The 56,370-nt window shown below is 73.0% G+C and carries 52 protein-coding genes; 30 read left to right on the top strand and 22 right to left on the bottom strand.

All coding sequences use genetic code 11. The features are described 5' to 3' along the window. Positions 1-174 precede the first annotated feature (174 nt). From IE153_RS35830 to IE153_RS35790, 9 genes are all read left to right on the top strand, one after another. The gene (locus tag IE153_RS35830) at positions 175-594 is read left to right on the top strand and encodes a hypothetical protein (RefSeq protein WP_189593874.1); all 420 of its coding nucleotides are present in this window, start codon (positions 175-177) and stop codon (positions 592-594) included. Then, positions 591-1,823 carry an NADH-ubiquinone oxidoreductase-F iron-sulfur binding region domain-containing protein gene (locus IE153_RS35825; protein WP_189593873.1) on the top strand — a complete coding sequence of 411 codons (1,233 nt, stop codon included), beginning with the start codon at positions 591-593 and terminating at the stop codon, positions 1,821-1,823. The genes IE153_RS35830 and IE153_RS35825 overlap by 4 nt, the downstream gene beginning before the upstream one ends. A gap of 119 nt (positions 1,824-1,942) precedes the next feature. Continuing rightward, positions 1,943-2,134: a ferredoxin gene (locus tag IE153_RS35820; RefSeq protein ID WP_189593872.1), complete on the top strand. Its 192-nt coding sequence runs from the start codon at positions 1,943-1,945 to the stop codon at positions 2,132-2,134. A gap of 1 nt (position 2,135) precedes the next feature. Beyond that, positions 2,136-4,190 (top strand): acetate--CoA ligase family protein, encoded by a 2,055-nt coding sequence (locus tag IE153_RS35815; RefSeq protein WP_189593871.1) that lies wholly within the window; start codon positions 2,136-2,138, stop codon positions 4,188-4,190. A gap of 19 nt (positions 4,191-4,209) precedes the next feature. Further along, positions 4,210-5,382: an acyl-CoA dehydrogenase family protein gene (locus IE153_RS35810; protein WP_189593870.1), complete on the top strand. Its 1,173-nt coding sequence runs from the start codon at positions 4,210-4,212 to the stop codon at positions 5,380-5,382. A gap of 27 nt (positions 5,383-5,409) precedes the next feature. Further along, complete coding sequence (locus IE153_RS35805) at positions 5,410-6,582, top strand: acyl-CoA dehydrogenase family protein (RefSeq protein ID WP_189593869.1); 1,173 nt, start codon at positions 5,410-5,412, stop codon at positions 6,580-6,582. A gap of 34 nt (positions 6,583-6,616) precedes the next feature. Then, a complete protein-coding gene (locus tag IE153_RS35800; protein ID WP_189593868.1) occupies positions 6,617-7,519 on the top strand; it encodes a 3-hydroxybutyryl-CoA dehydrogenase in 903 nt (300 codons plus the stop codon). 47 nt (positions 7,520-7,566) lie between these two features. Next, a complete protein-coding gene (locus IE153_RS35795) occupies positions 7,567-8,178 on the top strand; it encodes a TetR/AcrR family transcriptional regulator (RefSeq protein ID WP_189593867.1) in 612 nt (203 codons plus the stop codon). Between the two features lie 79 nt (positions 8,179-8,257). Continuing rightward, a complete protein-coding gene (locus IE153_RS35790; protein ID WP_189593866.1) occupies positions 8,258-8,995 on the top strand; it encodes an SDR family oxidoreductase in 738 nt (245 codons plus the stop codon). A gap of 9 nt (positions 8,996-9,004) precedes the next feature. Here IE153_RS35790 and IE153_RS35785 read toward each other — a convergent pair whose 3' ends face one another. Next, positions 9,005-9,919, bottom strand: a complete 915-nt coding sequence (locus IE153_RS35785) for a sigma-70 family RNA polymerase sigma factor (protein WP_189593865.1) — start codon at positions 9,917-9,919, stop codon at positions 9,005-9,007. Positions 9,920-9,990: 71 nt separating this feature from the next. Then, the gene (locus IE153_RS35780; RefSeq protein WP_189593864.1) at positions 9,991-11,667 is read right to left on the bottom strand and encodes an NAD-dependent malic enzyme; all 1,677 of its coding nucleotides are present in this window, start codon (positions 11,665-11,667) and stop codon (positions 9,991-9,993) included. A gap of 232 nt (positions 11,668-11,899) precedes the next feature. Between IE153_RS35780 and IE153_RS35775 the strand changes: the two genes are divergently transcribed. The 9 genes from IE153_RS35775 (at position 11,900) to hypA (ending at position 19,347) form a co-directional block, all read left to right on the top strand. Further along, positions 11,900-12,358: a DUF6069 family protein gene (locus IE153_RS35775; RefSeq protein WP_189593863.1), complete on the top strand. Its 459-nt coding sequence runs from the start codon at positions 11,900-11,902 to the stop codon at positions 12,356-12,358. A 224-nt stretch (positions 12,359-12,582) separates the two neighbouring features. Further along, entirely contained in the window at positions 12,583-14,433 is a 1,851-nt protein-coding gene (locus tag IE153_RS42095; RefSeq protein ID WP_229829331.1) for a hypothetical protein, read from the top strand. A gap of 1 nt (position 14,434) precedes the next feature. Continuing rightward, positions 14,435-15,523 (top strand): NADH-quinone oxidoreductase subunit B family protein, encoded by a 1,089-nt coding sequence (locus tag IE153_RS35760; protein ID WP_189593862.1) that lies wholly within the window; start codon positions 14,435-14,437, stop codon positions 15,521-15,523. A gap of 61 nt (positions 15,524-15,584) precedes the next feature. Then, the gene (locus IE153_RS35755) at positions 15,585-17,378 is read left to right on the top strand and encodes a nickel-dependent hydrogenase large subunit (RefSeq protein WP_189593861.1); all 1,794 of its coding nucleotides are present in this window, start codon (positions 15,585-15,587) and stop codon (positions 17,376-17,378) included. Continuing rightward, positions 17,371-17,922, top strand: coding sequence for a NifU-related iron-sulfur-binding protein (locus IE153_RS35750; RefSeq protein ID WP_189593860.1), 552 nt, complete (start codon positions 17,371-17,373; stop codon positions 17,920-17,922). The genes IE153_RS35755 and IE153_RS35750 overlap by 8 nt, the downstream gene beginning before the upstream one ends. Beyond that, the gene (locus IE153_RS35745) at positions 17,919-18,515 is read left to right on the top strand and encodes a DUF5947 family protein (RefSeq protein WP_189593859.1); all 597 of its coding nucleotides are present in this window, start codon (positions 17,919-17,921) and stop codon (positions 18,513-18,515) included. The genes IE153_RS35750 and IE153_RS35745 overlap by 4 nt, the downstream gene beginning before the upstream one ends. A gap of 41 nt (positions 18,516-18,556) precedes the next feature. Continuing rightward, entirely contained in the window at positions 18,557-18,763 is a 207-nt protein-coding gene (locus tag IE153_RS35740) for a hypothetical protein (protein WP_184914817.1), read from the top strand. 34 nt (positions 18,764-18,797) lie between these two features. Continuing rightward, the gene (locus IE153_RS35735) at positions 18,798-18,989 is read left to right on the top strand and encodes a hypothetical protein (protein WP_189593932.1); all 192 of its coding nucleotides are present in this window, start codon (positions 18,798-18,800) and stop codon (positions 18,987-18,989) included. 7 nt (positions 18,990-18,996) lie between these two features. Further along, a complete protein-coding gene (hypA, locus tag IE153_RS35730) occupies positions 18,997-19,347 on the top strand; it encodes a hydrogenase maturation nickel metallochaperone HypA (RefSeq protein ID WP_031111009.1) in 351 nt (116 codons plus the stop codon). Positions 19,348-19,401: 54 nt separating this feature from the next. On the opposite strand, the gene hypE is transcribed toward hypA, so the two are convergent. Genes hypE through IE153_RS35695 form a run of 7 tightly spaced genes read right to left on the bottom strand, consistent with a single transcriptional unit; the run spans position 19,402 to position 27,370 of the window. Continuing rightward, complete coding sequence (gene hypE / locus IE153_RS35725) at positions 19,402-20,472, bottom strand: hydrogenase expression/formation protein HypE (protein WP_308432232.1); 1,071 nt, start codon at positions 20,470-20,472, stop codon at positions 19,402-19,404. Beyond that, entirely contained in the window at positions 20,465-21,607 is a 1,143-nt protein-coding gene (gene hypD, locus IE153_RS35720; RefSeq protein WP_189593858.1) for a hydrogenase formation protein HypD, read from the bottom strand. The genes hypE and hypD overlap by 8 nt, the downstream gene beginning before the upstream one ends. After that, positions 21,604-21,939, bottom strand: coding sequence for a HypC/HybG/HupF family hydrogenase formation chaperone (locus tag IE153_RS35715; RefSeq protein ID WP_229829330.1), 336 nt, complete (start codon positions 21,937-21,939; stop codon positions 21,604-21,606). Before IE153_RS35715 ends, hypD begins: the two co-directional genes overlap by 4 nt. Before the next feature lie 3 nt (positions 21,940-21,942). Continuing rightward, positions 21,943-24,255 (bottom strand): carbamoyltransferase HypF, encoded by a 2,313-nt coding sequence (hypF, locus tag IE153_RS35710; RefSeq protein WP_189593857.1) that lies wholly within the window; start codon positions 24,253-24,255, stop codon positions 21,943-21,945. Continuing rightward, positions 24,252-25,001, bottom strand: coding sequence for a hydrogenase nickel incorporation protein HypB (gene hypB / locus IE153_RS35705; RefSeq protein WP_189593856.1), 750 nt, complete (start codon positions 24,999-25,001; stop codon positions 24,252-24,254). Before hypB ends, hypF begins: the two co-directional genes overlap by 4 nt. A gap of 39 nt (positions 25,002-25,040) precedes the next feature. Next, on the bottom strand, positions 25,041-25,628 hold the full coding sequence (locus IE153_RS35700) for a hydrogenase maturation protease (protein ID WP_189593855.1): 588 nt from the start codon (positions 25,626-25,628) through the stop codon (positions 25,041-25,043). Beyond that, positions 25,625-27,370, bottom strand: a complete 1,746-nt coding sequence (locus IE153_RS35695; protein ID WP_189593854.1) for an enoyl-CoA hydratase-related protein — start codon at positions 27,368-27,370, stop codon at positions 25,625-25,627. The genes IE153_RS35700 and IE153_RS35695 overlap by 4 nt, the downstream gene beginning before the upstream one ends. Positions 27,371-27,570: 200 nt before the next feature. Here IE153_RS35695 and IE153_RS35690 point away from each other — a divergent pair, with 200 nt between their 5' ends. From IE153_RS35690 to IE153_RS35675, 4 genes are all read left to right on the top strand, one after another. Then, positions 27,571-29,184, top strand: coding sequence for a glycoside hydrolase family 43 protein (locus IE153_RS35690; RefSeq protein WP_189593853.1), 1,614 nt, complete (start codon positions 27,571-27,573; stop codon positions 29,182-29,184). A gap of 79 nt (positions 29,185-29,263) precedes the next feature. Continuing rightward, positions 29,264-30,301 (top strand): LacI family DNA-binding transcriptional regulator, encoded by a 1,038-nt coding sequence (locus IE153_RS35685; RefSeq protein WP_189593852.1) that lies wholly within the window; start codon positions 29,264-29,266, stop codon positions 30,299-30,301. 291 nt (positions 30,302-30,592) lie between these two features. Beyond that, complete coding sequence (locus IE153_RS35680) at positions 30,593-31,351, top strand: IclR family transcriptional regulator (protein WP_189593851.1); 759 nt, start codon at positions 30,593-30,595, stop codon at positions 31,349-31,351. Positions 31,352-31,451: 100 nt separating this feature from the next. Then, on the top strand, positions 31,452-32,681 hold the full coding sequence (locus tag IE153_RS35675; RefSeq protein WP_189593850.1) for a PP2C family protein-serine/threonine phosphatase: 1,230 nt from the start codon (positions 31,452-31,454) through the stop codon (positions 32,679-32,681). Between the two features lie 22 nt (positions 32,682-32,703). Here IE153_RS35675 and paaK read toward each other — a convergent pair whose 3' ends face one another. After that, complete coding sequence (paaK, locus tag IE153_RS35670) at positions 32,704-34,059, bottom strand: phenylacetate--CoA ligase PaaK (RefSeq protein WP_189593849.1); 1,356 nt, start codon at positions 34,057-34,059, stop codon at positions 32,704-32,706. Continuing rightward, positions 34,060-34,446, bottom strand: a complete 387-nt coding sequence (gene paaI, locus IE153_RS35665; protein WP_107051643.1) for a hydroxyphenylacetyl-CoA thioesterase PaaI — start codon at positions 34,444-34,446, stop codon at positions 34,060-34,062. 210 nt (positions 34,447-34,656) lie between these two features. On the opposite strand from paaI, the gene paaA reads away from it, so the two are divergent. The 5 genes from paaA to paaE are packed head-to-tail and all read left to right on the top strand — an operon-like array spanning position 34,657 to position 38,395. Continuing rightward, the gene (gene paaA / locus IE153_RS35660) at positions 34,657-35,643 is read left to right on the top strand and encodes a 1,2-phenylacetyl-CoA epoxidase subunit PaaA (protein ID WP_189593848.1); all 987 of its coding nucleotides are present in this window, start codon (positions 34,657-34,659) and stop codon (positions 35,641-35,643) included. Continuing rightward, entirely contained in the window at positions 35,640-35,933 is a 294-nt protein-coding gene (gene paaB, locus IE153_RS35655; RefSeq protein WP_030844556.1) for a 1,2-phenylacetyl-CoA epoxidase subunit PaaB, read from the top strand. The genes paaA and paaB overlap by 4 nt, the downstream gene beginning before the upstream one ends. Before the next feature lie 10 nt (positions 35,934-35,943). Then, entirely contained in the window at positions 35,944-36,771 is an 828-nt protein-coding gene (gene paaC, locus IE153_RS35650; RefSeq protein ID WP_189593847.1) for a 1,2-phenylacetyl-CoA epoxidase subunit PaaC, read from the top strand. Then, positions 36,765-37,280, top strand: coding sequence for a 1,2-phenylacetyl-CoA epoxidase subunit PaaD (gene paaD, locus IE153_RS35645; protein ID WP_189593846.1), 516 nt, complete (start codon positions 36,765-36,767; stop codon positions 37,278-37,280). Before paaC ends, paaD begins: the two co-directional genes overlap by 7 nt. Then, positions 37,280-38,395 (top strand): 1,2-phenylacetyl-CoA epoxidase subunit PaaE, encoded by a 1,116-nt coding sequence (gene paaE / locus IE153_RS35640; RefSeq protein ID WP_435811983.1) that lies wholly within the window; start codon positions 37,280-37,282, stop codon positions 38,393-38,395. The genes paaD and paaE overlap by 1 nt, the downstream gene beginning before the upstream one ends. Here the strand turns inward: paaE and IE153_RS35635 are convergent. From IE153_RS35635 to IE153_RS35620, 4 genes are read right to left on the bottom strand one after another with little or no spacing between them, the layout of a single operon-like run. Then, the gene (locus IE153_RS35635) at positions 38,332-39,576 is read right to left on the bottom strand and encodes an acyltransferase family protein (protein ID WP_229829329.1); all 1,245 of its coding nucleotides are present in this window, start codon (positions 39,574-39,576) and stop codon (positions 38,332-38,334) included. The two genes, paaE and IE153_RS35635, sit on opposite strands and share 64 nt — an antisense overlap. Then, on the bottom strand, positions 39,573-40,100 hold the full coding sequence (locus tag IE153_RS35630; protein WP_189593845.1) for a hypothetical protein: 528 nt from the start codon (positions 40,098-40,100) through the stop codon (positions 39,573-39,575). Before IE153_RS35630 ends, IE153_RS35635 begins: the two co-directional genes overlap by 4 nt. Then, positions 40,097-40,708 (bottom strand): RNA polymerase sigma factor, encoded by a 612-nt coding sequence (locus tag IE153_RS35625; protein ID WP_189593844.1) that lies wholly within the window; start codon positions 40,706-40,708, stop codon positions 40,097-40,099. The genes IE153_RS35630 and IE153_RS35625 overlap by 4 nt, the downstream gene beginning before the upstream one ends. Positions 40,709-40,764: 56 nt before the next feature. Then, the gene (locus IE153_RS35620; protein WP_189593843.1) at positions 40,765-42,423 is read right to left on the bottom strand and encodes a PucR family transcriptional regulator; all 1,659 of its coding nucleotides are present in this window, start codon (positions 42,421-42,423) and stop codon (positions 40,765-40,767) included. A gap of 226 nt (positions 42,424-42,649) precedes the next feature. Between IE153_RS35620 and IE153_RS35615 the strand changes: the two genes are divergently transcribed. The 3 genes from IE153_RS35615 to IE153_RS35605 are packed head-to-tail and all read left to right on the top strand — an operon-like array spanning position 42,650 to position 48,218. Beyond that, entirely contained in the window at positions 42,650-43,918 is a 1,269-nt protein-coding gene (locus tag IE153_RS35615; RefSeq protein ID WP_189593842.1) for an aspartate aminotransferase family protein, read from the top strand. Beyond that, a complete protein-coding gene (locus IE153_RS35610; RefSeq protein WP_189593841.1) occupies positions 43,915-46,782 on the top strand; it encodes an FAD-binding and (Fe-S)-binding domain-containing protein in 2,868 nt (955 codons plus the stop codon). Before IE153_RS35615 ends, IE153_RS35610 begins: the two co-directional genes overlap by 4 nt. After that, positions 46,779-48,218 carry an NAD-dependent succinate-semialdehyde dehydrogenase gene (locus tag IE153_RS35605; protein ID WP_189593840.1) on the top strand — a complete coding sequence of 480 codons (1,440 nt, stop codon included), beginning with the start codon at positions 46,779-46,781 and terminating at the stop codon, positions 48,216-48,218. Before IE153_RS35610 ends, IE153_RS35605 begins: the two co-directional genes overlap by 4 nt. An 11-nt stretch (positions 48,219-48,229) precedes the next feature. On the opposite strand, the gene IE153_RS35600 is transcribed toward IE153_RS35605, so the two are convergent. The 7 genes from IE153_RS35600 to IE153_RS35570 form a co-directional block, all read right to left on the bottom strand. Further along, positions 48,230-48,547, bottom strand: a complete 318-nt coding sequence (locus tag IE153_RS35600; RefSeq protein ID WP_189593839.1) for a hypothetical protein — start codon at positions 48,545-48,547, stop codon at positions 48,230-48,232. A gap of 283 nt (positions 48,548-48,830) precedes the next feature. Next, positions 48,831-49,511: a hypothetical protein gene (locus IE153_RS35595; RefSeq protein ID WP_189593838.1), complete on the bottom strand. Its 681-nt coding sequence runs from the start codon at positions 49,509-49,511 to the stop codon at positions 48,831-48,833. Further along, positions 49,498-51,894 (bottom strand): ATP-binding protein, encoded by a 2,397-nt coding sequence (locus tag IE153_RS35590; protein ID WP_189593837.1) that lies wholly within the window; start codon positions 51,892-51,894, stop codon positions 49,498-49,500. The genes IE153_RS35595 and IE153_RS35590 overlap by 14 nt, the downstream gene beginning before the upstream one ends. Further along, positions 51,891-53,642, bottom strand: a complete 1,752-nt coding sequence (locus IE153_RS35585) for a ThiF family adenylyltransferase (RefSeq protein ID WP_189593836.1) — start codon at positions 53,640-53,642, stop codon at positions 51,891-51,893. Before IE153_RS35585 ends, IE153_RS35590 begins: the two co-directional genes overlap by 4 nt. 8 nt (positions 53,643-53,650) lie before the next feature. Continuing rightward, positions 53,651-54,232 carry a GvpL/GvpF family gas vesicle protein gene (locus IE153_RS35580; RefSeq protein WP_189593835.1) on the bottom strand — a complete coding sequence of 194 codons (582 nt, stop codon included), beginning with the start codon at positions 54,230-54,232 and terminating at the stop codon, positions 53,651-53,653. Continuing rightward, positions 54,229-55,173: a hypothetical protein gene (locus IE153_RS35575; protein WP_189593834.1), complete on the bottom strand. Its 945-nt coding sequence runs from the start codon at positions 55,171-55,173 to the stop codon at positions 54,229-54,231. The genes IE153_RS35580 and IE153_RS35575 overlap by 4 nt, the downstream gene beginning before the upstream one ends. After that, positions 55,170-56,183, bottom strand: a complete 1,014-nt coding sequence (locus IE153_RS35570) for an SPFH domain-containing protein (RefSeq protein WP_189593833.1) — start codon at positions 56,181-56,183, stop codon at positions 55,170-55,172. The genes IE153_RS35575 and IE153_RS35570 overlap by 4 nt, the downstream gene beginning before the upstream one ends. Positions 56,184-56,370 lie beyond the last annotated feature (187 nt).

Raw genomic sequence — 56,370 nt, 5'->3', positions numbered from 1 at the left:
GTTAGTTAGTCTCGTGGCAGTCGGACATCCGGATCCGGACGTCCCCGTTTCCCGTTTCCCGCTCCCCGCCCCACGCGCTCTCCGCGTCCGGCGCCGGAGCAATCCCCCTCTCGTCATCGCCGCGCCACTCCCGTCTCCGGCCCGTCCGGACACGGTGTGACCCCGGAGGTACGCATGAGCGCTCGCCAAAGCCTGGTATGGCTCGGCCTCACGCCGGAGCCCGAACAGGAACTGCCCACCGCGGTGGCCGCCCTGCGGGCCCCGGCGGACGGCCGGACGCCGTCCGCCCTCGTCGCCGCCGAGCGGCACCGCGTCGAGCGGCTCGTACTGCGTGGCACACAGCGCGGCTGGCTGCGCTACCTGGGCGAGGTCACCGACCTGGTGGTCCGGGTCGCCGCCGGTTCCACGACCGCCGATCCACGGGCGGCCCTGCTCGCCGGCGAGGTCGTCCTCGACCACCACCGCATGCTCATCGGCCTGCCCGGCGCCGGCTACACGCGCACCGCCGCACAACGCCGTGATCTGGAACGGGCGCTCGCCCGCCTGAGATCACGCGCCCCCTTCGGCCCCTCCGAGCCCAGGAGCACCGTATGACCGGCGTGCACTCCCTCCTCCACGACGGCCTCCTGACAGCAGGGGCGGCATCCGGGACCGAGGACCTCTCCCGGTACCTGGCCCGGGGCGGCTACGGCCCACTGCCGACACCTGACCGCCTGCTCGACCTGATCGACGCCGCGGGCCTGCGCGGCCGGGGCGGCGCCGGCTTCCCGGCCGCCGTCAAGCTCCGCTCCGTCCGTGGGGCACCCGGCCCGCCCGTCGTCGTCGCCAACGGGGAGGAGGGCGAGCCGGGCTCGGTGAAGGACCGCTGGCTGCTGCGCCACCGGCCGCACGTGGTCCTGGACGGACTGCGGCTCGCCGCCGCCGTCACCGGGGCCGCACGCGGCTGGGTGTACCTCTCCGACGGACCGGCCGAACAGGCCGTCCGACAGGCGCTCGCCGAGTGGCCCCACGACCTGCGCGTGGACGTCGTACGGACCGAGCACACCTACGTCGCGGGGGAGGAGACCGCGGTCGTCCGGCGCATCGACGGTGGCCCGGCCCTGCCCACGGCGAAACCGCCGCGCCCCTTCGAGCGCGGGGTCGGGGGCGCGCCCACCCTCGTCGCCAACGTGGAGACGCTGGCCCGTATCGCGCTCCTCCACACGCGTCCCGGCGCCGCGGCCGTCGTCGCCGGAGCTCGTCTGGTGACGCTCTCGGGCGGCGCCGACGGCACCGCGGCGCTGGTCGAGGCACCCGCCGGTACGCATCTGAAGGTCCTGGCGGACCTGTGCGGACACGGCACGGCCGCCGCCGTCCTGCTGGGCGGACTGTTCGGCGGCCTGTACGGCGAGGGCTGGACGGACCTGCCCCTGGACCACGACCGGCTGATCGCGGCCGGGGGAGCGCTCGGGTGTGGAGCGCTGCACTTCCTGAGCCCGCGGGACTGCCCGGTCGCCGTCGCCACCGAAGCCGTCGCCCACCTGGCCGCGCAGAGCGCCCGCCAGTGCGGGGTGTGCGTCTCCGGCACCCGCGCGCTGGCCGGAACCCTGCAAAGCGTCGGATGCGGCGAGGCGGACCAGGAAGCCGTCGAGAAGCTGCACCGCTGGTCGCGGCAGTTGCCCGGCCGAGGCGCCTGCGGACTGCTCGACGCCGCGGCCCGCACGGTCGGCACCCTCCTCACCCACTTCCCCGATCGGGTCGACGCCCACCGCCGCACCGACTGCCCCGACTGCGACGGCGACGTACCCGAGGACGGTCGCCGCTTCACTGTCCCGGTGCCGTAGCCCGCATCGGTCCTGTCACCGTCCCGGTGCCTGAGCCGCATCCGCCGCTTCACCGCCCCGGCGCCCTGAGCCCCATCCGCCCCCACCCCAGTTCCGCCACGCCGCCGAGAGGACCCGCCATGAAACTCCTGCTGGACTCCACCCGCTGCCAGGGCTACGGCCTCTGCCAGGAACCCGCGCCCGAGCTGATCGAACTCGACGAGTGGGGATACGCGCGGCTCCGCCCCACCGACGTGCCGGACGGCGACGAGGACGCCGCCCAGGCCGCCGTCGCCGCCTGCCCCAACTCCGCGCTGAGGCTGGTGAAGTGACATGGGACGCGACCTGTCGGCCCTCTTCGACCCCGTCTCCGTCGCCGTCGTCGGAGCCAGCGACGACCCGGCCAAGTACGGTCACGCCATCGCCGCCCAGGCCATCCGCGCCGACGGCCGGCGCCCCGTCCACCTGATCAACCGCCGCGGCGGCACCGTACTCGGCCGCACCGCCGCCCCCAGCCTGAGCGCGCTCGGCGAGCCGGTCGACCTCGCGGTGGTCTCCGTGCCCGCCGCCGGGTTCGAGGACGCCGTCGACGAGGCCCTGCGCTGCGGGGCCCGGGCGATCGTCGCGATCACCGCCGGATTCGCCGAGACGGGCGACGCGGGACGGCTCCGGCAGCAGGCCGTCGCCGAACGCGTCCGCGCCGCCGGTGCCGTCATGGTCGGGCCCAACTGCCTGGGGATCGCCGACAACACCACCGACCTCTTCCTCGCCTCCGACACCTTCACCCCCGGCGGCATCGCGCTCCTCAGCCAGAGCGGCAACCTCGCCCTCGAACTCCAGCTCCGCTTCCGCCCGCACCACCTCGGCTTCTCCCGGTTCGTCTCGCTCGGCAACCAGGCCGACGTCACCCTCGTCGACCTCCTCGCCGACTGCGCCCGGCACGAGGGCACCCGCGCCATCGCCGTCTACGCCGAGGACTTCGGCGACGGGCGGGCCTTCGCCGAGGCCGCCGCCGATGCCGGGAAGCCAGTGGTGCTGCTCACCGCCGGACGCGGGGACGCCTCCGCGCGCAGCGCGCAGTCGCACACCGGCGCGCTGACCACCTCGGCCGACGTGGTGACCGCGGCCTGCCGGGACGCCGGCGTCGAACTGGTCGCCACGCCACGCGAACTGACCGTGGCCGTGGTCGCGTCGATCGGCGGCCGCCGTGCGGCCGGACGCCGGGTCGCGGTGCTCACGGACGGCGGCGGGCACGGCGTCGTCGCCGCCGACGCCGTCGAAGCGGCCGGGCTGACCGTGCCCGAACTCCACGAGCCGACGCGGCAGCGACTGCGGGAGGCCCTGTGGGAGCAGTCCGCCGTCGCCAACCCGGTGGACCTCGCCGGGATGGGCGAGCAGGACCCCGGCTCGTACGCCGAGACCGTCGCCGCGCTGCTGGCCGCCGAGGAGGCCGACGCCGTCCTGATGACCGGCTACTTCGGCGGCTACGCGGCCGCCGGGGCCGGACTCGGCGGTGGCGGTGCGGTGCTCGCGACCGGGGAGCAGGAGGCCGCGCGTCTCATCGCCGAGCGGCACCGCGCCACCGCGAAACCCCTCGTGGTGCAGTCGATGTACCCCGATTCCCCGAGCTGCCGCACCCTCGCCGCCGCCGGCATACCGGTCTTCACCGCCACCGAGGACGCCGCCCGCGCCCTCGCCGCCACAGCACCCGGCGCACCGGACACCGGCGTGACCCCCCTGCCCCGCCCCGCGCCCCCGCTGACCGAGACCGGCTACCTGGAGACCCGCAGAGCCCTCGAAGAAGCCGGACTCGCCTTCCCGGCCGCCCGCGAGATCCACGACGAGGCCGAACTGCTCTCCGCAACAGCCGAGTTCGACGGCCCGTACGTGCTCAAGGCACTCCATCTGCTGCACAAGTCCGACGCGGGCGGAGTGGCACTGGGCCTGGCCGGACCGGCCGAACTGCTCGCCGCCTTCCGGGAGATGCACACCCGGCTCGGTGCCCCCTCCTACTCCGTGGAGGCCATGGCCGACCTGACCGACGGCCTCGAACTGATCGTCGGCGTCAACCGGGACCCGCGCTTCGGCCCGGTCGCCATGGTCGGCCTGGGCGGCATCCTCGCCGAGGCCCTGCGCGACGTCGCCTTCACCCTCGCGCCCGTCCCGGCGGACCGGGCCGCGACCCTGCTGCGCGGACTGCGGACCGCCACCCTCCTCGACGGGGTGCGGGGCAAGCCGCCCGTCGACGTCGACGCCGCCGCGAAGGCCGTCGAGACGATCACCGCCTTCGCCGCCGCCCACCCCGAGATCGCCGAACTCGAGGTCAACCCCCTCCTCGTGCGCCCCGACGGGGTGCTCGCCCTCGACTCCCGCGCCGTACTCGCCTGACCCACCGGAAGAGGCCCCCATGGACATGCGCTACACCCCCGAGCAGGCCGACCTGAAGCGCCGCGCCGCCGACTACGCACGGCTGCTCATGCGGTACGAGGACCAGTCCGAGCAGGCCGGCGGGCCCCTGCCCCAGGAGCTCGTCACCGAACTGACCCGGGCCGCCATGGACGCCGGCGTCTACGCCATCAACATGCCGGCCGAGTGGGGCGGCGCCGGACTCGGCCTGCTCGACCAGGTCATCGTGGAGGAGGAGTTCGGCAAGGTCACCAACTGCCTGTGGGACATCCCCTGGCGGCCCGCCAACGTCCTCGCGTACGGCGACGAACGGCAGCGCGAGAAGTACCTGCTGCCGGTGATCCGCGCCGAGAAGTTCGACGCGTTCGCCGTCACCGAACCCGGTGCGGGCTCCGACCCGTCCTCCGGCACCTCCACGGCCACCCGCACCGACGGCGGCTGGCTGCTCAACGGGGAGAAGTGGTTCGTCACCTGCGGCGACATCGCCGACTTCCTGCTGGTGCAGGCCGATGCCGGACCCGAGCGGCAGCCCACCCTGTTCTTCGTGGACAAGGCCGCGCCCGGCGTCGAGATGACCCGCGTCCCGCACTTCATGCACTCCGCCGTCAACGGGCACCCCGAGTTCACCTTCACCGACGTCTTCGTCGCCGACGAGGACGTGCTCGGCGGGGTCGGCAACGGCTACGACCTGACCAAGGAGTGGTTCACCGACGAGCGCCTGATGATCGCCGCCCGCACCGTCGGCGCCGCCGAGCGCGCCCTCCAACTCGCTCGCGACTGGGCGGTGGAACGCGAGCAGTTCGGGGCGCCCATCGCCTCCTACCAGCTGATCCAGGGCATGCTCGCCGACTGCGCCGTGGACATCGCCGTCAACCGGGCCTACACCCACCAGGTCGCCTGGGAGGCCGACCAGCCGGGCACCGACCGCAAGACCCTGCACGCCAAGGCCTCCACCGCCAAACTCGCCGCCAGCGAGGCCGCAGGCCGGGTCGCCGACCGGTGCCTGCAGATCTTCGGCGGCCGCGGCTACGACCGCACCTACCCCGTCGAGCGCATGTACCGCGAGCTGCGCGTCGACCGGATCTGGGAGGGCACCTCCGAGATCCAGCGGCTGATCATCGCCAACGAGCTCATCAAGCGCGGCACCCGCGCCCTTGCCCTGCCCACGCACTGACACCCCCCTTCACCAGCGAGGACTCCCATGGACTTCCGCCTCACCCCGCGCCAGGTCCGGCTCAAGGCCGACGCACGCGCCCTCACCGACGTCATCGCCACGTACGAGAACCAGTGCGAGGAGGACAACGGCCTGACCGCCGACGCGCACGCCAAGATCCGCGACGCCGTTCTCGACGCCGGACTCCAGGCCGTCAACATGCCGGCCGAGTGGGGCGGCGCCGGACTCACCATCGCCGAGCAGGTCACGGTGCAGGAGGAGCTGGGACGGCTCACCGGCGCCCTGTGGGACATGGTGTGGCGGCCCGCCAACGCACTGCGGTTCTGCACCCCCGAGCAGCGCGAGCGGTTCCTCGTCCCCGTCATCAAAGGCGAGCGGCGCGACTGCTACGCCGTCACCGAGCGCAACGCCGGCTCCGACCCGCAGAACCTCTCCACCACGGCGACGAAGAACGACCGGGGCTGGGTCCTCGACGGCGAGAAGTGGTTCGTGACCGTCGGCGACCACGCCGACTTCATGATCGTCCTCGCGGCGGCGGGCCCGGAGCGCGCACCGACCCTGTTCCTCGTCGACAAGGACACCCCCGGCATCGAGATGACCCGGGTCCCGCGCTTCATGCACACCTTCGTCTACGAACACCCCGAGTTCACCTTCACCGACGTCCAGGTCGGCGACGACGCCGTCCTCGGCGGCATCGGGGAGGGCTACGACATCACCCGCTCCTGGTTCACCGAGGAGCGCCTGATGATCGCCGCCCGCACCACCGGCGCCGCGGAGCGCGCACTGGAACTGTCGCGGGACTGGGCCGTGGAACGCGAGCAGTTCGGCGCGCCGATCTCCTCGTACCAGCTGATCCAGGGCATGCTCGCCGACTGCGCCGTGGACATCGCCGTCAACCGGGCCTACACCCACCAGGTCGCCTGGGAGGTCGACCAGGCCTCCGCCGAGGACCGCAAGACGCTGCACGCCAAGGCGTCCATCGCCAAGCTCGCCGCCAGCGAGGCCTCAGGCCGGGTCGTCGACCGGTGCCTGCAGATCCACGGCGGCCGGGGCTACGACCGTGCCTACGCCGTGGAGCGGCTCTACCGCGAGCTGCGCGTGGACCGGATCTGGGAGGGCACCTCCGAGATCCAGCGGCTGATCATCGCCAACGAGCTCGTCAAGCGAGGCACGGGCGTCCTGGACCTGCCCACCGCCTGACCGCACCGCCGCAGACCGCCAGAGAGGGAGACGGATGACCGACATCAAGCGCGTGGGGGTCGTCGGCTGCGGGCTGATGGGCGCGGGGATCGCCGAGGTCTGCGCGCGGGCCGACGTACCGGTCACGGTCGTGGAGCGCGACGCGGAGGCGGCCCGGGCCGGCCGCCTCCGCATCGGCCGCTCGCTCGACCGGGCCGCCGCACACGGCAGGCTGAGCGACGAACGGCGACAGACGGCGCAGGCCCTGATCACCGTCGTCGACGAACTCGACGCCCTGCACGACCACGACCTGGTCATCGAGGCGGTCGCCGAGGACGAGGCACTCAAGCTCGACGTCTTCACCCGCCTCGACTCCGTGATCACCGGCGACCGCACCATCCTGGCGACCAACACCTCCTCCATTCCCGTCATCAGGCTCGCCGCCGCGACGACCCGGCCCGACCGGGTCGTCGGGGTGCACTTCTTCAATCCCGTACCGGTGCTGCGGCTCGTCGAACTCGTGCCGTCGCTGCTCACCTCGCCCGGCACGGCGCAGCGGGCCGAGGAGTTCGTCACCGGCACCCTCGGCAAGGAGGTGGTCCGCACCCGGGACAAGGCCGGGTTCGTCGTCAACGCGCTGCTCGTGCCCTATCTCCTGGCCGCCATCCGCATGGTGGAGTCGGGCAGCGCGACCGTCGAGGACGTCGACCGGGGCATGGTCCTCGGCTGCGCCCACCCGCTCGGCCCGCTGGCCCTCACCGACCTGATCGGCCTGGACACCACCCGGGCCATCGCCGAGTCGCTGTACGCCGAGTTCCGCGAGCCGCAGTACTCGCCGCCCCCGCTGCTGTCCCGGATGGTGGAGGCCGGGCTGCTCGGGCGGAAGTCCGGGCGCGGCTTTCACACGTACGACGAGGAGCCCCGGCCCGGGGCACCGGCACCGGCGGGCCGCCCGTGAGGGAAGATGGGCTTCGCGTACGACCGTCGAACGAGGGGAGCCGCAGGGTGAGCACCAAGGTGCGCACGGCAGACACGCGCGAGCGCATCCTGACCGCGGCGTGCGAGGTCATCGCCGACATCGGCTTCGAGAAGATCCGCATGCGGATGGTCGCCGAGCGGGCCGGGGTGTCGACGGCGCTGCTGCACTACCACTTCGACACCCGCGAGAAGCTGTTCACCGAGGCGATGACCCACTCCTTCGCCAACACCGCCGTCGATGTCGAACGCGACGCGGAGACGGCCCCGGCGGCGGTCATCCTGGCCCGCATCGTGCGCAACCTGCTGCCGACCGACCCCCAGCTCCACCAGGACTGGCGGCTCTGGCAGGAGCTGTGGGTGCGGGCCCTGCGCGACGAGACCACCCGCGTCTTCGCCGTCGACCTCTACGCGCAACTGCACGCCTGGGTGGGGGACGCGGTACGGCGCGGCATCGCCTCCGGCGAGTTCACGCCGACCGACGTCGACGACCTGAGCACCCTCGTGCTGTCCCTGAGCGACGGCTACGGCATCCGCCTGATGCTGCGCGACCCGACGGTCACCCTCGACGCGGCGCTCGCCGCCATCTGGCGCCATGTGTCGACCGCCCTCGGCCTGCCCGAGGCTGTGCCGACGGAGTGAGTTCCAGGCCCGGCTGTCACAGATCCGGGCCCCGCCCTGTCTCTCTGGTGAGTCAGCATCTCAGCGAACGGAGACAGTGATGAAGATCGTGGTCGTCGGCGGTACGGGCCTCGTCGGCTCCCAGGTGACCGCCCTCCTGCGCGAGGGCGGACACGAGGTGGTGCAGGCCGCCCCCTCCACGGGCGTCGACACCCTCACCGGCGAAGGACTGGCAGCCGCCCTCAAGGACGCGGACGTGGTCGTGGACGTGTCGAACTCGCCGACCTTCGACACCGAACCGGCCCTGGACTTCTTCACCCGCTCGGCCCGGAACCTGTTCGCCGCCGAGGAGGAGGCAGGCGTCCGCCACCACGTCGCGCTCTCGATCGTCGGCGTCGACGAGGTCCCCGGCTACGGGTACTACGAGGCCAAGGTCGCCCAGGAGAACGCCGTACGCGGCAGCGGCGTGCCCTACAGCATCGTGCGCGCCACCCAGTTCTTCGAGTTCGTCGCCCCCGTGATGAACATGTCCACCGAGGGCACCGAGGTCCGGCTGCCGTCCACGCGCCTGCGCCCGATCGCCTCCGCCGACGTCGCCGCGGCCGTCGCCGAGGCCGCACAGGGCGAGCCGTCGAACGGTATCCGCACCATCGCGGGCCCCGAGGTGCACGGCCTCGACCGGCTCGGTGAGATCACCCTCGCGGTGAAGCCGGACGGCCGCACCGTCGTCACCGACGAGACCGCCGGCCTGTTCGCGGGCATGCCCGACGTGCTCACCGGCGACGACAGCGCCCACCTCGCCACCACCCGGTACGAGGAGTGGCTGAAGCGCGACTGACCCGGCGGGCTACGGGCGGCCGGTCACCCTGCGGGCCGACCGCTCGTACGCCCTCAGCTTCTCCGGCGCCAGGACCCAGTAGAGCCCGTCGATGCCGTCGGGGCCCACGGTGGCGCTCACCAGGGCGACGGCCGCCCCGTCCTGCACGAGCAGCAGGCTCGGCTGCCCGTTGGCCTCGACGACGCCGTACTCGGCGCCGGGGAAGAACGTGTGCGCGAAGGCGGTGACCCTGGCCACGCGCCCGGGCCCGACGAGTTCCAGCCGGGCCACGCCGCGCATGCCGTTGCCGTCGGCGTAGGCGACGACGTCGGCGGACAGCACGCTCTCGAGCGCGGCGACGTCGCCCTCCCGCGCGGCGGCGACGAAGGCGTCGAGCAGCCGCCGGTGCTGAGCCGTGTCGACCGGTTCCCGGCGCTCGGCGGACAGCCGTTTGCGCGCCCGGCTGACGATCTGCCGCGTGTTGGCCTGGCTGAGCTCCAGCATGCCCGCGATCTCGTCGTACGCGTAGTCGAACGCCTCGCGCAGCACGTACGCCGCCCGCTCCACCGGGTTCAGCCGCTCCAGGACCAGCAGCACGGCCAGCTCCAGCGCCTCGCCGCGCTCCGCGCCGACCTGCGGATCCACACCGGTGTCCACGGGTTCCGGCAGCCACGGCCCCACATAGGCCTCGCGCCGGACCCGCGCCGACTGCGCCACGTTGATCGCCAGGCGTGTGGTGATCCTCGCCAGGAACGCGCCCTCGTCCAGCACGCCGCTCCGGTCGGCCCCCTGCCAGCGCACCCACACGTCCTGCACCACGTCCTCGGCCTCCGACACGCTGCCCAGCACGCGGTAGGCGATGCCGAACAGCCGCGGACGCTGCCGCTCGAAGGCGTCCGCCGCCGCGTTCAGCGCGTCGTCGGGGAGGGGCCGCTGCTGGTCCATCAAGCCGATGCCTCCGGGGTCGACGGTCGTGTCGTTCGACAGTACGTCCCCCGGAGTACCGGCATACGCTCCTAGTCCTCGTACAGGGGCGTCCACTGCGCCCGGGCGACGGCCTCCCGCAACTCCTCCTCCGTGGCCTGCGGGGCCACCCCGTCCTCGACGGCGGCGAGGGCCGCGGCCAGGGCGATCTCGCGGGCGGACTCCCGCATCCCGGTCAGCGGCGGCAGCAGCGGCACGGGCAGGTCGTCGCCGTCCGCCGCCCGGACCGCGCACCGGGCGACGGCCCGGGCGGCGGCCACCAGCATGCGGTCCGTGACCCGTGTGGCCCCGCTCGCGGTCACCGCGAGGCCCATGGCCGGGAAGACGTACACGTTGTTCGACTGCGCCACCGGCACCTCGCGCCCGTCGACGGTCAGCGGCGGGAAGGGCGAGCCGGTGGCGATCAGCGCCCGCCCCTCGGTCCAGCGGGTGAGGTCGGCGGGATCGGCCTCGGAGTGCGAGGTGGGGTTGGAGAGCGGGAAGACGACGGGCCGTTCGCAGGTCGAGGCCATCTGGCGCACGATCTCCTCGGTGAACGCGCCGTGCGCCGTCGACAGCCCGATGAGCGCCGTGGGCTCGACGCGGCGCACCACGTCGGCCAGGCCGGTGCCGTCCCAGTCGGCCACCTCGCTGTCGTTGCGCGCGAACGCCCGCTGCTGCGGAGTCAGTTCGGAGCGGGAGGACACCAGCAGGCCGTCGATGTCGACGATCCAGAACCGGGCCGTCGCCTCGTCCTCCGGCAGACCCTCGTCGACCATCGCCGTACGGATCATGTCGGCGACGCCGATCGCGGCCGACCCCGCGCCGAGGATCACCACGCGCTGCTCGGGCAGCGGGGTGCCGGCCACGTCCGCCGCGGTGGACAGGGCGCCCAGCGTGACGGCCGCGGTGCCCTGGATGTCGTCGTTGAACGTGAGCAGCCGGTCGCGGTAGCGGGCGAGGATCGGCTGGGCGTGCGCGGTGGCGAAGTCCTCCCACTGCAACAGCGTCCCGGGCAGTTCCGCCTCGACCGCCGAGACGAACGCCTCGATCATCTCGTCGTACTCGGCGCCGGTCAGCCGCCGGTCGCGCCGGCCCAGGTAGCGGGGGTTGTCGAGCAGGGTCTCGTTGTCGGTGCCGACGTCCAGCAGGATCGGCAGGGTGCGGGCGGGGTGGATGCCGCCGATCGCCGTGTAGAGGCTCAGCTTGCCGATGGGGATGCCCATGCCGCCGACCCCCTGGTCGCCCAGGCCGAGGATGCGCTGGCCGTCGGTGACGACGATGACGTCCACGTCGTGGTCCCGGTGCGGGCGGTTGCGCAGGATGTCCCGGAAGCGGTGCCGGTCCTCCCACGTCAGGAACAGGCCGCGTGGGCGCCGGTAGATCTCGCTGAACTTCTGGCAGGCCTCGCCCACCGTCGGCGTGTAGACGACGGGCAGCAGCTCCTCCAGGTACTCGGTGACCAGGCGGTAGAACAGGACCTCGTTGGTGTCCTGGAGTTGCCGCAGGTAGATGTGCCGGTTGAGGGGCTTGTCGTAGCCGCGGAACGCCTCGTAGGCACGGGCGACCTGCTCGTCCAGGGTCTCCACGGCGGGCGGCAGCAACCCGTCGATGCCCAGCTCCTCGCGTTCGCGCCGGCTGAAGGCGGTGCCCCTGTTGACCAACGGGTCGGCCAGGGTCGTGACGGCGGGGCTGGTGGTGGGGCGGGGGTGATGCGTCGGCTGATCCATGAGGTAACGCCTTCCCGTGACGCGCCGGTTCGTGCGGGTGACGTGTGCCATCCGGATGAACCAGCGGCTCCGTGAAACCACGGGCTCCGTGAACCACGGGCTCCGTGAACCATCCGGACGAACGGCCGGCCCCGTGAAAACGTCCCGCGGTCACCGATGAGTTCCGCGCCGCCGTCCGGTCTACCTCTCCGTACACCCCACCGCGCCCCAACGCCCCTCGGGAGACAGTGACATGAGTGTGACGACGCCTCAGACGCAGGCACAGCGGAGCGAGTCCGGCCTTCTCTCCACCCGCCCCGTGTGGCTGGTCGGCATGCTGGCCACCCTCGCCGGAGCCGTGGTGACGGAGGCGTTCGCGCTCGTCGCGCGGGCCGCCGGTGTCCCCATGGAAGCGGCGGGCCCCGGCGCCACGGAGGCCGCGGAGATCCCGGTCGGCGGCTTCTTCGGCGGGGTGCTGTTCTGGTCGGTCGCCGGAATCGTCCTCGCGGTCGTCCTCGCCCGCTGGGCCAAGCGGCCCGCCCGCACCTTCACCGTGACGACCATCGCGCTCACCGCGCTGTCCCTCGCCGGCCCGGCCCTCGCCCCGCACACCGCCACCTCCACCCAGATCGTCCTCGCCGCGTCCCATGTGGTCGCCGCCGCGGTCGTCGTCCCGCTGCTGGCGCGCAGGCTCTCCCACGTGCGGCGCTGAACACGTCCCAGCCCTCCACACCACCGACACGGGCCCGTCGCGCCTCGGCGCCGACGGGCCCGTCGCTGTCCGCCCCGACCCGGCGAACCGACCCGAGCCGCCCGGCCACGGCCTCGGGACCACCCCGAACGGCCCAATACCGCTGCGCCGGAGGAGGCGACCGTGGATGACCGGTGTGACCGTGGTGGAAGGAATGCGCGTGCACACGGTGACGAGGAGGCGCGATGGCGGAGGCACTGGCCGAAGGCGGCACGAAGAGTGCTGCCACGAGGGGTGGCGCCGGCCCGTCCCCGGGTGTCTTCGAGCAGCTCGGCGCCGTCGCCGACGCCGTCCTCTACGAGGGTTACCTCCTCTACCCCTACCGCCGTTCCTCCACCAAGAACCGCGTCCGCTGGCAGTTCGGCGTGCTGTTCCCCCGGGACTGGGTGGAGGCGGACGGCCCCGTCACCCCCGGTGTCTCCGGCTCCGCCGACTCCTGGTACCAGCAGACCGAGTGCCTGCTGCGGGTCCGGCAGCGGGACAGCGCCCGTGTACGCGTGCGGGTCCGCTACCTCCAGATGCAGCGCAAGCAGATGGAAGAAGCGGGCCGGCCCGTCGAGTCGCTGCGCGGCGACGACGGCACGGTGCATCTGACCTTCGACGAGGCCCTGCCGCGCGAGTGCGAGATCGAAGCTCCGCTCGACGAGCTCCTCCGGGGCGGACGCACCGTCGCGGTGAGCGCCGCGGCAGGGGAGGACGTCGAGCCGCTGCCCGACGGCACCGGGCGGGTGGTGCGCAGCCGCGAGGAGATCCGCGCCGAGACCACCGTCACCGCCGAGCGGCTCTCCGACGGCCTCTGCCGGATCCGCGTACGGACCAGGAACACCGCGCCCGCACCGGCCCCGCGCACTCCGCGGGACGAGGCACTGCGCCGGGCCCTCATCGCCACGCACACCCTCATCGGCGGGGACGGGGTGGAGTTCGTCTCGCTGATCGATCCGCCGGCGGACCTGGAAGCACTCGTGCGCGCGTGCCGCAACGAGTTCACCTTCCCCGTGCTCGGCGGCGAGGCCGGCGACACCGGACCCGTCCTGCTGTCCGCGCCGATCATCCTGCCCGACCACCCCCGGGTCGCCCCCGAAAGCCCCGGCGACCTGCACGACGCCGCGGAGATCGACGAGATCCTCACGCTGCGCACGATGCTGCTGACCGACGAGGAGAAGCGCGAGGCGCGGGCCACGGACCCGCGGGCGGCGGCGATCCTCGACCGGGTCGACACCATGCCGCAGGAGGTCTTCGAACGACTCCACGGCGCCGTCCGCTCCCTGACACCGGCCACCCCGACGGTGTCTGCCGACCGGCTGTCGGGCGTTGTCGGATCTCCGGAGCCGGTCACCTCTGCCGCGGCGCCGGCCGACCGACTGCCCGGCGCTGTCGGTTCTCAGGAGCCGGTCACCTCTGCCGCGGCGCCGGCCGACCGGTCGCCCGGCGCCGTCCGCTCCCTGACACCGTCCACCGACCGGGTGCCCGACGCCTTCGGCTCTGCGGCACCGGTCACCCCCACGGCGTCCGCCGACCGACTGCCCGACGCTGCCGGCTCTCCGGCACCGGTCAACCCCGCCTCGGCGCCGGCCGACCGACTGCCCGGCGCTGTCGGCTCCCCGGAACCGGTCACCTTCGCCACGGCATCCGCCGACCGGCCCGCCTGGTGGCAGGAGGGTGCCGATGACGGTCTGTCCCCGACCACCGACACCGTGCTCGTCGACGGCGTCCCGCTCGGCGGCGGCAGCCCCGTGCGGCTGCGCCCCCGGAGACGCGGCGCCGACGCCCAGGACATGTTCCTGGCCGGGCGGACCGCCGAGGTCGCCGCCGTCTTCCACGACGTGGACGGCAGCGTGCACCTCGCCGTCACCCTCGACGACGACCCCGCCGCCGAACTGAACAACTGGTACGGCCGCTTCCACTACTTCCGGCCCGACGAGCTCGAACCCCTCGAGCCCGCCGGATCCCCGGACGAGCCGTCGGCACCGGCTCCCGCCGCAGCTCCTGCGCGGCACACGTCCGACTCCGAGACCCCCGCAGCGGAGGCCGAGTGACATGACCACCCACAGCAGCACCGCCGAAGTCAGCAAGGAACCCGAACGGTCCGAGGACCGGAAGGGCATAGACGAGATCACGATCCTCTGGATCTCCGAGGGCATGAGCTGCGACGGCGACACCGTCTCGCTCACCGCCGCCGACCAGCCCTCCATCGAGGACCTGGTCCTCGGGCTGATCCCGGGCCTGCCGAAGGTGAACCTCGTCAACAAGGTGCTCTCGCCCAGCCTGGGCGGCGAGGACTTCCTCGCGCCCTACCGGGCGGCCGTTCGCGGCGAACTGGGCCCCTTCATCCTCGTCATCGAGGGCTCGATCCCCAACCAGAACATCATCGAGGGCGACGGCTACTGGACGTCCTTCGGCAACGACCCGGAGACGGGGGAGCCGCAGACCCTCAACTGGTGGATCGACCAACTGGCCCCCAAGGCCTGGGCGGTCGTCGCCGCCGGCACCTGCGCCACCTTCGGCGGCATCCACGCCATGTCCGGCAACCCGACGGGCTGCATGGGCCTGGCCGACTACCTGGGCTGGGACTACACCTCCCAGGCCGGGCTGCCGATCGTCAACGTGCCCGGCTGCCCGATCCAGCCCGAGAACTTCATGGAGACCCTGGTCTGGGTCCTCTACCACGCGGCCGGCTCCGCGCCTCCGCCGCCGCTGGACCACATGCTGCGCCCGCAGTGGCTGTTCGGGAAGACGGTCCACGAGGGCTGCGACCGCGGCTCGTACTACGAGCAGGCCAACTTCGCAGCGGACTACAACTCACCCAAGTGCCTCGTGAAGACGGGCTGCTGGGGTCCGGTCGTCAACTGCAACGTGCCCAAGCGCGGCTGGATGGCCGGCATCGGCGGCTGCCCCAACGTGGGCGGCATCTGCATCGGCTGCACGATGCCCGGCTTCCCCGACGCGTTCATGCCGTTCATGGACGAGCCCCCGGGCAGCACCCTGTCGTCCCTGGTCATCAAGCCGTACGGGGCGGTCGTCCGCCGACTGCGCGGCATGACCAACGAGCTGGTCAACCACGAGCCCAGGTGGCGCCACAACAAGCGCAAGCTGACCAGCGGTTACGACCCGCACTGGCGCGCCTGATGAAGCCCACCGGGCACACCCCCCACCCCCACACCACCGACAGCGAGGGGCAGTACCGCAGATGACCACCACCGAGGCCCGGCCCACGGACCGCAAACCGCCGCAGCTCGTGGACATGTCCTGGGATCCGATCACACGGATCATCGGGAACCTGGGCATCTACACGAAGATCGACTTCGCCAACCGGGAAGTCGTCGAATGCCACAGCACCTCGTCGCTGTTCCGCGGCTACTCGGTGTTCATGAAGGGCAAGGACCCGCGCGACGCGGGCTTCATCACGTCCCGGATCTGCGGCATCTGCGGCGACAACCACACCACCTGCTCCGACTACGCCCAGCAGATGGCCTACGGCGTCAAGCCGCCCCCGCTGGCCGAGCACATCGTCAACCTCGGCGAGGCCGCCGAGTACATGTTCGACCACACGATCTTCCAGGACAACCTGGTCTTCGTGGACTTCTGCGAGGCGATGGTCAAGGCCACCAACCCCGGTGTCCTGGCCCGCGCCGAACGCACCGAGGCCCCCCGCGGCGAGATCCACGGCTACCGGACCATCGCCGACATCATGAAGGCCTTCAACCCCTTCGAGGGCGAGGTCTACAAGGAGGCACTGAAGGTCAGCCGGGTCACCCGCGAGATGTTCTGCCTCATGGAGGGGCGGCACGTCCACCCCTCCACGCTGTACCCGGGCGGTGTCGGCACGATGCCGCAGCCGACCGTCTTCACCGACTACCTCAGCCGCCTCATGAGGGTCATCGACTTCGTGAAGAAGGCCGTCGCCATGAACGACGACGTCTTCGACTTCTTCTACGAGGCACTGCCCGGCTACGAGGAGGTCGGCCGCCGCCGCACCCTGCTGGGCTGCTGGGGGGCCTTCCAGGACCCCAAGGTCGTCGACTACCGCTACGAGACGATGAACACCTGGGGCAAGGCGATGTACGTCACCCCCGGCATCATCGTGGACGGCGAACTGGTCACCAACAACCTCGTCGACATCAACCTCGGCCTGCGCATCATGCTCGGCAGTTCCTACTACGAGGACTGGGTCAACGAGGACCCCTTCGTCACCCACGACCCGCTCGGCAACCCCGTCGACATGCGCCATCCGTGGAACCAGACGACCGTCCCGGTGCCGCAGAAGCGCGACTTCGACGACAAGTACAGCTGGGTGATGAGCCCCCGCTGGCTCGACCAGCGCACCGGCGACCACCTCGCCCTCGACACCGGCGGCGGCCCCCTCGCCCGCCTGTGGTCGACGGCGCTCAGCGGCCTGGTCGACACCCCGTACATCAAGGCCACCGGCCACAGCGTGCGCATCTCCCTGCCCAAGGGCGAGTCCCTGCCGGAGACCACCCTGGAGTGGCGCATCCCGCAGTGGAGCAACACCATCGAACGCGACCGCGCCCGGCCGTACTTCGTCGCCTACGCGGCCGCCATGGCCCTGCAGTTCCTCGAAGAGGCCATGGGCATGGTGCGCGCGGGCGAGACCAAGGTGTTCGAGAACTACGAGGTGCCCGACGAGGCGATCGGCTGCGGCTTCCACGAAGCGGTGCGCGGCGTCCTCTCCCACCACCTGGTGATCAAGGACAAGAAGATCGCCAACTACCACCCGTACCCGCCCACCCCCTGGAACGCCAGCCCCCGCGACAAGTTCGGCACCCCCGGACCGTACGAGGACGCCGTCCAGGGCCAGCCCATCTTCGAGGAGAACGGGCCGGACGACTTCAAGGGCGTCGACATCATGCGCACGGTCCGCAGCTTCGACCCCTGTCTGCCGTGCGGTGTGCACATGTACGTCGGCAAGGGCAAGACGCTGACCACCCTGCACTCGCCGACGTACGGGGCGAACCATGGCTGAGGCCACCACGGCACGGCTGGCGGACCCGGACGTCGAGGCCCGGCTCGTCCGGCTCGACCGGGCGCTGGACAGCCTCGAGTCCGCGCCCGGCCCCACGACCCGCACCGCGAGAGAGGCGGTGGCCCTGCTGACCGAGGTCTACGGCGAGGCCCTGGCCCGCGTCCTGGACCGGGCGGACGAGCAGCTGGCCGAACGCCTGGCCGAGGACGAGCTCCTGGGGCACCTGCTGGTGCTGCACGACATCCACCCCGAGCCCGCCGAACGCCGGGCGGCCCGCGCGGTCGAACGGCTGCGGCCCGCCGTGCAGGAACGCGGCGGCGACGTCGAGTGGGCCGGCGTGGAGGGGCAGGTCGCCCGGGTGCGTCTGACCACGGGGGGCGGCGGATGCGGGTCGGGCTGCGGCGGCGGAGGTGACGAGGTCACCGACGCGGTCCGCGCGGCAGTGCTCGCCGCGGCGCCGGAGCTGACGGCGGTGGAGCCCCTGACCGAGACGGCCCCGGCCTTCGTCCCGCTGACCACGCTGACGCACCGGAGCGCACCGTGACCACCGACGGGGCCCTGGCCCGCCTCATCCGTTCCTCGGCCGACCGCACGGCGGCGGCCGAGCGGGAGGTGTGCGACCTGTGCGCCGCACCGGTCGCCGACGAGCACGCCCACCTGTACGACACCGGCCAGGAGGAGGTGCGCTGCGCCTGCGGCCCCTGCTCGGTGCTGTTCGCCGACGCGGCGGCGAGGGACGGCCAGTACCGGCTCGTGCCCCGGCGCCGGCTCCGGCTGCCCAAGGTCGACACGGCCGTCCTGGGCGTACCCGTCGGTCTGGTCTTCTTCGTGCCCCGGGCGGACGGCACCGTCACCGCCGAGGGCCCGAGCCCCGCGGGAGCCATGCGGTGGGAGGTGGACACGGCGGCCTGGCAGCAGCTGGCCGGGACGTGTCCGCAGCTCGCAACCGTGGAACCCGACGTGGAAGCGCTCCTGGTGAACACCGTCCACGGCCTCGACGAACACTGGATCGTGCCGATCGACGACTGCTACCGGATGATCGCCGTCGTACGCCGGGAGTGGCGCGGCATGTCCGGCGGCGGCCGGATCTGGCCGGCCGTAGAGCAGTTCTTCCAGGACCTCACCGAGCGGCCATAGCCACGCACTCCGCAGGTCGGAGGCGAGGAAGGAGAGCACCCATGGGCAACATCAGAGTGGGCCGGCCCCAGGCGAAGCCCGACACGCCCGGGCACATCGCCGGGATGCACCAGGGCAACAAGGGACCGCGCGAGCGGCAGAAGGGGCACCATGCGGACGGCACGGCCGACGCGCGCCGCTCCACGGGGATCCACTGGAAGCGGCATGACGCCCTCGCCGAGACCATGCCGAACATCTCGCCGGGATGAACACCGTGATGCGAACGAGCAGGGAGTCGCCGCAATGAAACGAGCACGCAGAACCGTCATGCGCAGGCGGGGCGGGATGAGCGGGCAGCGGGTGCTGAAGACCGAGGCCGTCATGGTGGGCGGCGCGGTCCTGGCCCTGCTCGCCTGGGAGTGGCCCAGCCTGAGGCGCGAGATGCGGATCTGGCGGATGGCGGGCGGGTTCCGCGCCGGCCACCGCTACCCGTGAGCCGGCCGTGCACGAACTGTCGATCGCGACCGCGATCATCGAGCGGGCCGACGAGCTGGCCCGGGCGGACGGGACGGACGCCGTCTCGAAGGTGACCGTCCGGGTCGGTGAGCTGGCGGGCGTCGTCCCCGACGCCCTCGGTTTCGCCTTCGAGGTGGCCCGCGACGGCACCGCCCTCGCGGGGGCGCACCTCGTCGTCGAGCAGATCCCCGCGCAGGCCTGGTGCGGCCCGTGCGCCGAGGAGTTCCCGGTGGGCATGCCCCCGTTCTTCTGGTGCCCGCGCTGCGACCAGCCCTCCAGCGACCTGCGCAGCGGCCGTGAACTGGAGATCGCCGGGATCGAGCCGGTACCGGCATAGACAGGAGAAGGGCCCCGCCGATCCGTCGGCGGGGCCCTTCTCCCTGTCCGGCGGTCAGCAGATGCGTGGCAGCTGCTCCCCGAGCGGCAGGTCAACCACCCGCGTCCCGCCGAGCCCGGTGGCGACCACCACCATCCCCGGATGCTCGGCGACGCACTCGCCGATCCGTGTCGCCCCGGCACCCTGCGGATGGGCCCGCATCGCAGCCAGCACCTCCTCCGCCGCCGACGGCGGCACGAAGGCGACGAGGCGCCCCTCGTTGGCGACGTACAGCGGATCGAGCCCGAGGAACCCGCAGGCGTTCGCCACCGCGTCCGGCACCGGAATCGCCCGCTCCTGAAGCCGGACACCGGTCCCGGAGGCACGGGCGATCTCGTTCAGCGACGCGCCCAGGCCGCCCCGGGTGGGGTCGCGCAGCACATGCACGTCCGGAGTGACGGCCAGCATCGCCGCCACCAGATCCGCCAGCGGCGCGGTGTCACTGGCGACCTCCACGCCGAACTCCAGCCCTTCCCGCACGCTCATGATGGCCACGCCGTGCAGTCCGATCGGGCCGCTGACGATGACCGCGTCCCCGGGCCGGGCACGCTGGGGCCGGATGTCCACCCCGTCGGGCACGAGCCCCACCCCGGCGGTGGTGACGTACACCCCGTCGCCGTGCCCGGACTCCACCACCTTGGTGTCACCCGTGGCGATCGTGACCCCGGCGGCCTCGGCAGCCGCCCCCATCGAGCGGGCGATCCGTTCGACGACGGTCAGCTCCACCCCCTCCTCCAGGACGAAGGCGGCCGAGAGGTAGGCGGGTCGCGCGCCGCTCATCGCGAGGTCGTTGACCGTGCCGTTGACCGCGAGGTCGCCGAGGCAGCCGCCGGGGAAGAACAGCGGCCGGACCACGTAGGAGTCGGTGGAGAAGGCCAGCCGCGCGCCGCCCAGTTCGAGGACGGCGGAGTCGGCGAGCCCGGCCAGGGTGGCGTTGCCGTAGGCCGGGGTGAAGATCTGCTCCATCAGCTCCGCCGACAGCGCGCCCCCGCCGCCGTGCCCCATGACCACCACCCCCTGGTCGCGCAGCGGGGCGGGGCAGGTCCAGTTGGCCGGGTCGACCACATCGGCGAGTCGCTCAGGCAACGGGGGTCACCTCCTGCTGCGCGCTGCCGCCGGCCTGCGGCGCCGGGGCGTTCATCCGGCGGTAGAGGTAGTAGGCCGCACAGGCGCCCTCGCTGGAGACCATGGTGGCGCCGAGCGGGGTGCGCGGCGTGCAGGTGGTGCCGAACGCGGCGCACTCGGTCGGCTTGATCAGGCCCTGGAGCACCTCACCGGCCCGGCACTCCGCGGGCTCCTCGGTACGGATCCCGCTCACGTCGAAGCGGTGCTCCGCGTCGAACGCGCGGAAGGCGTCGGTCAGCCGCCAGCCGCTGTCCGGGATCGGCCCGATGCCCCGCCAGGACCGGTCGGTGACCTCGAAAACCTCCTCGATCATGCGCACCGCGGCCGGGTTGCCCTCCTCGCGCACGGCACGCGGGTAGGCGTTCTCCACCCGGTGCTCACCGCGCTCCAGCTGGCGGATCGCCCGGCGGATGCCCTCCAGGATGTCCAGCGGCTCGAAGCCCGTCACCACCATCGGCACGCGGAACCGCTCGGCCAGCTCCGGGTACTCGGCCATCCCCATCACGCTGCACACGTGCCCGGCGGCCAGGAAGCCCTGCACCCGGCACTCGGGCGCCGTCATGATCGCCTCGACGGCCGGGGGGACCCGCACATGCGACACCAGCAGGCTGAAGTTGGTCAGGCCCAGCCTGCGCGCCTGGTGCACGGCCATCGCGTTGGCAGGGGCGGTGGTCTCGAAGCCGATCGCGAAGAACACCACCTCCCGGTCCGGGTGGCGGCGGGCCAGCTCCAGGGCGTCGAGCGGCGAGTACACCACCCGTACGTCGCCGCCCTCGCCCTTGACCCGGAACAGGTCGCGGTCGGTGCCCGGCACCCGCAGCATGTCGCCGAAGGAGCAGAAGATCACCCCGGGCCGCGCGGCGATCTCCAGTGCCTTGTCGATGACCTCCAGCGGTGTGACACACACCGGGCAACCGGGCCCGTGAATCAACTCGACCTGTTCGGGAAGGAGTTGGTCGATGCCGTGCCGGATGATCGAGTGGGTCTGTCCGCCGCACACCTCCATCAGGGCCCAGGGCCGGGTGGCGGTGGCACGGATCTCGTCCAGCAGCCGCCGTGCCAGCTGGGGGTCGTTGAACTCGTCGATGTACTTCACCGGGCCTCACTCCCGCCGTCCTGGGGCGCCGCCGCCGCACGCTCTGTCGCGAGGGTGTCGCCCGCCTCCTTGGCCGCCTGCTCCCAGGCGTCCCCGAACTCCTCCTCCAGGAGCCCCAGTTCCTCGAACAGCTTCAGGGAGGCCAGGGCCGACTCCTCGTCCAGACGCTGGAGCGCGAAGCCGACGTGCACGATGACGTACTCACCCACCTTCACGTCGGACACGTACTCCAGGCACGCCTTCTTCTGCACGCCGCCGAAGTCGATCAGCCCGGTGAGCGGTTCGGCACTGTCGTCGATGGCGACGACCTTGCCCGGCACAGCCAAACACATGGGTCACTCCTCCTGTCGTAGGTGCGCCGCGACCATGAGCTGGCCGAGGGCCAGCCCGCCGTCGTTCGGCGGGACCTCGCCGTGCCGCAGCACCGCGAAGCCGTCCTCTGCCAGCAGCCGCGCGCACTCCTCCTCCAGCAGCGCGTTGGCGAACACCCCGCCGCTGAGCGCGACGGTGGCGAGTCCGGTGTCCTGACGCGCACGCCGGCAGATCTCCGCCACCGCCCGCGCCACGGCACGGTGGAAACGGGCCGCGAGCACGGCGGCGGGGGTGCCGTGCCGCAGGTCGGCGACCAGCGCACTCAGCACGGGCGCCGGGTCGAACCCGTCGGCGAAGGCGTACGCGGCCCTGTCGGCGCCCCACGCCGACGCGGCCGCCGCCTCCAGCTCCAGCGCGGCCTGCGCCTCGTACCCCGCGCGATGGCACACGCCCACGAGCGACGACACGGCGTCGAAGAGCCGGCCCATGCTGGAGGTCGGCACGCAGGCGAGTCCGCCGGACAACTGCCGCTGGAGCACCGCCAGTTCCTGGGGCGCGCAGGCGGTCACGCACGGCAGGTCCGCGTCCCACGGCAGTCCCGCCGCCCACAGCCGGGCCAGCGCCAGACGGCACGGGTTGGCGACGCCCGCGTCGCCGCCGGGCAGCGGGGCGGGGGAGAGGTGGGCGTAGCGCCGGAAGCCGATGTAGTCGGCGAGGAGGATCTCGCCGCCCCAGACGGTGCCGTCGTCGCCGTAGCCCGTGCCGTCGAAGGCGACACCGATCACGGGCGTGGTGCCGTCCAGGCCGTGCTCGGCCATCGCGGAGGCGATGTGCGCATGGTGGTGCTGGACCGGCACGGGGGCGCGCCCGGCCAGTCGGGCGGCCCACCGTGTCGAGTGGTACCCGGGGTGCCGGTCGGCGGCGACCACTTCGGGACGCACGCCGGTCAGAGCCCGCAGGTGCGCGTCCGCCCGCCGGGCCGCCTCCAGGGTCGTCAGATCGCCCATGTCGCCGATGTGCGGGCCGAACCAGGCATGGTCGCCCGCGCCGAGGCACAGGGCGTTCTTCAGGTCGCCGCCCACCGCGAGAGCGGGCAGCACCGCGACCGGCAGCCGCAGCGGCCGGGGCACATACCCCCGGGACCGGCGCAGCACCTGCTCGGTGCCGTCGGGCCGCACCCGCAGCAGGGAGTCGTCGCAGGGCGAGGCGATGGGCCGGTCGTGGGCGAGCCAGGCGTCGGCCAGCCCGGCGAGCCGGGTGAGCGCCTCGTCGTCGTCCGTGACGATCGGCTCCCCGGAGCGGTTGCCGCTCGTCATGACCAGTACGCGCGGGCCGGGCGGGTCACCGGGCAGGCCGAACAGCAGGGTGTGCACGGGCGTGTAGGGCAGCATCACGCCGAGGTGCGGGCTGCCGGGGCAGACACCGGGTGCGAGTCCGTTCGCCTCCCCGCGCCGGCGCAGCAGGACGATGGGGCGCCGGGAGCCGGTGAGGGCGGCCCGTGCGGACGCGGGGAGCTCGGCGATCCGCCGTACGTCGTCGAGGTCCGCGCACATCACCGCGAACGGCTTGCCGCCGCGGGCCTTGCGGGTGCGCAGGGTGTCGACGGCCCGGGCGTCGGTGGCGTCGCAGGCCAGATGGTAGCCCCCGAGGCCCTTGACGGCGACGATCCGCCCGGCGGCCAGCAACGCCCGTGCCGACGCCAGGGCTTCGGCGCCCCGGGCCGGGCGGGCCCCGCTCCCGGCCGCCGGCACCAGGCGCAGCCGGGGACCGCAGTCGGGGCAGGCCACGGGCTGGGCGTGGAAGCGGCGGTCGAGGGGATCGCCGTACTCCTGGGCGCACGCGGCGCACATCGGGAAGCCGGCCATGGTCGTGACCGCCCGGTCGTACGGCATGCCCGTGGCGATGGTGAAGCGGGGGCCGCAGTGCGTGCAGGTGACGAACGGGTGCCGGTGCCGGCGGTCGGCCGGATCGCGCAGCTCCCGCAGGCAGTCCGGGCAGGTCGCCGTGTCGGGCGGGAGGAGGGTGCTGCCGGGGGAGCGGTCGGTGGAGCGGATGCCGAAGGTGCTGTCGGCGCCGGTTGCGGGCAGGTCCTCGAAGCCGACGCCGGTGACGGTGGCCAGTGGCGGAGGCTCCCCGGCCAGCCGGTCGCAGAAGTCGGCGACGCCGTCCGGCGGGCCCTCCACCTCGATGAGCACCCCGTTCGCCGTGTTGCTCACGAAACCCGCGAGCGCCAGGTCGGTGGCGAGGCGGTGCACGAACGGGCGGAAGCCCACGCCCTGCACGGTGCCGCGCACGGTGACGCGCCGGCGCACCGCCCCGGTGGCGGGCGCCGTCACGGGACGAGGCCGGCTTCGGCGCCCTCGTGCGTGTGCGTGTGGCTGTGGGTGTGCGGGCGGGGGGCCAGGGGCGGCCGGTGGACGGCGGCCCCGTCCCGGACGGCCAGCACACGCTCCAGAAGAACGTCGACGCCGGCGCCGGTGCGGGCGCAGGACCGCACCACTTCCACTCCGGGGTTGACCCGCTGGACGTTCGTCTCGAAGGCCGTCTCGTCGAACCCCGCCGGCCCGGCCAGATCGGTCTTGGTCAGCACCACCAGATGGGCGGAGCCGAAGGCCGTGGGGTACTTCAGCGGCTTGTCCTCGCCCTCCGTGACCGCCATGAGCACGATCCGCAGGCTCTCGCCGAGGTCGTACGAGGCGGGGCAGACGAGATTGCCCACGTTCTCCACGAACAGCAGCGACGTGCCCGCGGGCAGCCAGCTCTCCACGTGCCCGCGCAGCTGCCTCGCCTCCAGATGGCACAGCCCGTCCGTCAGCAGCTGCTTCACCGGGGCTCCCGACCGGGCCAGCCGGTCGGCGTCGTTCTCGGTGGCCAGGTCGGCGGTGAGCGCGGCCACCGGAAGGCTCCGCTCCACCGCTCTGGCCAGCACCCGCCCGAGCAGTTCCGTCTTGCCGCTGCCCGGGCTGGACAGCAGGTTGACCACGCTCACCCCGCGCCGGGCCAGCTCCTCACGCAGGTCCGCGGCCAGACCGTCGTTCTTCGCCAGGACGGCCTGGGTGATGTCGTCCACGGAATCGCACATGGGCGCCGCTCCTCGCGGGTCGGTAGGTAAATCGTTCCGCTACCGATCCTCCGCGCCGCCGCTCACCGTGCCCGGCAGCCCGGCCGGGGACAGGGCTGCGGATTCGTCCGGGCGGCTCAACGGGGGCGTGGCCGCCGGGTCGGCGAGCAGCACCGGCACCAGGGTGTGCAGCGCCGCGACGGCCCGCCCGACCGCTTCGCACACCGTCGCGCTGATGCCCGGGGCGATGTCCTCGTCGGCCGGTGCCCGCAGCTCGGGCTCGCAGGCCAGCACCAGGACGCGGGGGAGCGGCTCGTCGCCCAGGTGGGCGGCCAGGGCGAGGACCTTCGCCGGGTCCATGCCGTGCGCCTCGGGAGGGGCGCCCGCCGTGGAGCCGTCGGGCAGCTGCGGCTCGATCAGCGACAGCGTGCCCGGCTCGTGCCCCCGCACGGCGGCGTCGACCAGGACGGCCGTGTCGTAGCCGTCGAGCAGCTCGTACGCGAGGTCCATGCCGCGGATGCCGAAGTCCCGCACCCGCACCTGCGGAGGCAGCGGGTCCTGGTCCAGGGCGCGGATCACCTCGGGGCCGAAGGCGTCGTCGGCGAGGAAGATGTTGCCGACCCCCGCCACGAGGAGCCGCGCGCTCATCGCGTCTCCCCGGTGACCAGCGGCCGGGCGGAGCCGTTCGGGAGCTTGCGGACGAAGGCGGACCGCAGCGCGTGGTAGGGAGCCTCCGGGTCGAAGAAGACGGCGCGCATACGGGCGAGTTCGGCCCGCCGGTACTCGGCGAGGGGCCGCGCGAGCTCGTCCGCGTGACGGGACGTGGCCTTGGCGGTGATCCGGCGCGGAAGGTCCGGGTCGGCGGCCAGCTCGGCGGCCAGGCGCTCGATCTCGGGGGCGAACTCCTGGGCCGCGACCGGCACCAGACGGTCCACCAGCCCGATGCGCTCGGCCGTCGCGGAGCTCACCGGCAACGCCTCGGTCGTCAGCCGCTGGGCCGTCTCCGCGCCCACCCGGCGGGGCAGCGAGTACGTCCAGTACTCCGACCCGTACAGGCCCATGTTCCGGTAGTGCGGGTTGAGGACGCTGCCCGTGCGGCACCAGACCTCGTCGGCGGCCAGGGCGAGCATGACGCCGCCGGCCGCCGCGTTGCCGCCGAGGGCCGACACCACCAGCCGGTCGGTGGTGCGCAGCACCGCCTCGACCAGGTCGTCCATGGCGTTCAGATTGGACCAGGACTCGCCCGCCGGGTCGCCCGCCGCCTCGATGACGTTGAGGTGGATTCCGTTGGAGAAGAAGTCGCGGGCGCCGCCGAGCACCAGCACCGAGGTGGGGCGGGTGAGGGCGTACCGCCAGGCGGCCAGCAGCCGGCGGCAGTGGGTGGTGCTCATGGCCCCGCCCGGGAACGAGAAGCTCAGGAACCCGACGGGACCGCTCTGCCGGTAGCGGATGTCGGTCCAGGTGATGCGGTCCGGGGGCAGTTCGAGCGCAGCGGCGATCTCGGGCAGCCAGTACGGGCGGTCGTACGCACCCGGCATGCCCGGGCCGCTGCCGGGCGGGGCCGGGAAGCCTGCGAGCACCGAGGCCGCCGGGCGACGGAACGGCGCGGGGTCACCGGAGCTCTTGCGGGGGCGCAGCTCCGGGATCCACACCGCGCCGTCCCGAGTGGCCCGGCAGAACGCGCCGGCCCGGGTCGCGAGCAGCTCCCCGGGTTCCCCGCGCAGCCGGTCCTCGGGGTGCCCGCCGTGCAGGAACACCTCCTGGCCGCAGATCTCGTCCCGGACACCGGGCTGCGAGTCGGCTCCGCGCAGCTTGCGCAGCACTGTCGCCGTGCTGTCGTTCTCCCAGTCGATCCGCCGCTGTTCCTGGCGGAAGTAGTCCCGCCACAGAACGTGGGCCCCGGGCTCGCTCTGCGGGCGCGGCTTGTACGACCCCTCGGCGTAGCGCCGCACGGCCAGCAGCACGGCGGCCGTGGCGGCGTCCGCCACCTCGTTGCGGTACATGTCGCTCTTGCCCGTCGGCGGCACCGTGAAGGTGCCGTCGGCCCACACGTCCCCCGCGTCCATGGCCGCCTCGGCCTGAAGCACCGTCACGCCCCACTCGGAGGCCTCCTCGGCGATCGCCCAGTCCAGCGACGACGGTCCCCGGTCCCCGGGTGGCCCCGGATGCACGATCAGGCAGGTGTGCTCGCGCCACACGTCTTCCGGCAGGGCCGACTTGAGCATCGGGGCGACGATCAGCTCCGGGCCCACCTCGCGTACGGCGGCCCGGACGGCGTCGGGGCCGTGCGAGGCGAGCACGACCTCCACGTGGTGCCCCTCGTCCGACAGTTCGGCGAACACACGCTGGGACAGGCTGTTGAACGCGCTGGCGACGAGCAAGATGTCCATGACATCGCATGGTCGCCGGTCAGGGGAGGGCGGTGAAGGACCACGGCGGCGTTTCGCGGTCCGGGACCGCTTCCGGCCGAACGGGTACGCGGAGCCTGCGCGGTATACCGATCGGCCGTTGCTCGCGAACGTATTCGACATTACGGTCCTGCGGTGATCACCCGGTGCACGCCGGGGCGGGCGTCACGAGGGGACCTTCCATGCACAACCGGCCCGCGGGCCTCATCCGCAACCCGGTCCTGCCCGGCTCGCACCCGGACCCGTCGATCCTGCGGGTGGGGCCGGACTTCTACCTCGCGACGTCGACGTTCGAGTGGTACCCGGGCGTACGCCTGCACCACTCCACGGACCTGGTGCACTGGCGCCCCCTCGGCGGCGCCCTGACCGGCACCCGGCTGCTCGACCTGACCGGATGCCCGGACTCCGGCGGCGTCTGGGCGCCCAGCCTCAGCCACGCGGACGGCCTGTTCCACCTGGTTTACAGCAACGTCTCCACGTACACCGGCGGCTTCACCGACTGTCCCAACTACGTGATCACCGCCCCTTCGATCGAGGGCCCCTGGTCGGAACCGGTCCTGCTGCACGCCCGCGGCTTCGACACCTCGCTGTTCCACGACGCGGCGGACAGCCGGCTGCTCAACCTGGTGCACGACTGGCGCCCGGGACGCGGAGGTTCGGCCGGTCTCGAGGCGCGGCGCTACGACCGTGCCGAGCGCCGCCCGACCGGTGACCCGGTCCCCGTCGCGCTGCCGCCGCAGGCCGGCTGGATCGAGGGCCCGAACCTCTACCGGCGCGGCCCCTGGTACTACCTGCTCACCGCGGACGGCGGCACCGGCTACGACCACCAGGTCACCGTCTCCCGCTCCCGCACCCTGACGGGTCCCTACGAACGCGACCCGAACGGCCCGCTCCTCACCGCCCGGGACCACCCCGACCTGCCGCTGCAGAAGGCCGGGCACGGCAGCCTGGTGCGGACCGGGGACGGGCACTGGTACCTGGCCTACCTCGTGGCCAGGCCCCATGGGCGGCGAGGGCCGTGCGTCCTGGGCCGGGAGACCGCCCTGGCGCCCGTCACCTGGACCGCCGACGGGTGGCCCCGCACCGAGACCGGGCTGCCCGCCCCGGAGGTGCCGGCGCCCGGCCTGCCCCCGGGGCCCGGTAGCGCGGACCACGTGGACGGCACCGACGGATTCGACGGCCCCGTCCTCGGCCCCCAGTGGTCGACCCTGCGCCGTCCCGCCGGCCCCGACTGGCTCTCCCTCACCGAACGCCCCTCCCACCTGCGGCTGCACGGCGGCCGGTCGCCCCAGAGCCTGATCGGACCCAGCCTGGTGGCCCGCCGGCTGACGGCGGCGCGCTGCTCGTTCGAGGCGACGATGGAGTACCGGCCCGGGACGTTCCAGCACCTGGCCGGGATCACCGCGTACTACAACACCGGCAACTGGTACTACCTGTACGTCACCGCGGACGACGCGGGGGAACCCGTGCTGCGCGTCGCGGCCTGCGACCGCGGCCGGCTCAGCGTCGACGAGGCCGGCCAGGCGCGGCTCGGCGGCACGACGCGGCTGCGGCTGGGCCTGGACGTCGACGGCGCCGAGCTGCGCTTCCGCCACGACACCGGCAGCGGCTGGGAGCCGTTCGGGCCCGTCCTGGACGCCACGGTCCTGTCCGACGAGCACGCCGAGCACATCGAGGACGGCCAGATCCGCGCCCTCGGCTTCACGGGTGCGTTCGCCGGCCTGTGGGCCTGGGACCTCACCGGGAGCGGGCACCACGCGGACTTCGACGAGGTGACGTACCGGAGCGGGCACTGAGCCCGTGTTCGGTGCGTTGGGGGTGTGGAACGCTGGGCGTGATCGGCCACGACGGGCCGCCGGACACAGGGGGAAGGCGATGACGCGAACGGGAGGGCGGGCCGGCACCGCGCCGCGCAGTGTGGACGTGGCCCGGCTGGCCGGCGTCTCGCAGAAGACGGTCTCGCGGGTCCTCAACGGGGAGCGGTACGTCTCCGACGACGTACGCCGAAGGGTCCTCGCGGCGGCCGGGGAACTCGGCTACCGCCTGAACAGCGCGGCCCGGGCCCTCGCCTCCGGGCGGACCCGCTCCATCGGCGTCGTCACCCTGGGAACCGCCCTCTACGGCCCCGCTTCGCTGCTGATCGGCGTCGAGCGGGCGGCGCGGGACGCCGGCTACGCGCTCCGTGTCGTCAACACCCTGGAAGGCGACCCGGGAGGGGTGGCCGGTGCCATGGAATCGCTGCTGGAGCAGGGCGTGGACGGCATCGTCGTCTCCGAGCCGATCGACGAGGGGCCGGTTTCCCTCGGCGTCGATGTGCCGGTCCTCGTGCTGGGCGCGCCGGCGACGTTCGGCGGAGCTCGCACCCTGGCCGCGGGGGTCGGTGCGGAACTCCTCGCCCGGGCGGCCACCGGGCATCTGCTGGACCTCGGCCATGCGACGGTCCACCATCTCGCCGGCCCGCAGCGGTGGTTCGCCGCCCGGGATCGGCTGGCGGGCTGGCGCGGGGCCCTGGCCGCACGCGGCATCGAGGAGCCGGCCGTGCTGCAGGGCGACTGGTCGGCCGCGTCCGGATACGCGGTGGGCCGCGAACTCGCCGCCCGCCGCGACTGCACCGCCGTGTTCGCCGCCAACGACGACATGGCCATCGGCGTCGTCCGCGCCCTGACGGAGGCCGGGCTGAGCGTGCCGGACGACGTCAGCGTGGTGGGCTTCGACGACATCCCCGTGGCCGCCTATGTCACCCCACCCCTGACCACCGTGCGACAGCCCTTCGACGCCGTGGCGCGCGAGGGGCTCCGCCTCCTGGTACAGGCGATCGAAAACCCCGACACGGACCTGCCACCGCCGCCAGACCCCCCGGTCGACCTCATCATCCGCGCATCCACCGCACCACCGCGCCGGGCTGCGGGCTGAGGGTTTGCCACGCGCGGCACCGCCAGGGCGGGTGCCCGCCATGGGCTCATCGCCCACGTCGGGCCACCGTCCCGGGGCGCTCGCCAAGGGCATGTCGTGCGCGTCGCTCCTCCGCCTCGGGGGAGCTCACCACGGGCCCACCGCGCGCGGCGCGCCCACGCCCCGGGAGACCCGCCAACGGCCCGCCGGGCCCATGGCGCCTGCCGGGCCGCGCCCGGCACGCCGCCCCGTCGCACCGCCCGCGCGCGGTCTCCCCTTGCCCGTGCCGGGCGCCTGACGCACGCTGTTCGTATGGGTGCGCAAGACGGCCCTACGCTCATCAACTCCGTGCAGCGGGCCATGCGGCTGCTGGAGGCGGTGAGCGCGCACGAGAACGGTGCGCCGGCCAAGCAGCTGGCGCGCGAGACCGGGCTGCCCCTGGCCACCGCCTACCACCTGCTGCGGACGCTCGTGCACGACGGGTACGTGCGGAAACTGGACGACGGCGGCTTCGTCCTCGGCGACAGACTCCAGACCCTGCAGTCCACGGGGCGTGCGCAGGCACTGCTCAGCCGCGTCCGGCCCACCCTCGCCGCGCTGCGCGACGAGCTCGCGACGGCCGCCTACCTCACCTTCTACGAGGACGGAGAGATCCGGGTCGCCGAGATCGTCGACGGCCCCGGTATCCCCCGCGTCGATCTCTGGGTGGGCTTCGAGGACGCGGGGCACGCCACCGCACTGGGCAAGTCCGTCCTGCGGGAGCTGGACGAAGAGGCCCGCCAGGACTACCTCTCCCGCCACCACCTCGCCGACCTCACCCCGCGGACGATCACCAGCCTCCCGCTACTCCTCCAGCGACTGGAGACCTCACCCCTGGCCCCGGCCATCACGGACCTCGAGGAGTACGCCCTGGGCACGGTCTGCGTCGCCGTCCCGGTCTACAGCGGGGACACGCTCGGCTCCCTCGGTGTCTCGCTGCCGTCGAACCGGCTCTCCCGGCTCCCGGAGATCCGCGAGCGGCTGCTCCCGACCGCGAGCCGCGTGACCCGGAGCCTCTCGCTCACTATCTGAAAATCCGCTTCTTGCCGGGGACCACCCTCACCCCGTTTTCTGGATAAGTCAGACATTTCCGGGATGTGCCCCGGCACAGGTGAGGACTGCGGACCCAGACATGAGCCAAGCCCGAAACCATGGCGTCGACCACCGGCCGGTACGGCCGTTCAGGAACCGAGTGGCCGGTGCCCGGGCTTCGGCCCGCAGGCGCGCCGTCGCGCAGCTGGCCGTCGGAACACCCGTCCTGCCCGTCCTGGTCGTCGCCCTCGTCGTGTCCGCCGACCTCGCCGGCGGAGCCGGGATGATCTGGCTGCCCCTGCTGGTGGCCGGCCCCGCCCTGGCCGCCACGACCAACGGGCCGCGCGGGGTCCTCGGCGTCGGCTTCCTCGCCGCGGCGCTCGGTGTGACCCTCGGGATCCGGGACGGCGTACCCGGCCGGGAACTGATCGCCGGGCTGGCGGCCCTGGTCGCCGTCACCCTCGCGAGCGGCCTGGCCAGCGCCCTGCGCGGGCGCCGGGAACGGGTGCTCGCCGCCGTCCGCTCGGTCGCGGAGACCGCCCAGCACGCGCTGCTCAGGCCGGTGCCGTCGACCGTCGGGCCGTTTCAGGTGGCCGTGCGCTACAGCGCCGCGGCGGCGGAGGCCCGGATCGGCGGTGACCTGTACGCGCTGATTCCCACCCCGCACGGGGTGCGGCTGATCGTCGGCGACGTGCGGGGCAAGGGGCTGCCCGCCGTCGGGACCGCGGCCCTCGTGCTCGGCGTCTTCCGCGAGGCCGCCCACGACGAAGCCGACCTCCTCGCCGTCGTCGACAGGATCGAGCGGAGCCTCGCCCGCAACCTCGGTCACGACGACTTCGTCACCGCCGTCGTCGCCGGATACCCGCGCGCCGGGCATCTGGAGGTCGTGAACTGCGGGCACAACCCCCCGCTGCTGGTGAGCGCCTCCGGGAGCATCAGCGCGGTGGAGCCCGCACACCCGGCCCCGCCCCTCGGGCTGCGGGCCCTCACGGGCCACGCCCCGGCGCTCCAGGTGCTCCCCTTCGCCGACGGCGACCAGCTGCTGCTCTACACCGACGGCGTCACCGAGGCGCGCGACGGCGGCCGCGCCTTCTACCCCCTGGCCCAGGGCCTGGAGCGGCACGTCTCCCACGAGCCGTCCCACACCCTGGGCGCGCTCCACGACGAACTGCTGGCCCATGTGGGCGGCCGGCTGCACGACGACGCGGCCCTGCTCCTGATCCGCAAGCCGACCGCGCGCCTCGCGGAAGCAGAGAGCTCCGGGCCGGGCGCCCTCGGCCCCGGCCCGGCCGCTCCCGCCCCGGTGCCCGAGGCGAAGTGCTGCCCGTGAGGGCCGCCGCGGCCGGTCCGGGTCACGCCTCGCGCAGGTCCTTGACCCGGCGGAGCTTGCCGAGGGAGCGCTCCAGGGTCTCCGGTTCGACGATCGTCACATCGGCGGTGATGCCGATGCCGTCCTTGACGGCCTTCGCGATCGTCCCGGCCGCGGCTTCGCGCTGCTCGGGGCCGGTGCCGGGGCGGGTCTCCACGCGGACGGTCATGTGGTCCATGCGGCCGCGCCGGGTCAGCTGGATCTGGAAGTGCGGGGCGACGCCGGGCGTGCGCAGCACGATCTCCTCGATCTGGCTGGGGAAGACGTTCACCCCGCGCAGGATGATCATGTCGTCGCAGCGTCCGGTGATCTTCTCGATGCGGCGGAACGCGGGCCGGGCCGTGCCGGGCAGCAGCCGGGTCAGATCGCGGGTGCGGTAGCGGACGACCGGCAGGGCCTCCTTGGTCAGGGACGTGAAGACCAGCTCGCCCTCCTCGCCCTCGGGCAGCACCTCCCCCGTGATCGGATCGACCACCTCGGGGTAGAAGTGGTCCTCCCAGACGTGCAGCCCGTCCTTGGTCTCCACGCACTCCTGGGCGACACCCGGCCCGATCACCTCGGACAGGCCGTATATGTCGACGGCGTGGATGTCCATCCGCTCCTCGATCTCGCGGCGCATCTCCTCCGTCCACGGCTCGGCACCGAAGATGCCCACGCGCAGACTGCTCGCGCGCGGGTCGAGGCCCTGGCGCTCGAACTCGTCGAGCAGGGTGAGCATGTAGGACGGGGTGACCATGATGATCTCGGGCCGGAAGTCCTGGATGATCTGCACCTGGCGCGCGGTCATGCCCCCGGAGGCCGGGATCACCAGACAGCCGGCGCGCTCCGCGCCGTAGTGCGCGCCGAGACCGCCGGTGAACAGCCCGTACCCGTAGGAGATGTGCGCCTTGTGGCCCGGGCGCCCGCCGGCGGCGCGGATCGAGCGGGCGACGAGGTCGGCCCACATCGACAGGTCGTGCTCCGTGTAGCCGACCACCGTGGGGCGGCCGGTGGTGCCGCTGGAGGCGTGCACGCGCCGCACCCGGTCCATGGGGACGGCGAACATGCCGAAGGGGTAGGTGTCCCGGAGGTCGGCCTTCGTGGTGAAGGGGAACCGGGCGAGGTCCTCCAGCGAGCGGCAGTCGTCGGGGCAGACCCCGGCCGCATCGAACTTCTTCCGGTACGTCTCCACGTTCTCGTAGGCGTGCCGCAGACTCCGGCGCAGGCGGTCGAGCTGGAGCTCCCGCAGCTGCTCGCGCGTCAGGCGCTCCGTGTCGTCGAGCAGGTCGTGGGGGAGGGGTTCGCCGCGCCGCTGTCCCCCGGGCGCCGTGGCCCCGGAGGCCGTCGTCTCGCTGGTCATCTAGGACTCCTCCGGCCTCGTGCTCCTGATGCTCCGGCTGCGGCCCCGGAACTCCGCGATCACCTCGTCGCCCCGCCGGACCGTCACGTCGTAGAGGCCGCTGCGCCCGTAACGGGTGCGCTCCTCGGCCCGGGCGACGAGTTCGTCGCCCTCGTACGCGGGAGCCACAAAGGTGATGTCCGCGCCCGCCGCGACGGTCACCGGGCCGTGGCTGTTGCAGGCGCAGGCGAAGGCGCTGTCGGCGAGCAGGAAGACATAGCCGCCGTGGACGATCCCATGGCCGTTCACCATCGCCGGGGTCACGGTCATCCGCAGCGTGGCGGTCCCCTCGCCCTGCTCCCGCAGCTCGATCCCGAGCCCGCGGGAGGCCTCGTCCGCGGCGAACATCGCCTCCGCGGGCGGCGTCGCGTCAGCGGTATGGGTCACTTCTCGCACCACCTCATGGCCCGACCGAACATTCGGTTAGCTGGCGTTGCCATGTAATCGAGCCGCTTCGACGCCTGTCAAGGGTCCAGGACTTCCCCGAGGGGTCTTACCAAGGCGCGCCGACGTGTCCTACGATGGACCGAACGAATGGTCGGTTGGGAAGTGGGACGGATGGATACGACACGCTCCAGCCCCGCGGGGACGGACGGCGCCGAGCCGGATCTCCAGCAGCACTTCGACGGGACGATCGCGCGGGATCAGCGGATCGAGCCCCGCGACTGGATGCCGGAGGGCTACCGGAAGACACTGATCCGGCAGATCGCGCAGCACGCGCACTCGGAGATCATCGGCATGCAGCCGGAGGGTGAGTGGATCACCCGCGCGCCGTCGCTGCGCCGCAAGGCCATTCTGTTCGCCAAGGTCCAGGACGAGGCCGGGCACGGGCTGTACCTGTACTCGGCGGCGGAGACGCTGGGCGCCGACCGCGCGGACCTCACCGAGCGCCTCATCGAGGGCCGCCAAAAGTACTCGTCGATCTTCAACTACCCGACGCTGAGCTTCGCGGACGTCGGCGTGATCGGCTGGTTCGTGGACGGCGCGGCGATCTGCAATCAGGTGCCGCTGTGCCGCTCCTCCTACGGGCCGTACGCGCGCGCCATGGTGCGGATCTGCAAGGAGGAGTCGTTCCACCAGCGGCAGGGCTTCGAGCTGCTGATGACGATGATGCGCGGCACCCCGGAGCAGCGCGAGATGGTGCAGGACGCCGTGAACCGCTGGTGGTGGCCGTCGCTGATGATGTTCGGCCCGCCCGACGACGCCTCGCCCAACTCCGCGCAGTCCATGGCCTGGAAGATCAAGCGGCACAGCAACGACGAACTGCGCCGGCGCTTCGTCGACATGACCGTCCCGCAGGCCGAGAAGCTCGGCGTCACGCTCCCCGACCCGGAGCTGCGCTGGAACGAGGAGCGGGGTCACCACGACTTCGGCACGCCCGACTGGGACGAGCTGATGCGGGTCATCAAGGGCGACGGCCCGTGCAACGACCAGCGGATGGAACGGCGCCGCACGGCCCACGAAGAGGGCACCTGGGTGCGCGAGGCGGCCACCGCCCACGCCGCCAAGCAGGCGGCCCGCGAGCGGAAGGGAGCGGTGGCATGACCGCCGACAAGCAGGACTGGCCGCTGTACGAGGTGTTCGTACGCGGCAAGCGCGGCCTGAACCACGTCCACGTGGGATCGCTGCACGCCGCCGACGACCGCATGGCCCTCACCCACGCCCGCGACCTGTACACCCGGCGCAACGAGGGCGTCTCGATCTGGGTCGTGCGCTCGGAGCACATCGCCGCCTCCACCCGCGACGAGAAGGACCCGTTCTTCGAGCCCAGCGCCGACAAGGTCTACCGGCACCCGACCTTCTACGACATCCCCGAAGACGTCCCGCACATCTGAAGGAGAGGGCATGAGCGACGACCACGTCTACATGACCCTCGCCGAGGGACACGAGGACGACACCCGCTGGGCCTACGGCACCGGCTTCGAGGACCCCCTGCACGGCGTCGACACCGCCGTGCCCGACGACGTGGACGCCGGTGAACTGGCCTCCCTCTGCGTCACCCTGGCCGATGACGCCCTGGTCTGCGCCCAGCGGCTCGCCGAGTGGACCACGCGCGCCCCCGAGCTGGAGGAGGAGGTCGCGCTGGCCAACATCGGACTCGACCTGCTCGGTCAGGCCCGCCTGCTCTACTCCCGCGCGGGCCAGGCCGACGGCACCGGCCGCGACGAGGACGCCTTCGCCTACTTCCGCGACGCCGGCGACTTCCGCAACGTACGCCTCGCCGAACTGCCCAACGGAGACTTCGCGTTCTCCATCGTGCGGCTGCTGGTGCTCGCCAGCTGGCGTCTCGCGCACTTCGAACGGCTCACCGCACACCGCGACCCGGTGCTCGCGGCCATCGCCGCCAAGGGCGTGAAGGAGCTGACCTACCACCGCCAGTACGCGGCCGAGTGGGCCGTGCGCCTGGGCGACGGCACCGAGGAGTCGCACGGGCGGATGCGCAGGGCCCAGGAGCAGGTCGCGCCCTACCTGGGCGAGCTGTTCACGGCGTACGACGTCCGGGACGAGGTCGTCACCGTGCTCCGCCAGGTCACCGAGGCCGCCGGGCTGCCCATGCCGGTCTACCGCCCGCTGCCCGGCTCGGGCCGGACCGGGGAGCACACCGAGCATCTCGCCCCGCTGCTCGCCGAGTTGCAGGGTGTGGCCCGCGCCCACCCGGAGGGGACATGGTGACGGCACTCCTGGACGAGCGACGGGCCCGGCGCATCGCCGAGCAGGTGCCCGATCCCGAACTGCCCATGCTCACCCTGGCCGACCTCGGAGTGCTGCGCGAGGTGAGCCTGGCCCCGGACGGCACGGTGGTCGCGAGCCTCACCCCGACCTACTCGGGCTGCCCGGCGATGGCGGAGATGCGCGCCGGGGTGGCCGCCCGGCTGCGCGAGGCGGGGTACGAGCGCGTGGAGATCCGCACGGTCCTCGACCCGCCCTGGAGCAGCGACTGGATCACGGCGGACGGCCGGCGCAAGCTCGCCGAGCACGGCATCGCCCCGCCCGGCGCCGCCCCCGCGCGCGCCGCCGGCCCGGTCCCGCTCGTGCTGTCGCCGACCCGCCGCTCGGTGCCCTGCCCCCGCTGCGGTCACCCCGACACCGAGGAGACCTCCCGCTTCGGCGCCACGTCCTGCAAGTCCCTGTGGCGCTGCCTCGCCTGCCGCGAGCCGTTCGAGTACGTCAAGGAGATCTGATGGAGGACCTGATGGAGCCGGCCCCCGCCCCGGCGCCGCGCCCGCGTGCCCGCCGACGTCCGGTCTTCCACCCCCTGCGGGTCGCCGCCGTGCAGCCGCTGTGCGAGGACGCGGCAGCCGTGAGCTTCGACATCCCGGCCGAGCTGGCCCAGGAGTTCACCTTCGCTCCCGGCCAGTCCCTCACCCTGCGCCGCGACATCGACGGCCGGGACGAGCGCCGCTCCTACTCGATCTGCGCCCCCGCCGGCACGGCACCGCGCATCGGCGTGCGCGTGGTGCCGGGCGGCGTGTTCTCCTCCTGGCTGGTGCACGACGTGCGCCCCGGCGACACCGTGCAGGTCATGGCGCCCACCGGCGCCTTCACCCCCGACCTGACCACCCACGGCCACCACGTCCTGATCGCCGCCGGCTCCGGCATCACCCCCATGGTCTCCATCGCCGAGTCCGTCCTGGCCGCCGACTCCCGTTCGCGCGTCACCCTCCTCTACGGCAACCGCCGCACCGGCACGGTGATGTTCGCCGACGAACTCGCCGACCTGAAGGACCTCTACCCGACGCGGTTCCAGCTCGCCCACGTCCTGTCCCGCGAGCCCCGCGAGGCCGAGGTGCTCTCCGGCCGCCTCGACGCCGAGCGGCTCTCCGCCCTCGTCGACGCCCTGGTCGACGTGGAGTCCGCCGACCACTGGTGGCTGTGCGGCCCGCACGGCATGGTGCGCGCCGCCGAACAGGTCCTCACCGGCCTCGGCGTACCCGCCGACCGCGTCCACCAGGAGCTCTTCTACGCCGACGACGAGCCCGTCCGCGAGGTCCACCACGCCGAGACCGGCCCCACCGGCCCGGTCAGCCAGGTCACCGTCACCCTCGACGGCCGCTCCACCACGTCCCCGCTGCCCCGCGACCGCACCATCCTGGAAGGGGCCCAGCAGACCCGCCCCGACCTGCCCTTCGCCTGCAAGGGCGGTGTCTGCGGCACCTGCCGCGCCCAGGTCACCGACGGCAAGGCCGACATGCGCCGCAACTTCGCCCTCGAACCGTCCGAGGTCGACGCCGGCTACGTCCTCACCTGCCAGTCCTTCCCGGTGTCCGAGGAGCTGACGGTGGACTTCGACACCTGATCCCCCGGGTGGTGCGCCAACCTCCGGCCCCAGGCCTGGGCGGGCGCTTCGACGTACCGGTGGGTCAGCACGCACAGGGGCAACAGCACGGCGAAGAACGCCACTTCGTGTACGAGGCTGTCCTGCCGCCGTCGCCCCACCGTGCCGTCGATCGCCGCCAGCAGCACCGGATGCACCAGATAGACCGAGTAGCTGATCGTGCCGAGACCGGTCAGCGGCGCCGGTATGCGGCGGTGGCGCGACGCCGACGCGGCCGCGAAGGTGAGCACGGCCAGCAGGAAGGCCACGATCCAGCCCCGCCGGGTGAAGTGGTGGCCGTCGCCGTACCGGTAGGCACTGCCCACGGCACCCCCGACCACCAGGACGGCGGTGCACGCCGCACACCGCCAGGTGATCAGGCCGTGCTCGGCACGGTGGACGGCCGTGCCGAGGAACATCACGGCGAGGATCACCAGGCCCTCCCACAGGGGGACCGTGCCGTTGAACACAACCAGGACGAGCGCCAGGGCTCCGCCCAGCACACCGCCGAACACCCGCAGTCCGGGTGACCCGGCGCTCGCACAGCAGAGGGCGACCCCCATGCCGATCGACGCGCACGCGATCAGCGGGCCGGAGCCGACCGCACCCGACAGGGCGGAGACCGGCAGCCCGGCTCCTGCCGTGACGCTCACCGCCGCGAGCACGGCGAAGACGACGGCGACCGCCGCGGACCGCTGATGCTGCCGCACCGTGAAGAGCGCGACGACCAGCAGGTAGAAGCACATCTCGTACGACAGCGTCCACAGGACGAGCAGCAGATTCGGTGTCCCCAGCACCTCCTGGAGCATGACGGCGTGTGCGGCGGCCACGGCGGCCACGCTCTGCCCGTCGAAGCCCCGTACCTCGGCGAGACCGAGAAAATCGATGACGAGGAGCACCGCGACGACAACCGCCCACAGCGGGTAGATCCGAAAGGCCCGCCCGATCCAGAACGCCCGGACACAGCCCCGGCGTTCCAGCGACGCCGGGATGATGTAGCCGCTCACCAGGAAGAACACCATGATGCCGTAGCGACTGGTGTTGAACTGCGGCATCAACTCCCCACGCACTTCCGGCATGAAGGTGTGCGACGAGTGGTCGAACACCACGACGAGCGCCGCGAGTCCGCGCAGCGCGTCGAGCCGGCCCAGCCGCCCGCTCACCGTGTGCAGGGCTTGACCTCGTAGTGCTCGATCTCGTCCCTGGGAACCGGTTCGCCCCAGGAGTTCTCGATCACCAGCGTGCTGCCCCGGCGCAGGGTGACAGGCCAGGCGCGGATGGGGTCGCCCTCGGCGGTGAGGACCATGACCCGGGGGATTTCCCATGAGGCGCACACGTCCCCGGGAGCGAGCACGTCCACCCGAATGCCCCACGGGCGCACGCGTTCCGCGAGTTCCAGCTGGTCGTCGATGCCGAAGCCCTGTTTGCTGACGGTGAGTTCGACACTGCCGTCGCTGTGGCGTGCCACCGCGAACGCGCTGGGGTCGGTGGGCGAGCCGGGCACCACCACCGTGGCGGCCAACGCCGCCGCGCAGGCCGCCACCATGGCGATGCGGACCGGGGCGAACCGGCGGCGCACCGGAGCCGTCATCGCGCCGGTGTCCGCTCGGGACCCGGCCCCGCGCAGCTCGATCTCCTTCTTCAGCTCACCCAGCAGCCGGTCCTCGAACGTCGTCCTCGTGCTCATGCTTCCCCCCTCGCGACGTGCACCAGCGATGCCTCCGCCGTCTGTGCGGTCCGGCAGTCCGTCTCCTCGCGCAGCGCCTTGCGCGCCCGGTGCAGCCGGACCCGGGCCGTGACCTGGCGGATGCCCAGGGCGGCCGCGGCCTCGGTCACCGTGAGTTGGTCGACCGCGACCAGTTCCATGACGGCCCGCTCGCCCTCCGGGAGCCTCGCCAGCGCCGCCAGGACGCGCCGCCCGGGGCTCTCCGCGTCGAGCCTGTCCTCGATGCGGACGATGTCGTCGGGCTCCAGCAACCGCCGCCCGCGGATGCGCCGGTCGCGTTCGGTCTCCCGGGCGATCCGGCGGCGCTCCGACGACACGACGTTGCGCGCGATGCCGTACAGCCACGCCGTCTCGCTGCCGAGGTGCGGGCGGTAGGTGCCGGCCGAGTCGAGGACGGCGAGGAAGATCTCGGCCGTCAGGTCGGCCGCCGTGTGCGGGTCGTCCACCCGCCGGGCCACGAAGCGCAGCACCGCGTCGACATGGCGCCGGTAGAACTCCTCGAAGTGCCGCGGGTCACCGACCGCCGCAGCGGGCCCACCCCGTAACCGTTCCGCGTCGTCCACGAACATCCCCTTCTCGTCGACAGGTGCCTTTCACTCGTTCTTGGAACGGGGCGCGGAAAGCGTTACACGAGAGGCCGGTCCTCCCTGCCCTGGCCGGCGCGCAGAACCCGCAACACCGTGAGGGCCACGTGGAGTTCGGTGCGGTGGTCGCCGGATTCGAGGTCGGTGTCGAGGAGGCGCTCGATGGTGCGCAGGCGCTGGTACATGGTCTCTCTGGACAGGCCGCCGCGACGGGCCGCCGTCGTCTTGTTGCCGGCGGCGTCGAGGTAGTGGCCCAGGGTCGCCAGCAGGTCGGTGCCGTGCCGGGTGTCGTGGTCGACGAGCCGGCTCAGCCGCCGTTCCGTGTAGTCCTGGATCCGGGTGTCCTCGCGCAGCGCGTACAGCAGCCGGCGCAGGTCGATGTCCGGCAGCTCGTGGAAGGAACGGTCCGCGGGCAGGGCCTGGCCGGGCGGGGTGGCCTCTATGACCCGGGCCGCCTCCCGGAAGGAACGTGCGGTGTCGGCGAGGTCCGCCACCTCCGAGCCGACGCCGATGATCGCCTCCGGGGCCAGAGCCAGCGCGGTGCGGCTCAGCCGTTCGGCCACGGGCCGCCAGGGCCGGTCGGGGCGCAGGGCCAGCAGGACGCCGAGGCGGCCGGGGGAGAGCTCGCCGACCAGGGCCGGGACCCCGGCCGACCTCAGCTCCCGGTGCAGCCGGGCCTCCGGTTCCGCGTCCTCCCCGCCGGGCCCCGGATCCACGAGGATCGCCAGGAAGACACCGGCCTCCGTGGGCAGGCCCAGCGCGGCGCAGCGGGCGCGGACGTCCTCGGCGGAGTGGTGGCGCTGCTCCGCGAGTTCCCGCAGGACGGTGCGGTGGGCCGTGTGCTCCCACGGCGTGGAGTGGATGAGCCGGGCCACCGTCAGGGCCATCGCCGTCCGCTCCAGGACGGTGACGTGCTCGGGACCGAAGGCCGGCCCGTCGGCGGGCAGCATCGCCAGACGCCCCCAGCGTTCCCCCTGGTAGGAGACGGGCGCGGTGAGCCACCCCTCCGGGCCGCCCACCTCGGTGCGGTCGCCGGGCTCGGCAGCCCGGGAGCGCCGCTCCCAGTCCCCGAGCGCCTCCTCCACCGTGCTCCCCGAGGGCTCGCAGATCAGCGCCTGGTGCACCAGGTTCTCCAGCACGACCGTCCGGCCGCTCATCTCCGCCGCCGCGCGCACCACGTCCTGTGGCCCCGCCCCGCGCAACGTCAGAGCCGTGAACGCCTCGTGGATCCGCTGCGTCCGCCGCATCGCGTCGGCCTGGTTGCCGAGGATCAGCGCGTGCACGACCTGGGTGACCTCCAGGAAATTGACGTCCCGGGCGAGGGTGACCAGGGGCAGGCCCCGGGCCCGGCAGGCCTGCACGAGGGCGTCGGGCGGCCGGTGATAGCGCCGTACGAGTTCGATGACCAGGGCGGCCGCCCCCACCTCGGTGAGTTCGTCGACGTACCGGCGGACACCCGAGGCGTCTTCCGGCAGTGGCATGCCGGTGGTCAGGACCAGCTCGCCGCCCTTGAGGAAGGAGGCCGGGTCCGTCAGCTCGGTGATGTGCACCCAGCGCACCGGCCGGTCCAGTTGAGCGAGCCCCGTGACGACCTGGGGCTGTCCCGCGGCCAGGACCGGCAGGGCCAGGACGTCGGCGAGGGTGGGTGCGCGACCGGCCGGGGCCGCATCACGGCCGGCCGTCGGGGGGTGCTGGTTCACGGTGCCTCCCTGCGTGCCCGGTCACTCTGACAAGCGGGGCTGACCTGCGCAAGAGCTGTCCACGGGTGGGACAGGGGGTGCCTGGGGGGTCCGGCGGTTGACACAACGTCCGAACAACGGGTTCCGGCCGGACAGATCACGCGTTGCCGGCGGTCGCCGCGGCTTGGATGCTCGGCACCGGAGCTGAGCCAAGCAACCACACCTCGTCGTACGGCCGGGAGACACCATGACCGCACTGTCGCCGCACCTTCGCCAGGCCACGCCCGTCGTGGCGGCCCGGGGCGAGGGCGTCCACCTCTACGGTGAGGACGGCCGCCGCTATCTCGACTTCACCGCCGGTATCGGCGTCACCAGCACCGGGCACTGCCACCCCAAGGTCGTGGCGGCGGCGCAGGAGCAGGTGGGCACGCTGATCCACGGCCAGTACACGACCGTCATGCACCAGCCGCTGCGCCGCCTCGTCGACAAGCTGGGCGAGGTGCTGCCGGCCGGCCTGGACAGCCTGTTCTTCACCAACTCCGGCAGCGAGGCCGTCGAGTCGGCACTGCGGCTGGCCCGCCAGGCGACCGGCCGGCCGAACGTCATCGTCTGTCACGGCGGCTTCCACGGCCGTACGGTCGCCGCCGCCTCCATGACGACCTCCGGCATCCGCTTCCGCTCCGGGTTCTCCCCGCTGATGAGCGGCGTGGTCGTCACCCCCTTCCCGACCGCCTACCGCTACGGCTGGGACGAGGAGACCGCGACCCGCTTCGCCCTGAAGGAACTCGACTACACCCTCCAGACGATCTCCTCGCCCGCCGACACGGCGGCGATCATCGTCGAGCCGGTCCTCGGCGAGGGTGGCTACGTCCCCGCGAACCGCGCCTTCCTGGAAGGCCTGCGCGAGCGGGCGGACCGGCACGGCTTCCTGCTGATCCTCGACGAGGTGCAGACCGGCGTCGGCCGCACCGGCCGCTTCTGGGGCCACGACCACTTCGGCGTCACCCCCGACATCCTCGTCACCGCCAAGGGCCTGGCCAGCGGCTTCCCCCTCTCCGGCATCGCCGCCTCCGAGGAACTGATGACCAAGGCATGGCCCGGCTCGCAGGGCGGCACATACGGTGCCAACGCCGTCGCCTGCGCCGCCGCCTGCGCGACGCTGGACGTCGTACGCGACGAGAAGCTCGTGGAGAACGCCGAGGCGATGGGCAAGCGGCTCCGCCAGGGCCTGGAAGCCGTCGCCGACCGGACCCCGGGCATCGGCGACGTCCGCGGCCTCGGCCTCATGCTCGCCACCGAGTTCGTCACCGAGGACGGCAGCCCCGACCCGGAGACCGCCGCCCGCGTGCAGCGCGCCGCCATCGACGAGGGCCTGCTCCTGCTGCTGTGCGGCGCCTGGAACCAGGTCGTGCGCATGATCCCGGCGCTCGTGATCGACGAGACCGGCGTCGACGAGGGCCTTCAGGCCTGGGCGAACGCCGTCGAGGCCGGAACCTCGGGAGCGTCGGGCCGATGACCACCGCCACCCGCGACCTGGCGGGTCTCACGGCCCGTATCGCCGAGCTCGCGCCCGGTCTGCGGGTGGAGACCGGCCCGGGGGCCACCGGCCCCTACGCCTACGACGCCTCCAACTACCGTGTGCCGCCGCGGGCGGTGGCCTTCCCGCGTTCCGCCGACGACGTGGTCGGCGTGCTGCGGGCCTGCCGTGAGGCGGGTGTGCCGGTCACGGCCCGGGGCGGCGGCACGAGCATGGCGGGCAACGCGGTCGGGCCGGGTGTGGTGCTGGACTTCTCCCGGTACATGAACCGGATCCTGGACATCGACGTCGAGGCGCGCACCGCGCGGGTCGAGGCGGGTGTCGTCCTGGACGCGCTGCGCAGTGCGACCGCGCTGCACGGACTGGACTTCGGCCCGGACCCGTCCTCGCACAGCCGCTGCACCCTCGGCGGCATGATCGGCAATGACGCGTGCGGGAACCGGTCGGTGCGTGACGGGCGGACCAGTGGGCATGTCGAGGCGCTGGAGATCGTGACGGCCGACGGCGTGCGGGCCGTCGCCGACCACGCAGGGCTGCACCCGGTCGATCCTGGCGATGCCGGGCCGGTCGCCCGGCTGCAAGCCGATCTCAAGCGTCTGGTCGGTGAGAACCTGGCGCTGCTCCGGACCGAGCTGGGCCGCATCCCGCGGCAGGTCTCGGGCTATCAGCTCCACCACCTCCTGCCGGAGAACGGCTTCGACCTGGCCCGCGCCCTGGTGGGCACCGAGGGCACCTGTGCGGTCGTCACCGCCGCGACGGTCCGCCTGGTGGCCACCGCACAGGCCTCCACCCTGCTGACCCTGGGCTACGAGGATGTGGTCCAGGCGGCTGAGGACGTGCCGGAGATTCTGCGCTTCTCGCCGAGTGCGGTGGAGGGCATGGACGAGGCGATCGTCGCCACCATGCGCGCCCGCCGCGGCCCCGATTCCGTCACCGGCCTGCCCGAGGGCCGCGCCTGGCTGTACGTCGAGCTCGAAGGCGACGACCAGGCCACCGTGAACGCCCGGGCCGAAGAGTTGCTCGATGCGCTCAAGGCCGTGGGACGGCTGACCGGCGGGCGGCTCGTGGAGAGCCCGGCCGAGCGGCGCTCGCTGTGGCGGGTGCGGGAGGACGGGGCCGGACTGGCGGCCCGGCTCGTCGACGGCGGGGAGTCCTGGCCCGGCTGGGAGGACGCGGCCGTCGCCCCGGCGGACTTGGCCGCCTACCTGCGCGGTTTCCGCAAGCTGCTCGCCGCCCACGAGCTCACCGGTGTGCTGTACGGGCACTTCGGCGCCGGATGCGTCCATGTGCGGATCGACTTCGACATGGCCACGGACGCAGGCCGGACGGTCATGCGCCGGTTCCTGTCTGAGGCCGCCGCGTTGGTTGTCGAGCACGGCGGCACGCTGTCGGGTGAGCACGGTGACGGACGTGCCCGCAGCGAACTGCTGAAGGTCATGTACAGCCACCGCATGATCGCCGCGTTCGCCGCCTTCAAGAAGACCTTCGACCCCGAAGGGCTGCTCAACCCCGGTGTCATCATCGACCCGGCCCCGCTCGACGCTGACTTGGCGCTGCGTGAACTGCCGCTGGTGGACTCGACGTTCGGCTTCCCGCACGACGAGGACGGTTTCGCCGGTGCCGTGCGTCGCTGTGTCGGGGTCGGCCGTTGCCGCAGTGACGCCGGCGGGGTGATGTGCCCGAGCTATCGGGCCACGGGCGAGGAGAACGACTCCACCCGCGGCCGGGCCCGCATGCTCCAGGAGATGGTCCGCGGCGAAGCCGTCAGCGACGGCTGGCGCTCCACCGAGGTGCGCGACGCACTCGATCTGTGTCTGTCGTGCAAGGCCTGCTCCAGCGACTGCCCGGTAGGCGTCGACATGGCCACCTACAAGGCGGAGTTCCTCCACCAGCACTACAAGGGCCGCCTGCGGCCCCGCTCCCACTACTCCCTCGGCTGGCTGCCCCGAACCTCCGCCCTGGCCGGATACGCGGCCCGCCCGGTCAACCTGCTGCTGCGCGGACCGCTCGGCAAGCTCCTGGCCCGCCTGGGCGGCGTCACCACCAAGCGCGCAATCCCCGCCTTCGCCTCCCGCCGCGCCCTGCGCACGACCCTCCGCGCTCAGAAGACCACCGAACCGGCCAGAGCCATCCTCTTCGTCGACAGCTTCACTCGTGCCTTCCGCCCACAGGTCGCGGGAGCGGCGAGCCGCGTGCTCGCCGACGCCGGTGTCCCCTGCACCCCGCGGGACGGCTTGTGCTGCGGGCTGACCTGGGTCAGCACCGGCCAGCTCGCCACGGCCCGCAAGATCATGGGCCGCACGGTCGCCGCCCTCGATAACGGCGACGACCGGCCGATCATCGTGGCCGAACCCAGCTGCGCCGCAGCCCTCAAACGCGACGTGCCCGAACTCCTCGGCACCGAGGCCGCCCGGCGCGTGGCCGACCGCGTGCAGACCTTCACCGGCGCCCTGAGCGACCTGGCCGACCCGGGCTGGACCCCGCCGCCCCTCCCCGAGAACGTCGTACTGCAGACCCACTGCCACGAGTACGCCACGTTCAAGGGTCGCCGCCCCGCCGACCTGCTGCGCCGCCTGGGCGTACGCGAGGTCGACGAGGCCGAGGGCTGCTGCGGACTGGCCGGCAACTTCGGCTTCGAAGCCGAGCACTATGACACCTCCATCGCCGTCGCCGACCTCGCCCTCAAGCCCCGCCTGGACCGACTGGACGGACGCCCCGTCGTCGCCGACGGCTTCAGCTGCGCCACCCAGATCGACCACCTCGCCGGCGACCAGGACATCCGCGCCCTGCACCTCGCCGAACTCCTCGACCCCGCCGCCGATCAACCAGGAGAGACGACATGACCGAGGTACTGACTCAGTTGTTCATCGGCGGTGCCTGGGTGGACGCCGCGGACGGCGCCACCATGCCCGTCGACGACCCCGCCACCGGCGAGATCCTCTGCCACGTCGCCGACGCCGGCGCCAAGGACGCCCGGCTCGCCGAGGAGGCGGCCGTCCAGGCCCAGCCCGACTGGGCCCGCACCGCGCCCCGGGCACGCAGCGAAATCCTGCGCCGCGCCCACGAGCTCATCCTGGAACGCACCGACGAGCTCGCCCACCTGATGACGTCCGAGATGGGCAAGCCGCTCGCCGAGGCCCGGGGAGAGGTGGCGTACGCCGCCGAGTTCTTCCGCTGGTTCTCCGAGGAGGCCGTGCGGATCGACGGTGGCTGCGGGCTGCTGCCCGACGGCCGTAACCGCATGCTGCTCTCCCGTCGCCCGGTCGGCCCCTGCCTGCTGATCACGCCGTGGAACTTCCCGCTGGCCATGGGCACCCGCAAGATCGGCCCGGCGATCGCGGCGGGCTGCACGATGATCCTCAAGCCGGCCCCGCAGACCCCGCTGTCCAGCCTCGCGCTGGCCGGGATCCTGAAGGAGGCGGGCCTGCCGGACGGGGTGCTGAACATCGTCACCACCTCCCGCGCCGGCGAGGTGTGCGAGCCGCTGTTGCGCGGCGGCCGGATCCGCAAGCTGTCCTTCACCGGCTCCACCGCCGTCGGCCGGCTGCTCCTCGCGCAGTGCGCCGACACCGTCGTACGCACCTCGATGGAGCTGGGCGGCAACGCCCCGTTCATCGTCTTCGACGACGCCGACCTGGACGTGGCCGTGGACGCCGCGATGGTGGCCAAGATGCGCAACATGGGCGAGGCCTGCACAGCGGCCAACCGGTTCTTCGTGCACCGGTCGGTGGCCGACGAGTTCGGGCGGCGGCTCGCCGAGCGGATGGGCGCGCTGGTGGTGGGGCCCGGCACCCGCAACGGCGTGGACGTCGGCCCGCTGATCGACGCCACCGGACGCGCCAAGGTGGAGGAGCTCGTCGCCGACGCCGTGGAGCGCGGCGCCGAGGTGCTCGTGGGCGGTCGCAGGCCGGAAGGGCCGGGCAACTTCTATCCGCCGACCGTGCTGGCCGGTGTCGACCCCGGCAGCCGTCTGATGGACACGGAGATCTTCGGGCCGGTCGCCGCGATCCTCACCTTCGACGACGAGGACGAGGTCCTGCGCCGTGCCAACGACACGCCCTGGGGACTGGTCGGTTACGTCTTCACCCAGGGACTGGACCGGGGCCTGCGCGTCAGTGAAGGCCTGGAGGTCGGCATGGTCGGCCTCAACACCGGCCTCGTCTCCAACCCGGCGGCCCCGTTCGGCGGGGTCAAGCAATCCGGGCTCGGACGCGAGGGCGGCCGGGTCGGGATCGACGAGTTCCTGGAGTACCAGTATGTGGCGGTGCCTGTGCGATGACGGCCGCTTGTTCAGGCGCGCAGAACCGACAGATGGTCGAACTGGGTCCAGCCATCCCGGCCCAGCCCGCGCAGGTGCCTGGTGATGTCGGACCTGGTGAACCGGAACGGTGTGGTCCGGACGGCCGGTGGGAGTTCCCGGGGCGGGCCGCCGGAGACGCTGTGCTCGACCGTCGCGGAGTCGAGATTCCAGTTGTCCGGGTCCTCGAAGGCCGAGCGGCCGAACAGGTTGGCGTTCAGGGTGACGGTGGTGATCTCGTCCGCCGCGATGTTCTTCCCGAAGAGCTCAGCAGGCTGATGCCGATCCGGTGGGTGCTCCCGTTGGACCACCCCGCGTCCCGGGTGACGTTGCCGACGGCGCGGCTGCCCTGCGACCGGTGTGCACCGTGACGTCGAGGTTGTTTCCGCCTCCCCGCAGATCGTCCCCGCCGGTTCTCAGAGTGAGGAACAGACGTGTCTCGTCCTGGACCGGAGCGGTGCAGTTGTCGAACTCGCCCGGCCCGGCCGCCGCGTCGGGCGCCGCGCAGCACGGGACGACGAGCATGGCTGGCGTGGCCAGTGTCATGAACCGCCTGATGCCGACCGTCAAAAGGACCTCCTGGTGGTCCGTGAGTCAGTTGATGTGGAACCCCACGCCGGGACCGTTGCCCTGGTAGGTCCCGTCCCGGGTGTACTCGGTGGTGCTGATGGAGAAGGTCTGGCCGGGGAAACGGCCGTAGAAGTCGGGGGAGGGCAGTCGCATCCGTGCCGTGAAGTCACCGTCGCCGTCGGTGCGGGCCTCGCCCATGGCGGTGGCGTGGAACGTCAGCTTCACCAGGCCGTCACGGATGAACCCGGATCCGGTGACGGTGACGGTCGTGTGGGCCGAGCCGCTCCGGGGACTGACCCGCAGCTCCTCGGGGGCGGAATAGGTGTCGTCCTCCGGGGCCGTGTCCGGGTACGAACCGGATCCGGCCGAGGAACCCGACGACCATGGCGGTGTGGCGGAGCCGAAGTCGGGCAGGCCGCCGGAGTTGATCCACCCGTTGATCACGAACGCCGCGGCCACCAGGAACGCGATCCCGCCGAGGATGCCGCTCCCGCCACCGCTCTCCTCGCGTCGCGGGGCAGGGGGCGGAACCGCCGCCGGTCCCGGCGGCAGCGGGGCGGGGCCGCCCTTCTCCTTGCCCTTTCCCGCGGGCTTCCCCGTCTTTCCCGTCCCGGGGAACGACTGCGCGCCGCCCGTGAAGGGAGCGGGCCCGGGCCGGCCGGTGATCGCTTCGCGGATCCTCTCCAGGTCCTCATTGGCCGCCATGTGCCTGCTCCGCCCCTCGTCGTGTGTCGGCAGCGACCCGGTCGGCGATCAGGCGCGCTTCCCGTACGGCCGCGGCGGCCCCGCGCCGGTCGGCCGCCCGCACCCGGGTCAGCGCCCGGGCGATGACGCAGTAGAACCCGGTGCGCAGTTCCTCGGAGTCGAACCGCATGCCGTCGCGGGTCACGCGGTCACCCAACGCCCGCAGAGCGGCTGCCGCCTGCGCTTCCCGGGCGACGCCCGCCAGCTCGTGCTCGACGTCCGGTACCAGCCTCAGCCAGTGCCGGGCCGCGCACGGCCGAGGACAGGCCTGGCACCAGATCCGCTCGGCCGGCCCGGGCTGCCCGCCCACCGCGGGCCCGGCCGCCGACCGCCGCATCTCGTCGACGGGGGCGGGGGGTTCCGGGGTCACCGACACCCACACCGGAGCCGGGTGGCCGCCCGCCGACACGACGAAGGCCTCGCCCCGGCCGAGCAGCGGCACCTGCTCGGCCACCTCGCCGATCGCTCCGGGGCCCGGCGCCTCGCGCAGCCGGTGGGTGAGCAGATTGGGGAACAGGCCGGTCACCGTGTCCGGGAGCTGTTTCGGGTCCTGCGTCACCAGGACGAACCCCTGCCCGTAGGAACGCTGTGTCGCGATCGCCGTCGCGGTCGCCTCCGCGGCGGCCGACATCCGGAACTCGTTCTGGGCGGGGCTGCTCCCACCGCCGAGCAGCAGGTGCGCCTCCTCCAGGACGGTCAGATGTCCGAAGCCGGGGAGCGGATGGGCCCGCCGGTAGGCCACGAGACCGGCCAGCAGCAGGCCGAAGGCCAGTTGCCGGGCCGCCCGGTCCCCGAAGTCGGCCAGTGTGATCACCGAGGGTTCGGCCAGCAGCCGTCCCCAGTCCAGCCCGGCGTCCGGGCCGCCGGCCAGGGCGTCACCGCCCGCGCCCGCCAGCAGACTCTGCACCCGCTGCCCGAGCGAGGCCCGCAGATTGGCGGCCTGTTCCCCGGTGCCCCCGTACGCGCAGACCTGTTCCAGGACCGCCCGGTAGAGCTGGGCCACGGTGGGCGGGGCGTCGTCCTGGTAGAGATCGGTGACGGCGTTGCGCAGGGCCGCCGCGGCGAGCGGCCAGGACGCCGACAACCCCGTGGCCGCGTCGAGGCATTCGGCCACGGTGTCGGCGAACGCGGCCCTGTTCACGTCCTCGGGGACCGCCAGCGGGTTGATCTGCGTCCCGTCGTGACCGAGCCTCAGGGCATGGGCGCCCATCGGGAGGTAGTCGGTCTTCTCCGGGTCGACGACCAGGTACGGCACCGCGTGCTCGCGCCACATGCGCCGCAGCAGCGTCATCACGGTGGTCGTCTTGCCGAACCCGACCAGTCCGGTGACGAGCAGATGCTGATTGAGGTCCGGCATCCGCAGCCGGTACGGCCGGCCGCCGACCGAACGGCCGAGCCGGACCCCGGCTCCTTCCGCCTGCGGGGCGTAACGGGACACGATTGCGGGACGCCGCTCATGGCGGGTGACCGCCTCCCTGGGCAACGCGGCGAGCGGCAGCAGGCCGGCCGCGGTCTGCGGGGGCACGATCGTGCCGTTCCGGACCAGTTCCAGCGTGCTCGGCCGGGGCAGCTCCGCGACGGGCTCGGGGGACAGGCCGGGCGCGGCGAGCGCGGCCGCGAGCTCCGCCGCGACGGCGGGCTCGTCCGCGGTGACCGTCACGGTCGCGTGGAAGGCCACCAGCGCCTGATCCAGAGCCTCCAGCGCGGCCGCCGGACCTGACGCGTCCACTGGGCCGTCCGCCGCCTGGTCCCGTCCCGGGGCCGTCGCCCGTCCGTCGACGCGCCGGACGACGCGGCGCAGCACCGGCACGACCGTCCGCGGCGGCGCGAGCGGTACCAGCGCCACCCGTACGCCGCACGCCCCGGCGGAGCGTTCGACGGCGTCCAGCAGCGCGGCCCACCGCAGCCCGGCGGGCGGCCAGCACGCGATGCTCCGGCCCGGCAGCCGCCCGGCGGGCCCGGCGCTCAACCGCCACGCCAGCGCACCCTCGGCGCCCGCCGGCCCGCCGTCGGCCGGCCCGAAGTCGGTGAGCCCGGCGAGCAGATCACGGCAGCGGGCCGCATGGCCGGCCACCGACGCGTGCTGCCCGGTCAGCCGCAGCGCCATGCGCGCTCCCGTCACCGGATCACGCCAGACACGAGCGTGCACGGCGACGGGGTCACCGGGCCGCATACCCGCCAGGAACTCCGCCAGCCTGAGCCGCAGGACATCATCCACCGTCCGCGACGAACGGTCGGGCGAGGGAACCGCGGCCTGTGCCGGCAGCCGGACGACCGGCAGGCTGACGCTGCCCGCCGTCGCCGGGACGCCGGCCGGGCCGGTGGTGTCCTGCGCCGCGGTCATGATCGTCCCCCTGTCCTGATCAGCTCGCGCAGCCTGCCGGGGGACACGTCCTGGGCCGGCCCGGCCAAAGGGTCGGTCCTGGAGTCCTCGGCACCGCACACCGGGCAGTCGGGCCTGCGTTCCACCGTCATCCAGACGCTCTGGAAGGCATGCTGGCCCGGGGCCTCGGCCAGTACGTGCCCGAACAGCCAGTAGCCGGGTTCGGTGCCGAACGCCACGTAGGACTGGCCGCGCTCACGGGCGACGGTCAGGAACCGCGCGATGCGCGCCTGCCCGGTCCCACCGTCGGACGGGTGCAGCAGGGCGAGCGCGATCTTGGCGGCCGCGGCCGAGACGTGCTGGATGTCCACGACCAGACCGGGTTCGGCGACCAGACGGCCCGTGCCGTAATCCGTCGGCTGTACGAGGGCAGTGCCCGCCGACAGCTCCCGTACCCCCGCCGTGGCGCAGCCCCAGCACGCGGCCCCCGGAAAGGTCATGATCACCTCGCCGCCGGCCGCGCCCCGGTACAGACCGGGGAAGACCGCCGGAACGCCGGTCCAATACGCGAGGTGGTCCAGGCGGCGCTGGGCCCGGCTGTCGTCGGTGGCCGCGACCAGCAGATCACAGTCGCGCAGTTCGTCGGCCAGACCGCGGGCGCCGAGTTCGTGGACGGTACGCCCCAGCGTGCGCACCGACAGCTCCGGGTTCACCGCGACGAGCCGGGAGGCGAGTGCCGACACCTTCGGCCGGCCGATGTCGCGGACCGTGTACGGGCTGCGCCCGAGGTTCTCGGGGGCCACCCGCTCCGGGTCGATCAGGGTCAGCCCACCGACTCCCGAGCGAACCAGGCACTCGGCGAGGTACGCGCCGACCGACCCCGCCCCGGCCACCACGACGTGCCGCCCGGCGAGTTCGGGTGCGATCAGCCCCGCGCTGCGTGCGAACAGCCTGGGCGTGCGGCGGCCGCCTCGGCGCGCCCGCGGACGCGCCGAGGCGGCCGAAGCCGCCCACAGCCGCGCCGCGGAGGCAGGGGAACGGCGCCGCGGCCTTGCCGCCGCCACGGCCAGGGCCAGCCGGTCGGCGGCCGCGGCCGCCGGATCCCACGACAACGCGAGCGGCGAGCCGTGCGTGACCAGCACCGGAGGTGTGGCCGGGAAGTCCACGCCGAACAGCACCGCCGACACCGAGGGCAGCGCCTCGAAGCGGGCCCGCACGGCCAGCACCGGGACACCGTCCATGGTCAGCACCTCGGGTTCGCCCACCTCGTGGGCTCCCGCCCGGTCCAGCGAGGCCGACACCGGCAGCACGAGCGGACGCATCGGCAGCACCTCGACCCCGCCCGGCGTGCCCACCGCGCCGAACCACGACACCCGCGTCCCACGACTGACCAGTTCGTGCGCGGCCGGCGGCCCGTCGTCCCGCGTGACCACGGGCGCCAGGTACCGCCCGAGATGCGGGTTCAGCGCGAGTGACCGGCCGAACTCGCGGTGGTCCTGCTCGGACGGTTCCGGGAGTTCTGCGGGGTGCGAGTGGACGATGCCCTTGAACCGTGCCGCACCGGCCCGCTGGATCCGCTCGACCTCCTCGATGAGCCGGGTGCTGGTGCGGTACCGCACGCTGGTGACGGCCGCCTCACCGTCCGGCACCAGATGCGTGACCAGATCGGTGCCCGCCGGCCCGAGCAGCGCCCCGCCGGCTTCCGGCGGCACCCCGCCGATCCGGTCGACGATCGCCGCCAGCGCGTGATCGGTGACCCGTACCCTCATCACGGCGCTCACCGCCCTTCCGCCGCGAACGGGAACCGGTGGCCGCCCCGCACGAACCCCATGCCCAGCGCCCACAGAACGGACTTGGAGTACGCCTCCTCGAGCGTCGGCCGGCCCGCACCGCGCGTTGGGGACAGGCAGATCGTCCCGTCCGCGTACAGATGGCCGTCGTGCGCGTCGATCACGTTCCGCTGGACGAGCTGCTCCAGCGGGGGCTCGACCAGCTTCACCCGGTACTCGCGCCCGTCGAAGAACGCGAACAACGTGTAGCGCTCGTCGAGTTCGGTCGTGATCGAGTACGCCCAGCCGCGCACGTCCGGCTCGTCGACGTACACGGTGCCCTCCGGCATGTGGGTCCGCGCGAACCGCCGGTCCGCCGCCAGCCGCCGCTGATCGGCCCTCGATGCGGCGAAGGTGCCGTGGTGTACCCGGGAGACCGGCTCGTCCTCCGCCGGGTCCCCCCGGTAGATCGTGCCGTCCCGCCCCACCGTGATCCGCGCCGCCGGATCGTTCGGGTACGGGTCCTGCCTGGTCTGCGCCCGCATGATGATGTCGCGCAGTTCGTTCAGGTCGCCGGAGTTCCTGCTCATGGGCGGTACCCCCCGGTCCCGAGCTCCGAGGAGGACCTGTGGTCGTGGGTGTTGCTCGACGACCTGTCCTGCTCGTTGAGATGGGTGTGGAAGTTGGTCCGGGGCTCCGACGTCTGTCCCTGGCCGCTGTGGAGCTGCTGGTCCGTCTGCTTCAGGCCGCCGGTGCGGTCCTGGCCCCACGAGTGATGACGCTCGTACGGATCGGACACGCGCTGCCCGTCCTCCGCCTCCAACGACCCCTTCTGACGCGGCGGATGGCCTTGCGGTGCGGTGGCACCCCCGTCGCCGGTCTGCGGAGGGCGGGCGCCCGTGGGACGGGGGTGTCCCTCGCCCGGCTCCGTGCGGTGTCCTCCGCCGTGCCGCTCTTCCCACCGCTCGCGGGGACCGATGGACCAGCCGTCGACGAACTGGCGCGGCCGCAAGAGCTCTCCGCCTCCCTCTCGCGACGCCCCGCCGGGATGTCCGGGAGCCTGCCGTTCGCCGTTTCCCTGAGGGTGTTCCCTGGGATGGGCCGTGCGTTCGGTGGCCGGGGCCGGGGCCGGGGCCGGGGCCGGGCGTTCGGTGGAGGGCGAGAGCTGGGCGCCGCCACCGTCCGGGTGCTCACCCTGCGGCCGCCGCTCCCGCGGCCCGGTGGGCGGCTCGGCACCCTGCCCGGGGCGGGCGCTGCCCTGGGCCTGCCCGGAGCCCTCCCCCGTGCGCGGCCGGCCCGACCCCTGCTGTCCCTGATCCTGTTGCGCCGGGCCGAAGAACCGCTCACGCCTGAGGTGATCGGGTGCGTCGACGAGGTGGTCCTCCCTCGGACGGTGGCCGTTCCCCCGGCGGACGTCCCCGCTGCGCGGTCCACCGCCTTGTGCGTTCGGCGGTGCCGGGGCGTTGCCGTCGTGTCGGCCGTGCTCGTCGTCCCGATGCTGCTCCTGTTGCCGGCGAGATCCGGGGCTCATGCGGAGCGCCTCCTTTCGTCCAGTTGTCCGATGTCGTCGGGGGAGGACCCCTCGCTGTCCCGGCCCGGTGCGGGCACGCGTCCCTGCGCCAGACTCCGTAGCAGTTGGGTCGGGGTGACCTTGAGCTCCTCGGCCGCGAACGGCAGTGTGTCGGAGTACTCGCCCAGCAGCTGGGTCAGCGTCTCCCAGCGCGCTTTGACCACCTCGCCTGCGGCCTCCGGGTCCCGCATGAACAGGGGAATCACGTCGTACACGGCGGCCACGTCCACATCCAGCTCGGCCTGGCGGATGCTGTGCGCGCGCTCGGTCTGGTCGGCGTACTGCTGCCTGAGATCGACCAGGAGGGCACGCAGCGGCTCGAGCGCGACGTTGGCCTGCTCTTTGGCGGCGTCGATCTCTCGCTCGTCGTGGACCCGCTCAATAGCGATCACCGTAGGGTCGGGCGTGACGTCCACGTCGACGAACTGTTCCACGACCAGCAGGCCCCCACCGGGCCCGGTGGACGCGCCGGGCGGGCCGGCCAGGATGCTGCGGCTGTCCAAGGCGAGATAGACGTCGTCGTGGCCGCGCTCACGCAGCAGTCTGCGCGCCCACGCGCGGAAGTCGGCCTCCAGCCGGACGCCGGCCGCCTCGCCGTACCGGGAACTGAGCACGCCGTAGCGGGCCACGACGTCCAGCAGCGACTCGGGGTCGGCGCTCCAGCGGGGCTGCACCACCGCGACCGCGCTCACCCCGACCTTGCGCGCGTCCGCCAGCCGTACGGCGTCGGCCGACATCTCCACGGTCTGCGGCGCGTTGTCGAAGAGCAGCACGGACAACTCGCCGGTCGCGGGCAGCCTGCGGCCGGTGAACAGGCCCGTCACCGTGCTGTGCCGGCCGGGGCCGCACACCCGGCAGGGCACTCCGTTGCGGAAGATGACGGCCAGCCAGCCGACGTTCACCACGAGCCACCGCTCGGGCAGGGGAAATGGTCCCTTCACCAAGGTGGGCAGGACGTATGTCTCTGACATGCCGGAGACCTCCAGCGGGCGTTGAAGTCACTCGAAAGTGTTCCGGCTCGGGCCTTCTCCGACGATCGGACAAACCTGCTCTTCGCGACTGGCATCCTGGGCCGTCAGGCGGGGAAAACCCGGGGTGCTAGGTCGTGTCCGCAAAGTCAGGGCAGCCAGAGCAGTAGGCAGGCGAGGGTGACCATGG

The sequence above is a fragment of the Streptomyces massasporeus genome (assembly GCF_014648995.1).
Lineage (GTDB): Bacteria > Actinomycetota > Actinomycetes > Streptomycetales > Streptomycetaceae > Streptomyces > Streptomyces massasporeus.
Note: the sequence above shows the minus strand (reverse complement) of the source record. Positions and strands in the feature narration are given on the sequence as shown.

Bases quoted from the DNA above. Each gene is read 5' to 3' on its own strand.
- IE153_RS35780 (WP_189593864.1), bottom strand. From the start codon at position 11,667: ATGGATCAGCCGACGCATCACCCCCGCCCCACCACCAGCCCCGCCGTC.
- IE153_RS35775 (WP_189593863.1), top strand. From the start codon at position 11,900: ATGAGTGTGACGACGCCTCAGACGCAGGCACAGCGGAGCGAGTCCGGC.
- hypB (WP_189593856.1), bottom strand. From the start codon at position 25,001: ATGTGCGATTCCGTGGACGACATCACCCAGGCCGTCCTGGCGAAGAAC.
- IE153_RS35585 (WP_189593836.1), bottom strand. From the start codon at position 53,642: ATGAGGGTACGGGTCACCGATCACGCGCTGGCGGCGATCGTCGACCGG.
- paaK (WP_189593849.1), bottom strand. From the start codon at position 34,059: ATGACCAGCGAGACGACGGCCTCCGGGGCCACGGCGCCCGGGGGACAG.
- paaI (WP_107051643.1), bottom strand. From the start codon at position 34,446: ATGTTCGCCGCGGACGAGGCCTCCCGCGGGCTCGGGATCGAGCTGCGG.
- IE153_RS35575 (WP_189593834.1), bottom strand. From the start codon at position 55,173: ATGAGCCCCGGATCTCGCCGGCAACAGGAGCAGCATCGGGACGACGAG.
- paaB (WP_030844556.1), top strand. From the start codon at position 35,640: ATGACCGCCGACAAGCAGGACTGGCCGCTGTACGAGGTGTTCGTACGC.
- IE153_RS35630 (WP_189593845.1), bottom strand. From the start codon at position 40,100: ATGAGCACGAGGACGACGTTCGAGGACCGGCTGCTGGGTGAGCTGAAG.
- IE153_RS35785 (WP_189593865.1), bottom strand. From the start codon at position 9,919: ATGGACCAGCAGCGGCCCCTCCCCGACGACGCGCTGAACGCGGCGGCG.
- IE153_RS35755 (WP_189593861.1), top strand. From the start codon at position 15,585: ATGACCACCACCGAGGCCCGGCCCACGGACCGCAAACCGCCGCAGCTC.
- IE153_RS35595 (WP_189593838.1), bottom strand. From the start codon at position 49,511: ATGGCGGCCAATGAGGACCTGGAGAGGATCCGCGAAGCGATCACCGGC.
- IE153_RS35810 (WP_189593870.1), top strand. From the start codon at position 4,210: ATGGACATGCGCTACACCCCCGAGCAGGCCGACCTGAAGCGCCGCGCC.
- paaA (WP_189593848.1), top strand. From the start codon at position 34,657: ATGGATACGACACGCTCCAGCCCCGCGGGGACGGACGGCGCCGAGCCG.
- IE153_RS35820 (WP_189593872.1), top strand. From the start codon at position 1,943: ATGAAACTCCTGCTGGACTCCACCCGCTGCCAGGGCTACGGCCTCTGC.
- IE153_RS35570 (WP_189593833.1), bottom strand. From the start codon at position 56,183: ATGTCAGAGACATACGTCCTGCCCACCTTGGTGAAGGGACCATTTCCC.
- IE153_RS35715 (WP_229829330.1), bottom strand. From the start codon at position 21,939: ATGTGTTTGGCTGTGCCGGGCAAGGTCGTCGCCATCGACGACAGTGCC.
- IE153_RS35800 (WP_189593868.1), top strand. From the start codon at position 6,617: ATGACCGACATCAAGCGCGTGGGGGTCGTCGGCTGCGGGCTGATGGGC.
- IE153_RS35750 (WP_189593860.1), top strand. From the start codon at position 17,371: ATGGCTGAGGCCACCACGGCACGGCTGGCGGACCCGGACGTCGAGGCC.
- IE153_RS35615 (WP_189593842.1), top strand. From the start codon at position 42,650: ATGACCGCACTGTCGCCGCACCTTCGCCAGGCCACGCCCGTCGTGGCG.
- IE153_RS35605 (WP_189593840.1), top strand. From the start codon at position 46,779: ATGACCGAGGTACTGACTCAGTTGTTCATCGGCGGTGCCTGGGTGGAC.
- IE153_RS42095 (WP_229829331.1), top strand. From the start codon at position 12,583: ATGGCGGAGGCACTGGCCGAAGGCGGCACGAAGAGTGCTGCCACGAGG.
- IE153_RS35700 (WP_189593855.1), bottom strand. From the start codon at position 25,628: ATGAGCGCGCGGCTCCTCGTGGCGGGGGTCGGCAACATCTTCCTCGCC.
- IE153_RS35735 (WP_189593932.1), top strand. From the start codon at position 18,798: ATGAAACGAGCACGCAGAACCGTCATGCGCAGGCGGGGCGGGATGAGC.
- IE153_RS35740 (WP_184914817.1), top strand. From the start codon at position 18,557: ATGGGCAACATCAGAGTGGGCCGGCCCCAGGCGAAGCCCGACACGCCC.
- paaD (WP_189593846.1), top strand. From the start codon at position 36,765: ATGGTGACGGCACTCCTGGACGAGCGACGGGCCCGGCGCATCGCCGAG.
- paaC (WP_189593847.1), top strand. From the start codon at position 35,944: ATGAGCGACGACCACGTCTACATGACCCTCGCCGAGGGACACGAGGAC.
- IE153_RS35790 (WP_189593866.1), top strand. From the start codon at position 8,258: ATGAAGATCGTGGTCGTCGGCGGTACGGGCCTCGTCGGCTCCCAGGTG.
- IE153_RS35685 (WP_189593852.1), top strand. From the start codon at position 29,264: ATGACGCGAACGGGAGGGCGGGCCGGCACCGCGCCGCGCAGTGTGGAC.
- IE153_RS35675 (WP_189593850.1), top strand. From the start codon at position 31,452: ATGAGCCAAGCCCGAAACCATGGCGTCGACCACCGGCCGGTACGGCCG.
- paaE (WP_435811983.1), top strand. From the start codon at position 37,280: ATGGAGGACCTGATGGAGCCGGCCCCCGCCCCGGCGCCGCGCCCGCGT.
- IE153_RS35805 (WP_189593869.1), top strand. From the start codon at position 5,410: ATGGACTTCCGCCTCACCCCGCGCCAGGTCCGGCTCAAGGCCGACGCA.
- IE153_RS35815 (WP_189593871.1), top strand. From the start codon at position 2,136: ATGGGACGCGACCTGTCGGCCCTCTTCGACCCCGTCTCCGTCGCCGTC.
- IE153_RS35610 (WP_189593841.1), top strand. From the start codon at position 43,915: ATGACCACCGCCACCCGCGACCTGGCGGGTCTCACGGCCCGTATCGCC.
- IE153_RS35825 (WP_189593873.1), top strand. From the start codon at position 591: ATGACCGGCGTGCACTCCCTCCTCCACGACGGCCTCCTGACAGCAGGG.
- IE153_RS35760 (WP_189593862.1), top strand. From the start codon at position 14,435: ATGACCACCCACAGCAGCACCGCCGAAGTCAGCAAGGAACCCGAACGG.
- IE153_RS35695 (WP_189593854.1), bottom strand. From the start codon at position 27,370: ATGGACATCTTGCTCGTCGCCAGCGCGTTCAACAGCCTGTCCCAGCGT.
- IE153_RS35690 (WP_189593853.1), top strand. From the start codon at position 27,571: ATGCACAACCGGCCCGCGGGCCTCATCCGCAACCCGGTCCTGCCCGGC.
- IE153_RS35680 (WP_189593851.1), top strand. From the start codon at position 30,593: ATGGGTGCGCAAGACGGCCCTACGCTCATCAACTCCGTGCAGCGGGCC.
- IE153_RS35625 (WP_189593844.1), bottom strand. From the start codon at position 40,708: ATGTTCGTGGACGACGCGGAACGGTTACGGGGTGGGCCCGCTGCGGCG.
- IE153_RS35830 (WP_189593874.1), top strand. From the start codon at position 175: ATGAGCGCTCGCCAAAGCCTGGTATGGCTCGGCCTCACGCCGGAGCCC.
- IE153_RS35590 (WP_189593837.1), bottom strand. From the start codon at position 51,894: ATGACCGCGGCGCAGGACACCACCGGCCCGGCCGGCGTCCCGGCGACG.
- IE153_RS35580 (WP_189593835.1), bottom strand. From the start codon at position 54,232: ATGAGCAGGAACTCCGGCGACCTGAACGAACTGCGCGACATCATCATG.